We start from the raw sequence: 57671 nt of genomic DNA, 5'->3' as shown, positions 1-57671 counted from the left end.
CAATTAATATTGGGGAATTGTCAAGCATTTAGCTAAGTGAAAGTGAGTGATTGGATTATGGCTAATCAGTTATACCGAGCAATTTTTAATTATCAGGGAGAACATTACTATTTGTTTGCCTCTGATCAGGGTTTAGTTTTTGTTGGTAGTCCAGATGCTTCAATTGATGAGGCCCAACACTATTTGTCAAGTTCTGAAGTAGCGAACGCCAAAGAGAAATCATTGGCCAACTACGAGCGGCAACTAAACGACTATTTTACCGGTAAACGCTCAGTGTTAAGCATTCCGCTTGATGTTCGAACGGGAACAAAATTACAACAGCAGGTTTGGCAAACGCTATTAAAAATTCCATACGGCCAGACATGGACCTACACCGAATTGGCCGCCGCAAGCGGTTATCCTACGGCAGTTCGTGCGGTTGCTAGTGCAGTGGGAGCCAATCCATTATTAGTTGTGATTCCTTGTCATCGAGTAGTACGTAAGGATGGCAAGCTTGGTGGCTATCGTGGTGGTTTGGCAATGAAACAGCGATTATTATCATTAGAGGCATAAGGGTACTAAAACAATAAAACACTTTATACCAAGTTCTTCGGCGTATATTTTAGAGCAATGATCGGAAATAGTAAGAGGCTAGGACTTTTGTCCTAGCCTCTCCTGTTTTAACTTTGTTTATTTTATAATAAATTTTAAACGCATTTAGTTTAAGCCAAGTCGTGTTTGAAAAATATCTCTATAAAGTATCTCTATTATAGTAGTATTTTTCCCGACTAATTTGGCGTAGATGTTTTTCCCAACACTCGCTAGTTATTACTCTAACTTTTGGCGACTGGCGTCACTACTTTACGCGATAACCAAGGTAACAATTTAGCGTAGGCAATCATGAAGACAATACTCACAATAACACCCTTAATTAAGTTAAAAGGTAAAATTCCAGCGAAGACCATTTGCATGACCGGGGCAGTAAATTTAATACCTGAGAATTTAAAGTACATTGGTAGTAAGACGAATAGATTGGCGAAACACATGAAGACAGTTAGCAATAAGATTCCAGAAGTGAAACCAGCTAACATATTTCCGGTGCTTGGTTTAGCCAAGGTATTGCGCTTTTGACCTCGTTTGAAGAAATAATAAACGGGTAAAGTGAAACACAATGTCGCAAAGAAGTAAGCGACATCGCCAATTAAGTAAGGAACGCCACCGTGAGTTAGAAAATCTAAGACACCACTAATGAAGGCCGTTGCAATCCCAGCAGCAGGGCCGTATAGGAACATCGTGATGAAGACTGGTAAGTTACTAAAATCCACTTTTAAATACGGAAAAGCGGGTAAAATTGGAAAAGCAATTAAAAGTAGTACATATGAGATAGCCGACATCATTGCGATTATGATAAGCTTGCGGACGTTTGATCTTTCCATATTGAGAACCTCTCCTTTTTAAACACTAAAAAACACACCACCCATGTCAAACAGAGACAAGAATAGTGTGCGCTTTATTTTATAGTCACAAATAAATAAGCCCAATCTTCTTTTATCTAGACTTTAACTATCGGTAGCGGGATTTCACCGCTTCAGCCATTAACAACTAATGGGTCGTGGACTATAACCACCGGTCGGGAATTACACCCTGCCTCTGAAGACACATAACTAATATTCAATTTACAATGGTAATTGTAACACATATTTTTGTAAACGCAACCAGTTTGTTTTGGAATTATTTAGATATTCGCGTATTAAGCTAATTTTTCTTTGGTTTATGTTTAAGGTAACCTAGGGCCTCTAAGAAAATATCGGCCTTAAGGAGTAGGGCAACGACCACATAAATAATCGCGCCAAGGGCAATTTCGACAAGAAATGAAATTAGATGGCTCGGTAAACGGCTCGCAACTTGCCAAACAATAATACCCATAAATCCACCAGCGACAAAAAATTTCCATAGGTCATGAAACATTTGTTTGAGGTCTAAATTCTTTCGAACAACAATTATTTGGTAGCCGGTCACAAAAACTTCGGTAATCACCGTTGCAATGGCGGCACCATAAACACCAAAAAGTTTGATACAAATGTAGTTGGCAATAACGTTGACGCCGGCACCAATTGAAACTGATAAGGTATAATCACGAACACGCTTAACTGGCAGTAAGTATTGCCGACCAATTGTGTTGTTCCAAGCTATTAGCAAAATTATTGGTGTCTGAATAATCAACAGGATACCGGTCGTCGTAAATTTTGGCGATAAGAACCAAACAATGAATTTAGGTGCAATGGCCGACATGCCAAACATTAATGGAATTGCCAGTGCCGTCACAAATTGAAAGGAACGGTATAGACTACGGTGCACGGCCTCAAGCTTATTATTCGCAAAAAGATTGGCAATATGTGGTAACAAAACAACACTTAGTGAGGTAACGGCAACCATTGCCATATTAATAAACTTGTCAGAATAATCCATGTAACCAGCAGCCTGAACGGAAACCATGGCCTTTAGCATGGTCTTATTAACCATAATATAAAGTTGCATTGAAATTGTCGGAATAAACAGAATAAATGAAGGCCCGACGTGGCGCCAAATATGCAAGGAAGAAAGTGGTACCTTCTTTACTAATTTTGGTAGGTAGGGCCAGAGCATTGCGTTACCGACCAAGGAACTGGCGGATAAAATCATAATATATAGCCACAAATCACTAGGTTTATGGATAAAAGTAAAAATCATAATAATCGTAATTATACGAACGACCGAATTACGCAAGGTCGTTTTTTTAAAGTCTTCTAGACCCATAAAATACCAAGAGATATCAATAGCACCAGCGATTAAGCTTAAAGATTGCATTAAGAAGAAGAGCCGGTAGTGATGATCAAAGTGTAAAAAAACGAGAAATGCTAGGTAGGCAGCAAAAATAGTGATGATTTGTAATAGTTCAACTTCCCAAAAAATACGCGAGCGTTCCTCCAGATTATCCCGGTGGAAGGCAATTTCTCGATTTCCGTATAAAGTGATGCCTAGGGAACCAACTAAATAAAAATAAGCTACTATTGAGTTGGTGTAGGCATTAATCCCAGCACCAACTGGACCAATTACACGTGCTACATACGGTACTGTTATTAATGGGGCAATCAACACTAGTAGCTGATAGGACATATTATAAAAATAATTCCGGATAACCTTCATTTACGGGCGCCTTTCTAGTCGTGAGCTAAAATTGAAATTTGTTCAGGCGTCATTTTTGTTCTTTCAGAAGTACAGGACTTTTGCTTACCATTGGCCGGAACAATGTGAAAAGATTTAACGTGCCTAGGGCATTGCTCCGAAGCCGCAGGAGTTTTGGTGATATCCCCATACATTCGTTGTAAAATAGTTGCAGTTCCAACGGGAATTTTTACCTGCAGACCGCTAAATTCTATGGGCTTTACTGTCCTGACTTCTGCATCTGAAGCCCATTCGCGGCCAAACCCATACCAAGAAGCATAATTAGTAACGGTGGCCGCCCGATTATTTTTTCGTCTAGTCATTACACGATAGCGAATTTTTTTTAATGATTTGAGTGAAAACCAGCGGGTTGCAAAGTGAACTGGTGCGTAGGCAATCTTACCAAACCATGAATGGTAAATGTGGTAGTAACGCTCACGAATTATCTGATCAGTTAAATGAAAAGCGTACTTATCCCAAAGCCGTAATAGTGAATTATTGGCCAATTTATCAAACGGAATAATATCGACAAAAACAGTTTGACTACTAAACATAAAGTCTTCTTCAATCTCAGTTCCTTTATCAATAACTTTACTCCAAGTGACACCATAATCAGGGTCTAAATGGTCATTAATAATACCATATTGTTTGTCCGCGTTAAATCGTTTCGTTGCGGCGGCAATAAAGCGATCGTACTCTGGTCGTTTCATTGCAACATCAACATCGTCATCCCAAGGAATTATTCCATGATATTTAATGGCACCAAGAAGTGATCCGCCACACAACCAATAATCTATATTTTCTTCTTCACAAATAGTTATAATCTGACACAATAAGTTTAACTCACGTTGATGTAATAATTTTAAATCCAACATTAATCCCTCAATCTTCTTGTCTACTCTTACCTACTTTATTTTATATTTTAGCACCAAACAGTACGTTCGGCTACATATTGTGGTCGAACAGGACCGATATATTCTTATTTTATATTTATCCAATAAATAAAGGGCTTACAATGGAGTATCACTTTAAATTATTTAATGAAATTAAGTACATAAGGAGAGAACAGTGAGTATTGATGTAAAATATTTAGCCATAAAAAAGAAGGCCGTGATAAAATTTATTTCTACCTGACCTCTTAGTTATGCTTTTTCCGATAAATTCTAGTTAAATTCGTTAACTAACAACGATTGAGTATGATTAATGTTGTTCAGTAATTGAATCGTTGATGTTTGCCACTCTTGAGCAGTGGGAATGTCCTGCGTAAATAAAAATCGCAGTGGCATAACGAGTTGATTGGCAAAAATGTAGGCCGTAACGTGGTCAGTTAAGTGCTTGGCTAAAATAGTATCAGCGATTGTTTGTTCATAAGTTGACCACATTTTAAGCAAGCGTCCTTGTAAGGTTTCATCGGTTACGACTAATTTAATTAATTGGTTCATGTCCCGCCAAAGATTACCCTGGGATGCCAAGTGGATTAGTGTTGTTTGGTAGGCCGGCCAAATATTACCAATTGAAGTTTGTTGTTGAATCAGGTGTCTAATTAGTGAAAGTAATTCGTCTTCATTATAAAAAACAATATCGTCCTTGGTCTTAAAATAGGTAAAAAGTGTTTTTGGTGCAATATTAGCCGTTGCAGCAATTTGTGCCACTGTGACGTTGGCAAAGCCGTTTTCTTTAAATAATTTTAGGCCATTCTCTGCGATTTCTTGTCGCTTTTCTGCCTTTTTTCGTTCACGTAAACCCATTTGTTTCCCCCGTAATTATTTATATTCGGAACCTAACTGATAAAAGAGTAAGCCGATAACATTTTTAAGTCAAACTAAAATGAGAGTTGTTTCATTTTGGTATTCATACAGACCCTGTTTAGTTGGCCAGGTTGCCAGAGGCACTAACTAACTATTTAAAATCATAGCGGCTATTTGCTGAAAAACAAGCAGTGTGACTAAGCCGATATCATTTTATTTTTTTGTGTTGCAATGAAATTATAACGTTAACACGACACGAAATTTATGACTACTTTCAAAACCGGCTATTTAATGGAAAATTAAAAATAAACTTGCCGAAATCTATTGCTTTTTAGTAAGTAAATGTTATACTTACATATAGTAAGCAAACGAGAACTGGCCTTATATAACTTATAAAGTAGTTTTAGTTTGTTAATCTAAACTGACAAAGGGGCGTTTAAAATGACTGTTCAACTTTATACGTCATCAAGCAATGCATCCAGCCGTAAAGCGCGTGCATGGTTTACTGATCACAAGATTCCTTTTACGGAACGTAATATTATTGCGCAACCGTTAACTCAGGATGAAGTGAAACGTCTGCTGCGTCTGACCGAAAATGGGTCGGAAGATATTGTATCAACACGTGCTAAGATCTTCAAGAAACTTAACGTTGATCTAGATGAGATCTCAACTAGTAAGTTGATTGAGCTCATCTCGCAGCACCCAGATTTACTCAAACGGCCGATTATGTTTGATGAGAAACGATTGCAAGTTGGCTATAATGATGAAGAAATTCGTCGGTTCTTACCACGGGAAACCCGAAAAATGGAAATGTTAAAAGTACGTTCACGTTTGGCAATTTAAAACAAACTAAAAGTGGGCTAAAAGGTAGACTTTATGGATGACACACTGACCAGATCGTTGATTGACTGGTGAGCGAGGTGATTCTGATAAAGCGACTACCTTTTGGCTCACTTTTTTTATTAGAATATTGTGTCAAAACTCGCTGAGTTAGAGAGCAATATTAATTAATTTAGTTACCCAATTTTTTTGCAATTTCCGTATAATATTCCGCAAAATAACTGTTTTTCAAAAAGATCAGATTAATTGGATGATTAATTTTAAATCCGTCTAGGGGCAATTGTACCAATGTATTTTTCTCTAATTCTGATTTAATAAGCGATTTATACATAAAACTGATCCCCACGCCCTTTTTTAACAGCTCAATGATCGTTGTTGGATTGGCAATCTCAATTCGTTGACTAAACTCATCAATCTGATAATTTTGGGTTGCCAGCCAATTAGCAAAAATGGCCCTCGTTCCGGAACCACTTTCTCTAATTAAAAGTACTTCCGATAATAAGTCGGCGATTGTGATTGTCGTTTTGTCTAAGAGCGGATTTCTTTGACTGGTAGCGCCAATAAATTCTTCGTTTTGAATCGTTATCGCATCAAACTCGGTTTTATTAAAATTACCTTCAACAAGACCCAACTCAACTTCACCTTGGCGCAAGGCGGTTAGAATTTCAGTTGTGTTATCAATTAGTGTATGAATTTTTGTCGTTGTGGGCAGTAAATTTTTAATCAGTTGCGGCAACAAGAAAGTGCTGAGAGAATACGTTGCTCCAATTTTGACTACTGGTTCCTCAGAGTTAGTCCTTATTTGCCGCAAGACATGCTCATTTTCCAGTGAAATTTTATCGACATACTGGACTAATTGTTCGCCGGCATTGGTTAAATGAATATGGATGCCATTTTTGGCAACTAGTTTAATTTCTAATTCTTGTTCTAAACTGCTGATTTGTTGTGAGACGGCTGGTTGGGTAATAAATAAGTGTTGTGCAGCTTTAGTATAGGAAAGCGTTTTGGCCAAAACAGCTAACGTTTTATAACGGTGATCAAGCATATGGAAGTTCCTCCTGTCTTTATTATAAGTAAAACTTATTCAATACTAATAAATACTAATTTTTGCTTATCTAATTAGCATGATACGCTAATAGCGCATAAACAACGACAGCAGGAGGAAAAAGATGACGACATTAAAAACGCACAGTTTTTATTTAGCGGTACTATTAACGCTAATCTGCTCTATTTTGGGAACGTTATTAGGCGGATTGCCTTACTTAAATGTGATTGGCGCATTAGTGATCGCGTTAATTTTGGGAATGCTAATGCAACTTTATCGGCCGACCATTATCCGGGCCAGATCTGGAATTAGCTTTATTTCAAATAAATTTTTACGACTTGGTATTATTTTATTAGGGTTCAAATTGAACTTAATTGATTTGGCCCATGCAGGAGTCAAAACTATTTTATTAGCAGCCATTATTGTGACTTGCACCATCACCATTGGTTATAATATTGCCCGTAAGATGGGCGTTGAACCTCAGCTTGCAATTTTGGCCGCTAGTGGGACTGGAATTTGTGGGGCGGCCGCAATAATGGGAATCTCACCACAAATTCAGGTTTCAGCGGGTCAAGAAGAAAAAAAACGCGAAGATGAAGTTTTGGCAGTAGCGATCGTTGCTATTTTGGGAACAGTCTTCACTTTGATTGAAATTGGCATTAGGCCACTGCTCCATATGACGCCAACTCAATTTGGAGTGTTGACTGGTGGTTCACTACATGAAATTGCCCATGCAGTTGCGGCAGGTGGATCTAATGGTCCTATTAGTTTGGACACGGCAATCATTACCAAATTATCACGAGTGTTAATGTTGGCACCAGCAGCATTAATTATCGGTATCTGGTACCAAAAGAAGGTCAATCGCGGACAAAATTCGGGCCATCAGAAATTACCCGTTCCGTGGTTCATGCTTGGTTTTATTATCGCTAGTGTGATTGGAACTTTTGTACCACTTGGCACAACTACATTGGCCTGGTTGGTTAAACTGGCCTATCTGATTTTAGGCATGGCAATGGCCGCCTTGGGAATGAGCGTTAATTTCAATGTCATCTTGCATCGTGGTCGAAACGCACTAATTTCGGCTACGTTTACTTCCGTTATTTTACTAACATGCATGATTATTGTCAGCAAGTCACTATTTTAATAGGCTTGCTTGAGGCTGTGACATTTATAATTTATGTTGCAACCTCTTATTAGTATTTACCTGACTATTTTTTAGCTACGTTACCTATGACTATCTGTTGGGGCCAATAGTTGGTATGATAAGAGTGATTGTGATTTGTCCGTTAATAGTTAGGTTGACTAGTAACAGCGAGAAAGGATCTGAGTAAGATCGAACAGGAATCGTTATTTAATCAAAATGAGAAAAATCAACCATTAGCTAATCGTGTCCGACCGACTAATTTGGATAACTTTGTTGGTCAGCAGCAATTGCTTGGCCCAGGTAAGGTTCTTCGTCAGTTGATTGACCACGATCAAGTGACCTCAATGATTTTTTGGGGCCCGCCTGGTGTTGGGAAAACGACGCTGGCACGAATTATTGCTCGCCGGACCAAGGCTACTTTCATCACTTTTAGTGCGGTGACAACTGGCATTAAAGATATAAAAAAAGTGATGAAACAAGCAGACGAAAACCAGCAGTACGGCGAAAAGACAATCTTATTCCTAGATGAAATTCACCGTTTTAATAAAGCACAGCAGGACGCTTTTTTACCTTACGTTGAAAAGGGAAGTATCACCTTAATTGGTGCCACAACAGAAAATCCGTCATTTGAAATTAATTCGGCCTTGTTGTCGCGTACAAAAGTTTTTGTGCTAAAAGCATTGACGACGGCTGATATTAAGCAGTTATTGCAAAATGCGATTAATGATCCACGCGGTTTTGGCAAACAGCAGATTGAGCTTAGCGATGAAGTACTAACCATGATTGCGGACTTTGCTAACGGAGATGCCCGAACAGCACTGAATACGTTGGAAATGGCCGTTCTAAATGGCGAGCAAACTGACGATAAAACGGTGCTGACTAAGGAGGCCGTTGTGCAGATTACTGCCAAAAAATCGTTACTTTACGATAAACATGGTGAGGAACACTATAATTTAATTTCAGCCTTGCATAAATCGATGCGCAATAGTGATGTTGATGCGGCAATTTACTGGTTGGCTCGAATGTTGGAGGCCGGTGAGGATCCACTGTACGTTGCGAGACGGCTGGTTCGGTTTGCTAGTGAAGATGTAGGGATGGCCGATAGTCGAGCCTTAGAGATCACCGTTGCCGCCTTTCAAGCGTGCCAGTTTATTGGAATGCCTGAATGTACAGTTCATTTAACCCATGCAGTAACCTATTTAGCGTTAGCACCGAAATCCAACGCATTGTATACGGCGTACGAGGCCGCGAAGGATGACGCTTTACATCATTTAAGCGAGCCAGTACCGCTACAAATCCGGAATGCACCAACGAAGCTCATGAAGGACCTTGATTATGGCGCCGGTTACCAGTACGCACATGATACCAAGGATAAATTAACTACTATGCGTACAATGCCTGATTCATTGCGCGCTCGCCATTACTATCAACCAACGACCGAGGGTTCTGAGGCAAAAGTAAAACAGCGCCTAGAACAAATTAAGGCCTGGCACGCTGAACATGATGAATAAGGCGTAATTTAATATTGAATGGCAGTGGTAGGTGAATTAGTAATACTACTAAGAGTGTTTTCCAAATGCGACCTAGTTATGCATGCCGTTCATTGTTGCTAAATAACTAGTTAGAATAGGTCAATTACTGGAGACAAAATTTTTGTTTCCAGTTTTTTGTATTTTAAAGTGGGCTAACCTTAGTTGGCCTGGTTTAATGGCCTACATAATTGTCCATTTAATGATCGGTTAAGAACGCTGTTATAACAGGAAAGGCAACTAATAGTTGCGCAATTTCCAGTTTCTAGTTGCTCTAAAGCACGGAATATTTTCTTGTTATTGGAGAATTCTGTTGGCATACTGAATGTAATTTAAAGAAAGACGGGGAGAATCTTATGGCAACAGTCGTATTTGCACAACAACTTAGAAAGTTACGGAAAGAAAGGGGACTATCACAAGATAATATTGCGGCGAAACTTTATATTTCACGGCAGGCAGTTTCACGATGGGAGAGCAAGGATGCCACACCCGATTTAACCAATTTAGTTTTACTAGCCGATATCTTAGAGGTTGGATTGGATGAATTAATTTTGAGACAAGAACAAAATCAAAAGAACATGAATTCGGAGAAAGTTGAAGCCAATAATAATGATTACGTTGTTAATCCGACTACTGGAATCTATAAACATAGGCGACCAACTAATTTTTGGGAGTTTATGGCCAGTTACTGGTGGGTGATTTTTGCGATTGGCGGGTGGCTAACTTGGTTCCTACCGATAATCGTGCGCGAAATCTTTAAGGCCATTGGGTAAATTAAAAGAGGTCGGGGTATTTGAATGCCCTTCGAATAACCGTGCTGATCAATTCGATAGATATTTTGAAGATAAATAACTTTTTCAAGCACGTCTTCACTAAATTAGTCAGGAAAATATTAATAAGGGCCTTTACCAAAACGTACTAGTCTGATCGGCTTTTCAAAACGATAAAAAATTTCTTGTCACTTTTTATTGGCGGTGAATTTTAACTTTAGGGAACGAGTTAGTAAATGAAAAGTTGAATTAACAATGTTTTGAAAAAGATCACAACAAAAAAGATTGGAAATCAATCCAATCTTGCTAAACGTGTTAAAAATGATTATTTTTTTAAGATAGTTTAATTATCGTTGCGGTTACCACCGAACATTAGGACCAAACGCAACAATTGAAGGAAGGTCGATAGTGCTGCCGCCACATAAGTTAATGCCGCAGCTGTAAGGACCTTACGAACCATTGGAACTTCCTCACCGGATAAAACGCCACCTTCAGAAAGAATGGTCAAAGCGCGATGAGAAGCGTTAAATTCAACTGGTAACGTCACTAATTGAAAGAGTAACGCTAAAGAAAAAGCTGCAATACCTAGATTAATCAGTGTTTGGTTCCAACTTAGTAAAACGCCAATTAGGATAATTGGGAATGCGGCCGTTGAGCCAATATTGGCTAAAGGAACGATTGCAGTTCTAATTCGCATTGGCCAATAATTTTTCTTGTCTTGGACGGCATGACCACATTCATGGGCCGCAACGCCAATCGCGGCGACCGAGGTTGAATCAGCGGTTGCTTCGGAAAGGCTGAGTACCTTAGTTTTACCATTATAATTATCGGTTAAATTACCACTGATCTTTTGAACACCGACGTCATTAATGCCTGATTGCTGCAGAATATAGTTAGCAGCATCGGTACCAGTAACGCCACTTTGGCTGCGATATTGATCATAGCGCTTAAAAGTTCGGTTAACGTAGCTCGAAGCGGCCATTGAAATGATAAGGCCAATAATCACTAAAAAGTAGGTTGGGTCCCAGAAAAAAGGAAACATCTAATCAGCTCCATTCGTTAATCAATTACATTAGGAAGTGTCTAGAAAAAACGTTTAGACGCCGATTCGGACTTTGATTCATCCTAGTCCGATCGACATCGTCAGCGAAGTCAGTAATAATCCTCAATTGCAAAGTAGAATCTAAACACTCTCTAGTTTACGTTCGTGCGCGAAACTGGTTGCGGCACTTGGGACAAGTTATTTGAATTTTACCTTTACCCCGCGGAACGCGAATTCTCTGGTGGCAACTTTTACAGGTAAAAAAGCGGTATTGCTTGCGTTGTTGCCATTCATGGTAGTGCCGGCGAGTTGGTTTAGTCAACCAAGCTGTTCGCTGTTGAAATTTAGTGTTTTCGTGAGCGCGCTTATAAATGTTACGTGAGAAAATCCGCCAATAAGCAATGATCAGTACTAAAAGGCCAAGCAAGTTCAGCCAAACTGTGTGGACAAACATGGTCAATAGAATCAATACCAGTCCACAAGCAATTAAAAATTTATTCAAACTATCCATAATACCGTAACGGCCGCGCATAAACTGAGCGACTTTGTAAAGCCATTTTGGTGGTTGTTTCAATATAATCGGCCTCCCTTTTTGCTTAATAATGACACTATGCCAAATAAAAATTGAAAAGTCATCGGGCGAAAGAAGGAGAGTGACAAGAAACGATTAACTGTGCCTATTTTATGAGATAGTGCTTAGTCTTTGTACCGTTATCGTTGATCGTTAACTCATTTTTAATTGGACACTATTATTCGGTTACCGTCACTTGCGTTCTTGCTTGATAGTTTTGAACAATCATTTTAGCGATTGCGTTGGCAACATTGATGTTTTTTAAAATTGGGCCGTGGGAGTAGCTACCAATCGTATTTTTATACCGCATTCCCTCAACGTGATCTTCTGGATTGTTACCAAAGCCTTCGATCATTTTGCCAAGTGGCTTTAACTTATTTTTATCGTCAAAGTAGGTTCGGCCACTGTGATTTTCAAAGGCCTTAACGATTCCCCATTCAGTCTCGTATTTAGTGTCACCAATCATGCGTGCATCCGCCTTGAAAACAGTATGCAGCGGTAAAATGCCTAAACCTTTGATGGTTGTTCCATCACTTGTTTTATAGTAGTCACCGAGTAGTTGGTAGCCGCCACAAATGGCCAACATTGGTTTACCAGCTTCAATGTAGGCGCGGATTGTTTCGCCATGACGGGGAAGATCCTTAGCAACAACGGTTTGTTCAAAGTCTTGACCGCCACCAAAAAAAAGAAAATCATAATTTTTAGCGTCAAAATCTTGGGTATCAATACTAACGTTATCCACTTGGACACTAAAACCTTGTTGATTGAGTAAGTAACGCAAGACCTTAACATCGCCAGAATCACCATACGTATTCATGAGATCTTCATAAAGATAGGCAATTCTAATTGCTTCTTTATTAATATTTTCAGTCATCTTTTCACCTTATTCCAATTATCTAACTTGCTAAAATCATAGCACATACGGCGGTCCCTAGTCACGTGATTAGTGAAGTGATCTGATCCATCGTTTGTACTCATTTCTGTAGGTGCTATAACTTTAATGTGTTAAAAAAATGAATTTGGGTATCGTTTTAAGTACGTTGGTAAACTACTTTTTTCTGGCAAGATCACGGTGAACCCTGCCGTTATCAATTGAATTATTAGGTTGGATTAGCATTTATGGGGTCGCCAAATAACTTTTTTGTTGCGGCGTGGGTTGACTGATATTACCTAATAATCGGTAATAATTCTTAATTGCAGAGTAGAATCTAAACGTTTTTCAGATGCCATTTAATTTTGCCGGAAAGCTTTTTCCTGTTTAACCGCCAAGTGGGGTAAAATGAATCTAAATAAGTGAGTTAGTCTGGAGAAAGTTAATGTATTATTTTGTCAACACAAGTTTTAACCAAAAAAAGTCAGGAATTGAACACGCACAAATGAAGCGATTGGCCCTATTTAAGAATCACGGTGCTGCCGCACAAATTGTTACGCGCTTTTTTTCGTTGACTCTCCATAAGACACTGCAAGATGCTGGATTGGTAGATGCAGACATGGTTAACTTATTTGATTTTTTTCAGGATAGCTTAACTTTTAAAAAACGTTCGTTTAAACTTGCTGATCTTGCACTTAATGCCAATTTACAGGTTATCCTTAACGATGATGGTCGTAGTTACCTCGTCAAAGATGGTGCCCAGCTTGTGCAACGTATTCGGCTGCGGGCACCAGAGTATACGGACGTTGAAACAATTTGGACCTTTGACCGTTATAACAAATTAGTTAAATCACAGTGGTGGGATTGGCGCGGCTTTATGGCGTTAGAACAATGGTATGACGTTGATGGTCAAGTTACAGTTGAGCAGGTGTTTGCGCCTAGTGGTAAGCGGATTTACCAAACATTTCACACCAAGGACCAGCACGGTAAACTGGTAAATTCGTTATACCGAATTAATGATTGGCACGGTCATGAGTATTCTTTCACTGGGGAACAAGCATTAATGCGTTTTTTCTTAGATGAATTGAATAAGGCTAATGGGCAGAAAAACGTTTTTGTGGCCGACCGTGCCTTTGAGTTATCTTGGTCACTGCTAAATATGAAAACACAGGCCTTTAAACTATTACACTTACACGCCAATCATTTAAATAACCCTAATAATCCGGTGACCGCTAATCTAAATTATAATTACGAGTACGCGATTAAAAATCGCCATAGTTGGCAGGGGATCATTGTGCCTACGCAACAGCAACGGGATGATCTCATCACACGTTGGGGTGACCAAGTACCAATTTACACTTTACCGGTTGGCGTTGTTAGTCCGCAAACTTTAGCAGCGCCACCAGTGTCTTGGCGTACACGTTACGTTGGCCAAATTATTATGGTAGCGCGACTATCACCGGAAAAGCAGCAAGAAAAGGTTATTGCGGCCTTTGAACAAATTCACCAGCGCGCACCGCAAGCGCGCTTAGCATTTTGGGGATACGCTAATGGTCAAGAAGGCACGCGTTTAAGAAAATTAGTGACGGAAAAAAAGCTACGTAATTTAGTAACTTTTCACGATTACACGCGGGATATTGCTGCGGTTTATAATCAAGCACAAATTTTGGTTTTAGCGTCTCGCTCGGAAGGTTTTTCGTTGGCCATATTAGAGGCGCAGTCCCACGGCGTACCTTGTGTTTCTTTTGCGGCAAAGTACGGGCCGCAGGACTTAATTAGTAATGATGTTGACGGCTATTTAGTGCCGGTTAATGATGTCAGCGCGCTGGCTAATGCCGTGGCCGGCCTACTTAATGACGATAACAAAATGCAACAATTTAGTCATAACGCCTATTTGGCAGCAAAACGTTTCTCTGAAGATACTGTTTGGATAAAATGGCAGGTTGTTTTTCAAGCGGCGCGGCAATTCTATAAGGGGGCGTAAGTGTGTTTTATTTTGTTAATGATTACTTTGTTGCCTTGAATTCAGGAATTGAGCACGCAGAAATCAAGCGCGCTCAATTGTTTAAGCACCAAGGGGTCCCGGCTAAAATTGTTACCCAAAGTTATAATTCAATGCAGTACGCCAATAAAATGCGTTTTGGACTAAGTCAAGATCAAGTCATTAATATGTATGATTATTTTCAAGGAATAGTTGATCTAATCCCTAAGGCCAACAATCAGCCAACGATTGCGACGCTGAATTTGGCTGCCGATTACAATGTTCTACCAGGTCATAATGTGAGTCATGTTTACGATGGTGATCGCTTGGTGATGGATGTTCATTTTATGGACGGAACGGTAGGTCAATTGGGGTGTGTGGATCATTTTGATCAATTTGGGAAAAAAGTATTGCGGACGTTGTGGGATTATCGCGGGTTTAAGTCACGAGAAGAATTTTATAGTGATAATGGTGATTTAGTTGGCCGGATTACATATAATCCAGCTGGAAAACGAGTGGTTGAAGAGTATTTTGCGCTTAATAAAGATGATCAACTTTATCTAAGTTCACTTCAATTAGTGAACTATCGGCAACAGACGCTTTATTTTACTAACCATACTTCATTATTTAGTTTCTTTTTGGACGAACTTAATCGTCTAGGTGGTGACCAGGCGGCGTTTATTGCGGATCGGCCTGGTATTGCTTACGATGCTGTTTTGGCGATGCAAACTAAGGCACCCAAGTACGTTAGCATTCCAACCACCCACACGGTCAATCCAAAGGACCAAGTCAGTGCTGATTTAGCCGGGATTTATGCCAACGCACTAGTTAAACAGGTTAACCAGTTAACTGGAATAATTGTGGCCACAGAGGATCAAAAACAAGATCTACTCAGTTGGTTCGGGGGCACACACTCACCGGTGCCAGTGTTTGCTATTTCGCAAATTGTGGTGCCGGATCAGATTGTGCAGGCGGCTCCGGTACCACTGGCTAAACGGCACTACCACGAAATTATTGTTGTTGGTCATTTAACTAAAGAACGGCAAACTGATCAGGTTATAGTAGCGTTTCAACAAATTTATGAGCTAGTACCTGACGCACGATTATTGATTTATGGCTACGGTGACCAGCAAAATGCACTAACTGAACAGATTAAACAGGCTGGTCTCGAGGATGTTGTCTTTCTAAAGGGCTATCAACCAGATTTACGGCGAGTTTACGACCAGGCCTGGCTTTATATTAATACTTCTAGTGGTGACTCGCAGCCCTTAGCGTTAGGCGAAGCTTTGAGTCATGGCGTACCAGCAATTGCCTATCGATTTAATTATGGGCCGGCAGCGTTAATTCAAAATAATGTTAATGGTTATTTAATCGAAAATGATGATATTTCTAGTTTGGCCCAGCAAATGCTGCGTGTATTAACGGATGATTTACAGTGGCAAACACTGAGTCATAATGCCTATACCAGCATGGCTGACTATTCTGAAACTAACGTCATGGCCAAGTGGCAATTTATTTTTAAATAATAAGTTAAAATTGTTGCAATTATCGTGTTTTGAAAGCATGATAATTGTGAAATTAGGATTAACCAATCAACTGGAGGTGCTTGTTATGCAGATTAAGTTTGATGAAGCTTCATTGACTAAACTTCAACCACATTTGGGAACGGGGAAGAAGTTATTATTAACTTTTGAAGATGGTGTCGGGCCCTATTCACAGCACGCGATGATTCATATGCAGGTTCAGTTCACGTTAAACGTTATTAGTGATGATATGGCGACAGAAGGTTATGACCAAACGATTAGTAGCAATTTAGGCGACATTTTAGTTAAAGGCTATTCAATGGACAGTTTGGATGAAAATATGGCGGTGCATTTGAACCAAACTTTGGATACCATGTTATTGTCTGGTGATATTGGTTCAATTGATGATAATATGGGCTTTATTGATTTTACAACTGCTGATGGGGTGAAAAAGAATCCAGCACGTTAATTACTATAATTTAAACAGTGAAAGCCAGTTTGTCGCTGAAAGCTTTAATCATGAAGCCAACGGGAAACGGGCTTTTTTTTATTAACTAAGATCAGTTGCTTGATTAACTACTGGTGTAATTACCCTTTAAAATACTATAATGGAGTCACTAAAAAATTTGAAAAGGTGACAAAATGAAGCGAATGCCAGCAAAAGTAACCGTTAATGAAACGGATGCACAATTGAACCAGATAGAATCAGAAGAGTCTTTTAGTCAAAATCAATGCTTTGACACGCAGCAAGTAGATCAAGAAGAATTCGTGGGTAGTTATTTCAAAGAAGTTATTTTCAAAAATTGTGTTTTTAACGAAGTTAATTTTGTTCGTCTCAGTTTGCACAATGTTATCTTTGATCATTGTGAACTGCTGAATAGTGAATTGATTGGTGCGGGAATGCAGCGGGTTGAGTTTCAAAATTGTAAATTAACGGGTAGTAATTTTGCCGACAGTGTCTTGCAAGACTGTCTTTTCGATAATTGTAAGGCCGACTACACAAGTTTTTCTGGTGCAAAATTTAAACGGATAAACTTCCAAAACAGTAATTTAATGAGCGCCGATTTTAGTTTCTTAAATTGGCAGCAGTTAGAATTTAATGCCTGTCAGTTAACGGCAGTTAATTTTCTATCAACAGGGCTTGCTAGGCTAAAGCTAAAATCAAATCAAATTGATGGCGTGAAAGTAACGGCGCAATCGTTGGTGGGCCTAATTGTGGCGCCAGAACAAGCGGTGGATTTGCTAATGGCGATTGGGGTTAAAGTAGATTGAAATTTGCAATTCAATAATTTTTGACGATGGATATAATTCTGCGTTTATGTTGATCAAAATAGCAAAGTGTGAATTTTTGAAAATATAGGAAAAAGCGATCGATTAAAAGCTTGGTTAATATAATGATCCAGATAATCCGAACTTAAATTAACTAACATTCACTTTTGTTTATGAAAATTCGCTAAAAAGCAATTGACGGATCAACTTTTATCTGTTAAGTTAGTCGGTAATAAAATTATAAGGAGTGGATAACCGTTATGTCTAATTGGGACACAAAGTTTGCTAAACAGGGCTACACATTTGATGATGTATTATTAATTCCAGCTGAAAGTCACGTGTTACCACATGATGTTGATGTGAGCGTTCAATTAGCAAAAAATTTGAAGCTTAATGTACCAATTATGAGTGCCAGTATGGATACTGTTACAGAATCTAAAATGGCAATTGCCATGGCACGTCAAGGTGGACTTGGGGTTATTCATAAAAATATGTCGATTGAGCGTCAGGCTGACGAAGTTCGTAAGGTTAAGCGCTCAGAAAGTGGCGTTATTGTTGATCCATTTTTCTTAACGCCGGATCGACCCATTCAAGAGGCTGAGAACCTAATGAAGCGTTACCATATTAGTGGTGTACCGATTGTGGATTCGATGGAAGCTCGGCATTTAGTTGGTATTATCACCTTCCGCGATATTCGTTTTGTGACGGATTATACTGGCAGGATCGACAGTGTTATGACTAAGCAACAGTTAGTGACCGCACCAGAAGGAACGCCATTAGATGCGGCGGAACAAATTTTACAAGAACATAAAGTTGAAAAATTACCATTAGTTGATGAAGATGGTCGTCTAAGTGGTTTGATTACGATTAAAGATATTGAAAAAGTAGTGGAGTTTCCTAACGCAGCAAAGGATAAACAAGGTCGTTTGCTAGTCGCTGCAGCAGTTGGTGTAACTAGTGATACCTTTGACCGTGCTCAGGCCTTATTAGATGCAGGGGTTGATGCGATTATCATTGATACAGCCCACGGTCATTCTGCTGGTGTTATTCGTAAGATTAAAGAGATTCGTGAACAATTTTCTGATGTAACTTTGATTGCTGGAAATGTTGCCACTGCAGAAGCAACACGAGCACTTTATGACGTTGGTGTCGATGTCGTTAAAGTTGGAATTGGCCCAGGATCGATTTGTACAACACGAATCGTTGCTGGTGTCGGTGTTCCACAATTAACTGCCATTTATGATGCCGCAAGTGTTGCTCGTGAGTATGGAAAGACGATCATCGCGGATGGTGGAATTAAATATTCCGGTGACATCGTTAAGGCCTTGGCGGCAGGCGGTAATGCGGTTATGTTAGGTTCAATGTTAGCCGGCACCGATGAAGCGCCCGGCGAATTTGAAATTTATCAAGGTCGCCGCTTTAAAACATATCGTGGCATGGGTAGTATGGCCGCGATGGACAGTACTCATGGGTCATCTGATCGCTATTTCCAAGGGGATGTTAATGAAGCCAATAAGTTAGTCCCTGAGGGTATTGAGGGTCGGGTTGCCTATAAAGGTAGTTTGGCCGATATCGTTTACCAAATGGTTGGTGGCTTACGTGCTGGGATGGGCTACGTTGGTGCGGCCAATTTACAGCATTTGGCTGATGACGCCCAATTTGTTCGAATCTCTGGTGCTGGTTTACGGGAATCACACCCCCATGATGTTCAAATTACTAAAGAGGCGCCGAATTATTCAGTTCAATAATTGACATAATAGTTAAGGGAGTGTGACACGCACACTCTAGAATAATATTCGAAAATAGTAAGAGGCTAGGACTTTTGTCCCGGCCTTTTTTGAATTAAATGGTATAGAAATTCAGCGATTGAAAAAACTATAATTGATCAGGAATGTACATTTTTGTAGCAAAAATGTACACTTTAGATGACAATTCTTATTATAGAGAAAAAATGAATGGCACTAGGGTGTTTTTCAAGTATGTAAAAAAATAAATAAATAGAAGAAGGTGAGCCTATTGGCAAAACGACCCAATCGACAAAAATTATTAAAAAATAAATTAAAACATTTGCAGCAGGTTAGTGAACACAAGCAACAGGCCAAAGCTAAAGCACAGGTTGAAGAACAACAACAGGCGATGGCAAAGAATCTTGCGTTGCTGTCAGATGAGGATGAGTCTAGCCAGCCAGTAGACTCACACAACACAACAAACACTAGTTTAGCTACCGATAGAGTAAATTCAAAGGTACCTATAGCGGATACAAAAACCCCCACCCAAGTAACTCAAGAATCTGGGAAAGAAGTTTCGGAATCAGTTAAAACAGCCCCAAAAGTAATAAAAGAAGAACAAAAAGTGACTACGTCAATTGCCGATGCGAAGCCAACTGCTACAGCAACGTTATTAAAAACGGCGGGGCAAGCGGCGGATTTAGTTACCAGTCCTAAAGTGGCTTCCAGCGCAAATCCCAAAACATCTAATCTAGTGGCTGAAAGGGCAGTAAATAAACCGGCCAATCAGGTACCAAACACTAAATCTGAGTCAGCAGCTGTAACGGTCCCTAATAAAACTAGTGCCAAAATTATGGATAAAAGGAAAAATAAAAAAGGTATTTCCTGGGAAATAATTGCCCAACAGATACAACAGAGGCTTACTCAAGGAAAAATCACACAACTACCTCAGTCGCCAGTTACTGCTGCTTTATTAATGGATCTAAACCAAAATTTACCGCATAGCTTACCGCAAAGCTACCAGCAATTTTTGACTAAATTCGGCGCAATTGATGCGTTCGGCTATTTCTTTGCCGGAAAAAGTGCAAATCCAGCGGCCGATCTCGCTTATTTAAACAAGGCAGTGGCAAATAGTTTATTACCCGAGGTAACTGCCCCACGCTTATTAGTCTTTGCGGCCAGTGAACAAGGGTTCCTGGCATATGATTATCGTGAAGAGATTGCCGGTGAACCAATTATTGTTGCCGGTTCTGGTCCGGAACTGCGGCAAGTGGCGATTGATTTCAATGATCTATTAACGCAAATGTTGGGTAAATAATTTTAATATAAGAGCAGCAACAGTAAAAGTGTGCTTAATTTTTATTGAGGCTGCTTTTTTATGTGTTTATCTACAGCGACTGTGGTTAGCCCAAGGTTATAGCTACCGCTGTTAACTGCCACTTGGTATACTGAAGTGGACGGGAGGCGAGTGCTATTAACAAGAAAAAAATTAAACGTTGGCAAACTAAGTTGCAACCAGTAATTGAGCAATATCAGGCGGCTAACATCAGTCGTAATGCTGTTGTTGTTGCTTACTATGCTTTACTATCTATTTTTCCACTAATGATTTTTTTAGGTAATTTATTACCTTTACTTAATCTTAAAGTTGATGATGTGTTGAAGTACATCAAGGTGTTGGTGCCCACTAGCATCTATCACAATCTATTACCCCTAATTAAATCCTTTTTGACAAATGGTAACGGTGGTCTGCTGTCGATTGGTGCATTGGTTACACTTTGGTCTGCCAGTAAAGGAATCGTTAATTTACGAAAAAGCGTTAACGATGTTTACGGAATTAAAACTCCGCAAAATGCTTTAATCAGTCGAATAATTTCCGTTTTGTTGACGTTGGTTTTTATTTTGGTCATGATGGCACTTGTTTTGGCCTTTGGGTTTGGTCAAGATATTTTAAATTATATAGTCCCGCGCCTACAGTTACCACCAGTGATTCTGCAGCTCTTTGCCCAGTTAAGGTTGCCAGTAGCAGGAATAATGTTATTAATTCTATTGATGCTACTTTTATACATGATACCCAATGCTAAATTACATTTTCGCTGTATTTTGCCAGGTGCAATTTTGACTGCGGCCGGCTGGCTAATTTTGGCGCAATTTTTTGCTATTTACGTGCGTTACTTTGCCAGTTCAGTCACTAGTTATGGTGCAATTGGGGCCTTTATTATTCTGATGTTTTGGTTAGATTTTATTGCACAGATTTTACTACTTAGTTCGTTTGTTAACCGTCTAACTGAAGAATATTTTTATGGTGAAATCAAACCCAGTAAGGGAAAGGTACGTGATTTCATTGAAAATAGGCAACAAAAAAAAGATTCTAAGCCATCAGCTTAATGGCTTGAATCTTTTTTTGATCAAAAAACTAGAGTGTACCGCAGAAACTATCTTTTTAAATACGTTCAAGTCAATTTAGTGACAGAACACTTGAAAAAATAGTTTTATTAATAATCGATAATTAAGCTATTCTAGTAGCGCTTTTGCGTTTCTTGTAAAACTTCTAAGCGCTGAAAATATTCTTGCTGCGAAATATGGCCAGCAGCAAATTCCTGCTCAAGGATTTCACGGGCCGTTGTTGGTCGTTCTTGATGAATTTCTTGCCGAACAGTTTCACGTCTACGATTGAAGGCGATGACAGTGATGATGACGCCTAGCACTACCAAAAGTGTGAGCCAGCCAAAAGCGCCCGTACCATTATCCATCATATGTCCAAAGCCGCCAGTCACCAAACTTGTACATTGCGTCATCATTATCAAGACCTCGCTTTCTTTAATACCATTGTAACCCTTATCAATCACTTTAGACGAGCATTTTACTTAAAATTTAAGAATTAATTTAAGAGTCAAGCTTTATTAACAAGATTAGATTAAAAACAAATTTTTCAATCTAGTCTTGTTAGGCGGTAATTTTGTTCCGGCATTAAATTATGTTAAGGTAACGATATTATTAATGAAGTAAAAAAGGAGATTACTATGTTTGAACCAACAAAAAAGCACCGGACAGCAAAAGAAGTAGAAGAATTATTACCTAAAGAAGTTATCAATTTAATTTGGAATACGTTAAGTGACTTTCGTAAACAAAAGAAGTTAGTGCAATCTCCTCTGGCCGTTGCCTTCAGTGATGATTTTGATGCGACAACTATCTACATTCTTATCTTACAAAATAACGCTGGATTAGCCGAAGAAGTCAAGCTAGATTATTCGGGTAACAAAGATTTTCTGGGCAAGGGAACGATCTTAATCGTTAGCGATAAAGCTAAAACAATTTCGATGACGATTAGTGAAGCAAATAAGCAGGATAAAAAGACCAAATAGTTACCCACTTGCTCAGAAATCGTGAGTGGTTAGCTGTATTAATTTTTAAATTGTGGACTAAGTTGTACTTGGAAAACTAATTTTTGTGTTTGATTATGACCACAAGATCCTCTGCTATGCAAATAGTTGGTCGATGCTAGAGACTTGAGAACCTTTTCAGAATTATTGTTCAAAATTCGAATACTTCTTTAAAACGGTCTTTAAGGTGGCTTAAAATCAACTGACTAATTGGCATTTTTTAACTATCCAATCTTTCAGTTCAACCGGGTTCACAGGAACGTTTAAGAAGAGATTGACTTGTTCTACAAAAGCGCTATATTAATGACAAATAGTTCATTTTGATTAGATTGTATTTCAAACTATTTTGAACCGCTTTTTTCTAGCAGTTTAGTAAAAATGTGTTTCAGTAGTTGGTGTTTTGGAGAATACTTTCTGTTTCGATATGGCTTTTTTGGTGTTTAATTAAGAGCGTGTGTGAATAAAATTTTTAAAGGCGTTCGTAATAGAGGGATCTGGGAAATATGGCAAAAGAGATTAAAACGACAGCGCCAGATACAATGAATCAATTGGCAGCTGTTGAGCCTAGTGCTGTTTATAAAAAACTTGGTGTTGATCAGGCCGGTTTAACTACTGCAGCAGCGGCTAAGCGACAACAAAAATACGGTAAAAATCTAATTGAAAAATCCGCGAAAGAACCACTGATAAAAACTTTTTTAAGTAATTTTACTAGTGTAATGGCCATCTTGTTATGGGTAGGCGGCCTAATTGCGATTATTGCCCATATGCTTGAGCTTGGGATTGCTATTTGGTTAGTTAATGTAATTAATGGCGTTTTTAGCTTTTGGCAAGAATTTCAGGCTGGAAAAGCAACAGAAGCATTAAGCCAAATGCTACCAGCGCACGCTCGTGTTTTGCGTGATGGCAAACAAAGCGAAATTTTGGCGGAAGATTTGGTTCCTGGCGATACGATCTACGTTGAAGAGGGGGATAATATCTCCGCCGACGCGCGCTTAATTCAAACAACTAATATGAAAGTTGACCAATCAACTTTGACAGGTGAATCGGCGGCCGTTTCGAAGCGCGCTGCTTCCGTTAGTAAATTAAATGTTGGTCACGCAGAATTAAGTAATATGATTTTTGCCGGGACTTCAGTCTCTAGCGGAAGTGCCACGGCCGTGGTTCTTTCCACTGGGATGAAATCTGATTTTGGTAAAATTGCCCGCTTAACTCAGTCGGTGGGTAATGTTGAAAGCCCGTTGGAAAAAGAACTAGACCGTTTAACGCGCCAAATTTCACTTATTGCAATTTCATTAGGGGTCTTTTTCTTCATCGCGGCCGTCTTTTTTGTTCATTATCCGTGGGCACAAGCATTTATATTTGCACTGGGAATGATCGTTGCGTTTATTCCTGAAGGATTGCTGCCTACTGTGACGCTGTCGCTAGCAATGGCGGTTAATCGAATGGCCAAAAAGCACGCGTTGGTTAAGCAATTGTCTAGTGTTGAAACATTGGGTGAGACATCGGTAATTTGTTCAGATAAAACTGGTACGCTAACGCAAAATCAGATGACGGTTAGTCATTTGTGGCTGCCTAAAGAAGAACTGGAAGTTACCGGACTTGGGTACGCACCAAAAGGTAAGATTATTTCTAAGTCGGATGCACAATTTGATGTGACAAAAGATCCAGATGCACAGCAACTTTTACGTGGTGCGGCTCTAGCAAGTAATGCGCGTGTAGTGCCACCGTCACCAAAAAACGATAATTATATTGTTTTAGGGGACCCTACAGAGGCTTGTTTGACGGTCGTTGCTGAAAAAGCGGGACTGGACCTGACGATGGAGGCCAAAAAAACACCACGAATAAAAGAATTACCGTTTGATTCGGTTCGAAAACGAATGACGACCATTCATAGTAATGGTGCTCAGAATTTGACTTACACAAAGGGGGCACCTAACGAGGTTGTTGCTTTATGTAAGAAAATGCAAGTTAACGGAAAGGTTGTTCCATTAACAGCAGAAGATCGTGAAAGAATTATGCAGGCAAATGACAATTATGCTAAAGAAGGTTTACGTGTTCTAGCAATTGCTTATAGTGATTTACCTGCCGATCAAGATTTAGATGCTGCCACGATTGAAACTGTTGAAAAAGATTTAACTTTTGTTGGCTTGACCGTGATGCTTGATCCACCACGACCAGAGGTTAAGGCGGCCGTTGAAGAGTGTCACCGGGCAAATATTCAAATTATCATGGTTACAGGTGATTATGGATTAACTGCCAAGAGCATTGCTCAAAAGATTGGCATTGTCCAAGGGGATGATGTCCGCGTTGTGACTGGCCAAGAGTTAAAGACGATGACCGATCAAGAATTAAAAGCAGCTTTAAGTGGTCAGATTATTTTTGCCCGAATGGCACCTGAACAAAAGTTCCGGGTAGTTTCAATGTTGCAAACAATGCAGAAAATTGTTGCCGTAACTGGTGATGGTGTTAACGATGCACCAGCCCTAAAGAAGGCCGATATCGGGATTGCAATGGGTGTGACTGGCACTGACGTTGCTAAAGAAGCAGCAGATATGATTCTAACTGATGATAATTTTGCATCGATTGTCCGTGCGATTGAAGAAGGACGGACAGTCTTCAATAATATTAAGAAATTTTTATTGTATATTTTAAATAGCAATATGCCAGAAGCAACACCCTCCGCCGTTTTTCTATTTTCGCGAGGTGCAATTCCACTACCATTAACGGTTATGCAGATTTTGTCCGTCGATTTAGGTACTGACATGTTACCGGCGCTAGGTCTTGGTACTGAACAGGCCGAAGCTGGTATAATGGATCAGCCGCCCCGTTCGCAAAATGAGAAGCTGCTTAACAAAGGAATTATCTTTAAGGCGTTCTTCTGGTATGGTTTAGTTGCCGCAATTATTTCTTTCGGTGCTTACCTATACGTTAATTTTGCCTATGGCTATGGTCTGACCAATTTAGCAACTCACGGTGTTGTTTATCAAGAAGCGACTACCATGACGTTAGCGGCAATTGTTTTCTGCCAAATCGCGGCGGCAATTAATTGTCGAACGATTAATGAATCAGTCTTTAAGGTTGGAATCTTTAGTAATCACCGGGTACTTTTTGGGATTGTTTTTGAGATTGTTCTATTAGCTTGCTTAATTTACGTACCATTTTTACAAGGTGTTTTTAATACAGCACCGTTGCAATTACATGAATGGGTTTTCTTGGTCATCATTCCAATACCGTTAATCTTGATTGAGGAAATTCGTAAATGGGTGGTACGCCGCCGAAAGGCCAGAGCATGATTTAAAACGTCAAACCGGCTTAGCTACCCCTAGTTTTTACGTTTGGTCAATTTTAAAATTATGAATTGCTATTGCTTTAATTAATTGTTAAACGGATACGATTTTGTTCTAACTTACAGAAAATAATTGACGGTTACCTTAATCTATGCTATTCTCATCATAATTTAATAATATCTGATGTGAACGTGATTAGGTTAGTAGCAATTTATCTCGGTGTTTAGAGAATTGACGAATGGTGCAAGTCAAGCAGGATAACTTTGCGAATTATACGTTCAGAATCAATTGGCTTTTAGTCATTAATATTTTGAGTGCAGCAAGTTATTTTGTTGAAATTGGGTGGTACCACGCAAAGGCGTCCCTGTTATCGTAATTGATAATGGGGACGTTTTTTAGTTTAAATAGTGGTTTGGTAATTAATTAGGATCTTTTTAAACTATTCAAGTGGGCAATTTGGCTATTGAAAGGGGTGACAATTGTGGTAACGATCGTTATTAGTGGTTTAGGACTTATCGGCGGTTCGCTTGCGTTAAACATTAAAGAAGGGGTGGCGGGGGCCTATCTGATCGGTTTGGATAAAAATCAGGCAAGCCTAACCTACGCAAAAAATACCGGCGTGATTGATGAAATTGGAACGGATTTAGCCTTAGTAGCGCCACGTGCCGATATTATTATTTTGGCCACTCCAGTAACCGCAATTGAAGCCGCATTTAAAACTTTGGCCAAGTGTCAATTAAAGCCAGGGGTCATTATTACAGATACAGGTAGTACTAAGCGGCAAGTTATCCTGGCGGCGCAGGTCCTTTGTGAGCAAGGAGTGACTGTGATCGGCGGGCACCCAATGGCTGGTTCACATAAATCTGGTGTTAGGGCGGCCGACCGGGATCTATTCCGTAGCGCGTATTATTTCTTAGTTCCAGCGCGTGCAAATCTTGAAGCACCACTGCAGCAGTTAAAGGAAATATTGGCACCGACACACGCTAAATTTCTTCAAATCACACCGGTTGAACACGATCATGTTGTTGGAGTGCTGAGCCATTTACCGCATATGTTGGCGGCAACTTTGGTTAACGAAACAACTAGTCAGTTTAAGGATTCACCGACGGCCTTACGCTTAGCAGCTGGTGGTTTTAAGGATATGACGCGAATTGCTTCGTCGGATCCTGAGATGTGGGCTGATATCTTACTGACAAACGATCAAACCGTGCGTGGTTTATTGGCCGATTACATAAAGCGGCTAAAGCAATTAGAGCAAGCAATCGCAGTTCAAGACAAGGCAGCCCTATTGGCCTATTTTCAAACGGCAAAAGTGACACGTGATTCAATAACACCACAAAGGGCAGGAGCAATTCCAGGTTTTTACGACTTATTTGTTAATATTCCTGATCGTGCAGGTGCCATTGCGCAAGTAACTGGGCAGTTAGCGGCAGGTGGACTACAATTAGTTAATTTACAAATTTTGGAAACACGTGAAGAGATTAATGGTATCTTACAATTAACCTTTGCTAGTGAAGCGGCAAAAGAAAAAGCGACAACAATCTTGGCGGCAATTTCGATTGCGGAAGTCCGAGCGTAAAGGGGAGCGACAACAATGTTAACAGCAATTTTAATTGGTTTCATGGGTACGGGGAAAACAACGGTGGGCAATGTTTTAGCAAATAATACACAACAGCGGCAGATTGATTTAGATGATGAGATTGTTTCGACCGCTGGCAAATCAATTAAGCAAGTCTTTGCCGAAGATGGTGAAGCTGCTTTTCGTCAGTTGGAAACGACGGTCTTAAAAACGGCATTTAAACGTAACGGCGTTTTATCAACTGGAGGCGGTGTGATTGAATCTGAGACCAATCGGGCTGTTCTGGAAGCAACTGAGATTCCGATTATTTTTCTTAAGACTTTGCCAACTGTAATTCTTGAGCGACTAACCGGTGAAGATGCAGCCGTTCGCCCGCTTGTGGGGCAACTGGGGCCAGCTGGATTGACCGCGTTATGGAAAAAACGTGAACCATTGTATGAAAGCGTTTCTGATTTAACAATACTAACTGATGAGCTTACACCTGAAGAAGTTAGTGAAAAGATTGAAACCTTCCTTGCGCAGAAATCGGCAGTGGAATAAGTGATTTTATCGGTAACATAAAAAGGAGGGGAAGTGGGACAAAAGTCGCTTTTGGGTTTACTGCGTAACGTAAGCCAATTCAATAACCGTACTATGGTTATTGAATTGGCTGTAGTCGTGTTTGAAAAAACAGATTCCTGCGGTTAGCTACAACAGCCAAATCACCTTTTTCAAAGGTAATTCGTCTGTTTAGGCTAATCCTCAGAATCTAATCGTTTTTTCAAACACTTCCGTTAGGCACGTGAACCCAGACTTTTGGCGCACGTTCTAGAGTAACGTTCAGAAACAATGAGAGGCTAGGACAAAAGCCGAATTTGGCGCGTGTTCTAGAATAACGCCCAGAGAAAAGCAAGCGGCTAGGATTTTTGTCCTAGTCGCTTGTTTTTTGAATTTTTTAAATATAGTAGTACTAGTCGGTAATTTCAAACCGCGATAGACGTTCATGGTCAATTGGTAGAACGTTGGCCTTAATTTTTGTACCCGTTTCAGTGTAGGTTTGTTCAACGATACTAGTATTTTCATTAAGGTAGTCAACCCATTTACCAGCAGCAAATGGAATTAAGAACGTGACTTGCTGCATATCAGCAAAGAGGGTGGCGGTAATCATCTTAGTCAGTAATTTTAAGGAAGCCGGATCATTTGCTGCGTAAACTAGGTTATGCTCACCATTTTGCAGTGGATAGCGCGTATCTTTTCGTAGATCGGCCTTATTGTAGGCGTAGATCATTGGAATATCCGTGACCCCCATTTCATTCAAGGTCTTTTCAGTCACTTTGATCATTTCTTCATAGTGCGGATCAGAAAAATCGATAACTTGAATGAGCAAGTCAGCCTGGGCAGCCTCAGCCAACGTTGAGCGAAAAGCTTTAATTAATTGAGTTGGTAATTTGTTAATGAAACCAACTGTATCGCTCAAAAGAAACTTCTTTTTGTCTGGCAGATTGATTTCACGAACACTGGTGTCCAAGGTAGCAAAAAGCATATCTTTTTCAAAAACTTGTTTGGTTTCTTGTTCGTCAAATAAGCGAAGTAATCCATTTAAGGTAGTTGACTTACCAGCGTTAGTGTAGCCAACAAGTGCCACCGTTGGAATCGTTGTTTTATCCCGCTGTTTGCGCATTGTTTGTTGCGCGGTTTCCATTGTTTTTAATTCGTGATTGAGGTGCGTAATTTGATTCTTAATTGTTCGTTGATTTAATTCCAGCTTAGTTTCACCACTACCACGATTAGCAAAGCCTGGGCCACCGCCTTGCTGCATGAGATTGGCTTGTTCACCAGCTCGTAAGCGAGGTAACTCGTAGCGTAGACGAGCGATTTGAACCTGCATTTTGGCCTCTTTAGATTTTGCTCGATTGGCGAAAATAGCCAAAATTAGCCGCGTTCGATCCATGAGAATTAGCTTGCCTAATCCCTTTTCTAAATTACGGATCTGTGAAGGGGTTAGCTCATCATTTAGTACGAGAACAGTCGCCTCATTTTCTTCAGCAAGCTGGCGGATTTCATCAATTTTACCAATACCAAAATACGTTGCGGCAATTGGTTTATCAAGATTTTGGTTAACCGTGGCAACAACGGTCATGTTGTTAGCCTTGGCCAATTCCGTGAGTTCCGTCATGTCGTAATCAAAACTATCTTGTTGTTGGCTAACACCGCCAACAATGACTTTGGTCAAATTCATTTCTTGCATAAAATTCCTTCCTGAAATTTCTTATTATTCGAAATCTCATTACCCACAAATTAAAGCGTGACTTAATTTAAAATGGCCGAACTTAATAATAAGTTCAATTAAAAAGTCATAAGTAATTTGCTGCTTAATTGTCTAAGCAAAATTTACGTTTAGGGAGTGTTTGAAAAAGCAGAGAATCCCATCTTTAAGAGCATGTTTGGCCAAAATGGGCAGAACAACTTTAATGAAGGTGGTTTTCAAACACATACTAGAGAGGTTACTTAATATAAAATGCACTATATTTCATGGTTGGGATACTCCTTTAAAAAATAACTGGCACGATTACTGTCGTTATTTTTAGCCGATTTACTAACAACTGAATTGTACCATGTTGCCGATTGTTTGCCAATTAAGCGTCTGGCAATGATTAAGCGCAACATTAAGCGCGCTTAAATCATACTTTTGAAGTCGCTTCATTAGTGATAATTAAAATTGTCGGAATGAAAACGCCATTATGGACATATTTTATCCTTGACATTCTAAAAAATGCGAGTAGGATATACTTTTGTAAATAACGGAATGAACGTTCATTCCTAAACGGATTCCGATTGCTAAAATTGTTACTTACATAAGTGATTTTCTAATCAATTTACGTTGTTTTTAGTTGGAAAGACAGTTAGGTGAAAAACAAAAACTCTGAAGAAGGTGAAGTTGTGACGGCAAAACCGCTTGAAAAACGCCGTTTGATTTTAAAAAGGGCATTAGCATTATTTGCCAAAAAGGGATATGAAGTCACAACTGTCCCTGAAATTGCGACGGCGGCGGATGTTGGTGTTGGGACGATTTATCGTTACTTCAAAAGTAAAAATGCAATTTTTAATGAATTGTACCAAAGCATTATTACAACTTTAACGTTGGCTTTGCGGAAATATTATCCGGTTACTGGTACGACCAAAATGCGCTTTGACGCCATTTATAAAACTGGCATTCGCCTCATTCGCCACCATGTCCAAGAAGTTTACTTCATTAACAACCACGTTTTTAATGACGCGCTGGATCAAACGAGTGTTACTGCTAGGGAGGACTTGGCTCAGTTTGTTCGTCAATTTATTTTAGATGGGCAGGCCGATGGTACATTTAAAAAAAGTGATCCTGATGTTTTAATTTCAATTTTGTATGGTTCACTAATCTTCACAATTGAGTTTTTGTTGAGTACCCGCCAACTCAAAAATGTAGATCTAGAAAAAATCTTTGCTGAACTGCAGGAAAGCTGCTGGGATGCATTTGCAAAGAAATAAATTTGGGTAGAAAGAGATGACTTGTAAGATGAAACGATTTGTTGATCGGCATATTGGTGCACTGATTGCTTGGATAGTTATTGTCATTATTGCAATTGTAGCCTTGCCGAACACTTCACAGCTAGTGCGGGATAAGGGTCAAACTAAAATTCCGGCTTCTGCACAGAGTCAAGTTGCCAATGTGATTCAGAATCATTGGGGGCGGGGACAAGGAAATACCCGGCAGGTAGTTGTTGTTTTTAATAATGGTAATAAGAAATTAACGGCCAATCAGAAAGATAACATTGACCAAACCATTAAGAATTTCCGTGATAATAAAAAACACTATGGCATTAAGGCAGTAACTGCCGCAAGTGATAATGCCGAAGCAAAAAAACAGTTGATTTCAAAAGATAAATCTACTGAATTAGTTCAGTTTATGGTCTCAAAGAAAGCAACCGTTCGTAATATGAACGCAAAGATCACTAAAGGTGCCAAAACGCCAGGGGTTAAAAGCTACGTTACGGGCAGTGATATTTTAAATGATGACTTTACGCAGGCTACTGAAGAAGGTCTTAAAAAGACCGAAGTGATTGCGGCAATCTTTATTTTCATTGTTTTAGTCATTGTTTTCCGCTCACCAGTTGTTCCGTTGATTTCATTATTAACGGTTTGTGTGTCATTTATTACGTCTTTAAGTATTGTGATGAACTTAGTTTCTCGTTTCAACTTTCCGCTATCTAACTTCACTGAAGTTTTCATGGTGGTTGTACTTTTCGGAATTGGAACGGATTATAACATTCTACTGTTCGATCAGTTTAAGGAAGAACTCAGTCGTGGCGTTTCCAATGAAAAAGCGACGATGGCCGCCCGAAAAGTGGCTGGACGGACAATCTTATTTAGTGGAACTTCCGTTTTAATTGGATTTACAGCGTTAGGCTTAGCTAAATTTTCAATTTATCAGTCAGCAGTGGGTGTTGCGATTGGGGTTGCAGTCTTACTCGCAGTTTTATTGACGTTAAACCCATTCTTTATGTCAGTTCTTGGCAAGCGGATGTTTTGGCCAACTAAAAACTTTGATGGTCATAGTACCAGTAAGCTTTGGCACGGTTTATCCAGCCGTTCCGTTTTACACCCATTTATTGCTTTGGGAATTGTTTTAGTGATTACGTTACCGTTTTTGTTTACTTACAATAATCATTTAGATTACGATAACTTAGATGAATTAAGCGATAGTTTACCAGCAAAAGAAGGTTTCCACGTTGTTCAGGATCATTTTTCAAAGGGAACCGCGGAGCCTTCAACACTGTACATTAAATCAGACAAAAAATTAAATAATGAACAGTCACTTAAATTAATCGATCAAGTAACCAAAAAGTTGCAGAAGGCTAAAGGCGTTAAAACCGTAGCTTCCGTCACGCAACCAGGTGGTTCAGCGATTAATGAATTATACGTTGATAATCAGGTTGGAACAGTTACTAAGGGTATGAAATCCGCCGGTAAGGGTCTAACTAAGATCAACAAAGGCCTTACTTCGGCCAGTGATCAACTCGGCTCTAGCAACATGTCTAGCGGATTATCTAGCGTTCAGCAATTAATTGATGGCACGGGTAAGCTAACCGATGGCAGTCAACAATTAGCTAGCGGCGCGGGTCAACTTGCTACAGGGGCCAATACCTTGAGTGGCGGTATCGGCCAGTATACAACTGGTGTTGCGGCACTAGGCAGTGGCATTTCGCAGCTAAATAGCAGTACAGGTACCCTGGCAGGTGGTGTTAGTCAATTAACTAGTGGTGCTTATACGCTAGACGGTGGCCTAGGCCAGTATACGACTGGCGTTGGAACACTAAGTAATGGCTTGAACCAGTTATCCTCTTCATCGGGTACGGTTAATTCCGGCGTTACGCAATTAGTTAATCAAACACAGCAATTACCACAAGCTGTCGCTGGATTAACTGCGTACAATAATGGTGTTTATTCGGGTATAAAGGATATCAATGACACACTTGGGCAACAACAGGGTCAATTACAGCAATTATCAACGGCTGCCAACAGTCTTGGCACGATTAAGAGTCAAGCGGCCACTGTTCAAACTGAATTAAATCAGTTAAAGCAGTTGGAAGGAACCCTAAATCAGTTACAGCCAATGATTAAATCAATGCAAAGCGCCCAACAACAAATTACGGCGTTGCAACAAAGTGCTAATCAATTAGGTAGTCTACAAACGCAAGTTAGTGGCCAGTTAAATGCAGTTGGTCAAAACGACGGCACGATTGCTAGCTTAGCCGGTTCAATTGATAAAACAAAATTGTCCAGTGATGACCAGGCTAAATTAGGCCAAATTGAATCATCAGCCGGTAAAAACGTGACAACAGTTCAATCTGTTGGTAAAGAAATGTCGACATTAAGTCAACTTAATTCCAGTCTGGATTCGTTATCTAATTTGACCAAATCAATGCCTGACGCGGATACTTTAAATCAATTAAATAACTCACTTTCAGGGTTAACTAAGATGACCACTGATGCGCAAAACTTATTAAATGAAACTAATAAAATTCCTTCGGCAGCAAGCCTACAAGGTTTATCAGGTCAAATGACAGAATTGACTAATGGACTTGGCCAATTAGAAACAGCGGCCCAGAGTTCGCAACAAATTGCTAATCAGCTTAACAATGGTGTTAATGGTTCTGGTGTCAATGTAACTAATGCCAATACCATCGCGGCAACGATTGGTAATTCTACGATGTTAAGTCAAGTTAGTCAGTTATCTTCTGGTTTGCAGCAATACACTGGCGCTGTCAACCAGGCAGCAACAGGTGCTAATCAGTTAACTGCTAATTCGGCTGCTTTGACTAGCGGCGCTAATCAGTTGGCTGGTGGTTTAGGACAATTAAATGGTCAAGTACCACAGTTGACTAATGGTATCAGTCAATTAAATAGCGGTGCCCAGCAGTTAACGGGTAATTCAAGCACACTGCAGTCTGGCGCTAGTCAGTTAGCTAGTGGGGCAAATCAATTAGGTCAAAATGCACCGCAATTAACGGCAGGCTTAATCCAAGTAAATAATGGACAAAAGACGATGTATACGACGTTGCAGGGCTTAGTTGGACAAATGCAAACCTTACATGATGGCTTAGTGACTGCCGGTAATGGTATCCACACCATTAATAAGGGTGTCGGTTCGGCGGATAGTTATTTGACTGGTTTGCAAAAGTCAGAAGCTGCTAAAACGTTCTACATTCCAAAGAGTGCTTTGAAGGGGAAGACGTTTAAGCAATCAATTAACACTTATATGTCTGAGGATAATAAGGCAACTAAGTTTACAATTGTTTTGAACACTAATCCAAGCTCAGCAACTTCAATGGCACGGATCGATCGTTTGCAAACAGAAGTTCAAAATGAATTGAAAGGAACACCGTTAGCAAATGCCAAAGTTGCAATTGGCGGGCAAACTGCCGTAACTTCAGATACGCATAAGATTGCTAGTCAGGACTTTGTTCGGACGGCGGCGATTATGTTAGGCGGTATTCTGATAGCCTTGATGTTCATTACGCGCTCTGTTTTACAACCGTTCTACATCTTGGGCACGTTACTGTTAGCCTATGTTACTTCCTTAGGCATCACACGTTGGGTTAGCAGGGTATTCTTAGGTCAGAGTATGTTGACTTGGAACACACCATTCTTCTCCTTTGTTATGTTAATCGCTTTAGGTGTTGACTACAGTATCTTCTTAATGATGAAGTACCGTGAATTTGGACTTGAGGGTGGTACACCAAGTACGCGAATTGTTTCGGCCTCCGGGATTATTGGAGCAGTTGTCTTATCGGCTGCAATTATCTTGAGTGGTACGTTTGCGGCCTTAATGCCATCTGGTGTCCTAACCTTAATTCAGGTTGCGCTGGCCGTTATCATTGGACTCGTCATCTTGGTGTTCATGATTCCAGTCGTTATTTCAAGTTTAATTCGTTTGACTTACCCAATTTCGGATAAATTGAATGAAAATGAAAAGAAGCGTAAATAGTATAGAAAAGGTACTAGATCATTTTTACATGGTCTAGTACCTTTTTGTATTTTTCAGTAGAATTTAGGTTGATTAATTGAGTGCTAAAAGTTTGTTTTCGTGCTACGCTTAGTTGGAAAATTACCTGAAAGTTTAAACAGTAGTAAGAGACAGGTTAGGTGAATAAAAATGGCTAACGAAATGCAAGAATACCTTAGGACACATTTGTTTGGAACACCGCAGTTAAAGCCAGATGAAAAGCGAGTCTTTCTGGGTAACTTTCGTGAACGAGTAGCGATGGCGGTGACAGTTGGTCAATTGCGCACGCCCAAGGCCGAGTCCGTTATTAAAACAGTACTCACGCGTTATCCGCAGTACCGAATATATCTCAACGGACGAATGGGGAAAACGTTGATTAACCGCTATATGCGGCTAGCAGTCGAATTGGATTATCCGTTCACGATCTTAGCACAAATGGGTGTTCGCGTTCAGCGTGAGGTAACGGATCATGATTTTGGTCTAGTGATTGCTTCTCCTGATGGCAAGATTAAGCGGCCAGTGGTGCTGTAGTCAGCGGAGTGAGTTCTAGAGTAATGCTTAAATAAAAACAGGAGGCTGGGACAAAAGTCCTAACCTCCTGTTTGTTTCCGAGCATTGATCTAGAACGTGCGTCAAAAGTCTGGGCTTACGTTACGCAGTGAACCCAAAACCGACTTTTGTCACACTCCTGTTTTTATTTGAAATTATTGTTGAATCTCTGATTATTTAGTAGTTGGGTGGTCCGTTTTTCCGATAGTTAGCTGATAAGTCATGAGGGCTGCAACTTCACACATTAAAATTAAGGCCGCCATTGGTAAATAAGTATCTCTTCCCATGATACCGACAAAGGGGGATAGTAGGCCGCCAATTAAATTCTGACTAAGCCCTAATACGGCCGAGGCGCTACCGGAATTCTTTTTCTCATGTTGCATTGCTAGTGATGAGGCAACTGTGCTGACAATACCAACCATTGAGACGATCAAGAATAATGGTGCAACGACATAACTTAAGTGGTGGGGCAAAAATAGCGTTATAAATAATAAAATGGCGCCTAATAATGCGACCAAAACGCCACCTTTTAGTACGTGACGTTCATCATAACGAGTTGCTAAACTACCAGCAAGCTGGGACATTACGACGATACCGAGGCCATTTAGCGCGTAAAGTAGGCTAAAGCCTTGTGATGAAAGTCCAAAAATATTTTGGAGCATAAAACTAGAACCGGATATATAAGCAAATAGGCCGCCAGAAACGAGTCCATTAACTAACGTGTAACCCATGAATATTTTATCGTGCAGAAGTTGTTTTAAGACGAGACCAGTTTTAGTTTGTTCGTTAGCAGTTGGTGCGGGTAATGTTTCTTGCAGGCCAAATAATACGAGAAAAAAAAGTCCAATCCCAATGGCCGTTAAGATGTAAAAAATACCCCGCCAATTGGTGAACGTTAAAACAAAACCGCCAATAATCGGGGCAATCACCGGGAAAATACCGTTAACTGCCATAAGCAGTGCGTAAAATTTAGTCAGTTTCTTTCCGGAAAAAAGATCGCTGGCAATTGCCCGGGAGGTGACTAAACCCGCAGAGCCGGCCAAACCTTGAATAAAACGCAGAATGATTAGCCACCAAATATTAGTTGCAAGACTGGCCAAGAGTGAGGCCAACGTGAAAAAAATGAGGCCCATTAAAGTTGGTTTTTTACGGCCAACCTTGTCACTGTAAGGGCCGATAAAAATCTGCCCAATGGCTAAACCGATTAAACAAGTAGTGATTGATAACTGGGTTAATGACGTGGTAGTGTGTAATTGTTGCTGTAATTCGGGTAACGATGGTAAGTACATATCCATGGACAAGGGTCCAAAAGCGCTCAAAGTTCCCAATAAAACGATTAACCAAATTTCCCGACGTTTCGACATTTTATTGCCTCCAAGTTGAAGCAGACTGACCAGCGCTTAAATTTTGAGGCTAAGCACACACTCTAGCTTGGCCAATATTTACTGGCGCAAACGATTATAACCCAGAGCCGCAAAATAAAACAAGCATTCAATCGAAGCAATGAAGAAACTTACTGGCCAGTTAGTAATGTAACCGAGGCAAAGGCCGCCCCAAACGCCGACTAGAGCCATTAGGATAGCGACAACCATCATTCCGCTAACCGTGTGCACAAAGTATTTTGCACTGGCGGCTGGTAAGGTTAATAAAACAAAGATTAGAAGTGAGCCGACGATTTGGGCAGCAACACTGACAGAAAGTGCTAGTAGGACTAGAAAAATAATTGATAAAGCGTTGGTCCAAAGTCCCTTAACCTGAGCGCCAATTGCGTCAAAAGAATCAAACTTTAAATCGCGGTAAACAAAGGCAATAATAATTAAGACTAGGGCTGATAACTCGATTACTTGAATCACGTTTGTGTGATTAATACCAATGATACTGCCGAATAAAATATTGGTGGCATAGCTAGCATTTTTATTGGATAAGGAAAGAAATAAAATACCAAGGCCTAAGAAAAGGCTTGAAATCGCGCTAATTGATGCTTCACGGCGGGCCTGTTTAACACTTAGTTGGCCTACAATGACCGAACTAACCATGGTAAATAAAAGCATACCATTTAGCGGTGGCCAGCTCATGAAGACACCAAATGCTGCACCGGAAAAACCAATTTCGGATAAAGTATGGGTTAAAAAAGACATATTTCGTGCGCTGACGAAGACGCCAATAATGCCACTAATGATCGCGATAAAAGTACTGGCAACAAAGGCATTACGCATAAATTCTAAACTAAACATCACTGACCTCCTTGACATCAGCCTCACTTAATTCGCTAATCGGACCGTACTTAAAACTAGTTGGCCGTAAAAGTAAAAAATTATCCGCGTATTTTTGTGCTAATGGTAAATCATGGGTAACAAAGATAACACTTAGTTGCGTTACTTGGTTGAAATGTTTAACCAGGTCCAACAATTCATATTTCATAACGTTATCTAAACTAGCCGTTGATTCATCCAAGATTAACAGATTAGGTTGTTCAACTAAGGCCTGAGCAAGATAGGCCTTTTGCTTTTCACCGCCAGAAGCCATTCCTAATGGCCGATTCTGGATTTTTTGGAGATTAGTTTGTGCAATAATCTGGTCAACTTGCTGCCGTTCCTTACGGGATAACCACGGCAACTTAATACCACTTAAGTTAAGGCTGATGAAATCGCGAATTGATAAGGGGTATTCCTCATCAATGTTGCGAAACTGCGGAACGTAACCAAACGTGACTGCTTTGCGATTAGGAAAGAACTGCACGTTACCGGCAGCAGGTTTTAGCTGTTGCAAGATTGTTCGAATTAAAGTCGTTTTACCAACACCATTTTCACCAACAACACTTAAAAATTCACCTTTATGAAGACTAAAGTTTAAATTTTCAAAGACACGGTGATTGGGAAAAGTTACTTTTAAGTTATTTACGCGTAGAATTGGATCGGTCATTGTTTAGCCCCTTTTGAATAGTTTCAAGTTGGTTGTACTGCTTTAGCATCCATTCTTTATAAGTCAGTCCCTTAGGCAAAGTTTCAGTGACTTTTAAAACAGGGACGTTATTGTCCTTAGCTAACTTAACAAGGTTATTAATAATTTTGTCATTTGCTTGTGTATTTTCAACAAAAAAAGCGATTTTATGGCCCTTAATATCTGCTTGCATGGCCTTTATATCCGCCGGCGAAGGATCAGTGCCATCCTCTACTGATTTGGCGAAATGAGTATTATTAATTTTGTAGCCCGTTTCGGCTAATGCGTAGTCAAACACTGGCTCGCTAACATCTACTTTTTCACCGTTACTGTGTTGGCGAATTGTCGTAATTTTACGATCAAGGGTTGCCAATGATTTTATGTACTGTTTAGCGTTTTTATGGTAAGCCGCTTTATGCTTTGGATCTCGTTTTGCGTATAAATCGGCTAAACGATTGGCCAATTTGGGTACCGTTTTTTTATTATACCAGAGATGTTCATTATCGCCGTCCTGTTTTTTCATGATATCCTCGCCAACACGGAGATCGGTTACTCCTTTTTGGTTGTTGGCCTCAACAAGTTTTTGCATCCAACTGTCATAGCCAAGTCCATTTGATAGAATGATTTGGCCCTTAGCAACGTCTTTAGCTGTTTGTGTTGTCGGTTCAAAGTCATGAGGATCAATCGCTGGATTTGTAATAATTGATTGTACGTGACCATGATTACCGAGGACTGCCTTTGCAATTTCGCCATAAAAATCAAGTGAACTAATCACAGTGATCCCCTTTTGTTTAACTGGCTGAGTTGCCTGACAGCCGGTTAAGAAAAGTGCGATTATTAAAAATAATAAGCCTAAATTTCGTTTCTTCATTTGAATAAGAGCCTCCGAAAAATCAAGTGTTAGTATTAGGAAGTGTTAAAAAACTTGAAGTCTAAACATTACTGACCACACTGAGGTAAACCTAGTAACTTACTTTTTTAAATATTCGCTGGATTAGTCAGAAAATACTTATAAAACTAATTTTCAAACACAATTTAGTAACGTTGTAGCTTCACTCAAAATTATTTCAAGTGTACACTAAGATTGTTATACTAAAGTTAGCTGTCGTCAGTGTATTCTAAAAAGTAACTATTACTATTTAGACCACTTCACCAGTTTACCGGTGTATTTTATTTTGTCAAGAAAATTTCTGAAAATTGGTTACTTGATACGATATTTTTGAATTAAAGGGTGCTAATACAGGTGTGCCTCAAGGATGCTCAGCTACCAAACTGTCCGTGACTCTATAGTAAGAAATTCTCTTAAAGTTATTTTTAAGGTAAGGATATTACGAAGTTATCAAGTTTTGGATTCTAGTCCAATTAACAATTTCTGCCATGTTAAAGTTAAGTTAATTATAAAAATTTTAAAACGTTTAGTGGGATGTGAACTAAATTGACTGTCAGTAAACAAATTCAAACGCAGATTCAAAAATACGCGAAGGTGTGCACCAAATTGCCATTAACCGCTGATGAACCCACCTATTTTGAACGAATGGGTGAGCGGGCTAATGTTGAAATTAACCGACACCATCACCAAATAGGCGGTTTACGGATTGCTCCCCAGGCACATTTGGAAGAGGCGGAGGAGCTGGCCGGGTACATGACCGATTACGTTCAAGATTGTGTGGAAAAGAAACAGATGACCGAACAGGCCGCCCTAGAGCAAGCAAAAAAAGTTTTCACTCGTCACAGTCCGGATAATCCATTAGTTGTTGACGAACGATATAATCAGTGGCAGGCTTATTACCGCGAAATTGATAATCAGACCAAGCAAGCAATCTGGTTGCTTTATTTAAGCCGAATGTTGTTTGGTCTTGTGATTGGTGGAATCTTAGGAATCTTTGGTGAAATTTGGTATGAGGATCAAGTAGTGGGGATGATTTTTTGGATTATGCTACTGCTTGGATTGATACTGGGCTTTGCAATGGGATTGGCAACGAATGCTTGGGTGGCATTGCGTAGTAATTCGACTAATAAAAAACGTTGAGGTAGTTGTGCTTAAAGGAGATCTGGTGGGTGAAAATGCGTAAGATTAGTAAGGCTATTGTCAGCGTTTTGGCGGTTATTTTTGTTGGTGTGTTAAGCTGGAACGTTTATTTCAACCAACGTGCACAGGTCTTAAAAGATGTCTCGGTTAAACAAGAACAAACTGCCACTATTTTTGTACCAGGTTTACACGGGCGTTATTCTTTTACGGGGATGATTCACCGCTTAAATCATTACGATATTGCACAGCATGCACTAACGGTAAATGTTAGCAAAAAGGGGCAGATCAAGGTTCATAAGTTGGCACCACTAAAGAATAATCCAACGATTAAAATTCTCTTTAGCGCTGACGCCGAGCCCAAAAAGGAGTCCAAACAGTTAGTGGCTGTTATGCGAACGCTAAAACGTGATTACCATATTCAGAACATTAACTTAGTTGGTCATTCTAGTGGTGGTAATATTATTTTTGATTATCTAACCGCTACCAATGGGCGGCCAGACTTACCAACACCGGAAAAATTTGTTAGTATCGCGACAACCTATCCTAATCGAAAACAACAGGCTAAACAGTTACCTGCTAATTTAAAGATTTTGAATATTGCTGGTGAAATTGATCATTACCACTCAGATGGTGCCATTTCGGTGGCCGATGATTTAGCAATGGGCAAATTAGTTGAGCCGTATGTGGCGAGCTATCAAGCACGAACTATTCACGGTAATATTTTACATACTTTTCATAGTATGTTGCACGAAAATCCCGATGTTGATAAGTTAATTGCAAACTATTTGTACCAATAAAAAGCGCAATTTAAAAGGCTAGGATAAAAGTCCTAGCCTTTTAGATTGCGCTTTTTTAGTTGTTTTAAGCGATACTATTTTCCGTGGTGGCTGCCTGTTTAGCTGGTGCCTGTTTATACTTGCGCATCATTTCGGCCAAATGTACTTCGTGGGTGATAAATTCGTGTGTTCGGCAGATATAATCATGCTCACGGCCTATTTTGGCAATATAGCCATTGATGTAATCAACTTCTGTTGGCCGTCCTTTAGAAAAGTCCTGGTACATAGACGGGTAATGCAGTGGGTTACTAACCCGACTAACGTAATCTACGGATTCAATTTCTTGTTGGCGGGTTTCAATCATTTGAATTCCAGCGCGCTCACAAGCATCATAAGATTCGTTCATCAACTGGGTGGACATTTCTTTAGCACCGGGATATTCGATGAATTGTCCCATTGTAAGTTCAAACATCGTGCAAAGTGTGTTGACGACAGCGTTGAAAACCACTTTCGACATTAATGTTCCCATAAAGTTTGTTGTAATGATTGGATTTAGATTGGCCGCTTTAAAATCCTTTTCGACGGCCTTAATGTTATTGTTGATTTCTTCAGTGTAGTTAGCCATATGCATTTCACCGGCGCCGGACTCACCCATGAAATCAACATCAGCCGGCCCGTTAAGGACAGTCGCAATCATGGCGGTACCACCAATGATTTGGTCATCATTAAAGTAGTTACGCAATTTATCGATATGGCCCATGCCGTTCATCGCGGAAAAGACCATTTGCTGGTCATTAAATAACGGCGCGCAACGTTTTAACATGTCAGCAAGCTGCATTTGTTTCATGAAAACAATCCAAACATCAGGCTTGCCTTGATATTCTTCAGGGTAATAAATGTTAATTGGGACAATGTGTCGATTTTGATGATTCCGGGAAACTGTTACGCCGCCTTGCTGGCGAACTTTTTCAACATTCGGTTGCCAAGTATCGATAAAATCAACATCAACCCCAGCGTTTTCTTGTAATAAAACACCATAACGATACCCCATAGCGCCTGCACCAATAATTGTATATTTCATAAAAAATCATCCTTTCAGTTTTAATTAAAAATAAATGTGATATTAATGATAAAAATAAAAAACGCCCTGCAGAGCAAATACTCTGTAGGACGTTTTCACGTGTTACCACCTAAATTTCGCTACTGTTTCACAACAATAGCCTCAGTTCGTTTATTGATTCCGGACGCAGCAGATGCTACACCAATAAACGTAGCCGTTAAGGCGGACCACACCTACTTCTTAAAGCCAAGAAGTAACACCAATCTATCCTTTTTGCAAGTGGCCTAATACCTTCTCAGCGGTGGTATTTTCTGTTGATAAACACGCTTGCTAATTCCGATTAAATTGTTATGTGCTTTTATCATTTATATTTAATGTTTCTCACTTTACACGTAAATTTAGACAACGTCAATACCTTTTCTGAAATAATTTAATCAAGTTCTAGCTGGTGAAGTGTAGCGTTAGTAGTTAAATTATAGCACCATAAAAAATAATGCTTATGCTGCTGGGCCACTGAATGACACGTGAACAGACTTAGTTAGGTTCCATTCCGGCGCTGGCGGAACGTGCACAAAATGAAATCTAATCTGTAGTGTATGGCGTTTTAGTTGCTCAATTGATAACGAAAGACAAGTTAGTATTTGTTTAAAATAGACGATTAAATGTGACGTAAAATTAAATTAAGCGCGTTATTTGGCGCGCTTGAAATGAAACTGTCGCATTTTACAGCAACATTTTCGGAAAACACCAAAAGTTTAACCACTTTATCTTCACATTTCCCGTTTAGGCTTAAAAGTAGAAGTCAAACGGTGAAGGAGATGGATTATGCGGCGAAGGATTGATTGGATTGATATCGCAAAGGCATTAGGAATCATCGCAGTAGTCATCGGTCACGCTGCGCCAGTTCACGGTACTTTCTTTAAGGTTTTGTACTGGTGGCACATGCCGTTATTTTTCGTTATGGCTGGCTTCTTTTTAAAACCAGTTGCTAAAAAAGATTATTTAAACTTCTTGAAAGAGAAGTTATTGCCCTTATACCTGCAATACCTATTCGTGGGTTTTGTATTAACACTTATTAATGCTGTAATGGAACAAATGTCAGTCAATAATTTCTTACAAGCAATTGGTGATCTATTTTATGGTGGTACGTTACTGAATGGGACGCTGAGTGCTTTTTGGTACATGACAGTTTACTTACTAGCAGTTGCAGCCGCGGTGGCGATTATTTCGTTTATTAAAACTGGTTGGCAGCAATGGTTGCTTGTAATAATCATTTTTGTAATTGGTGTAACCTATAAAAATGCGCAGGCAGTTTTTGGCTTTCCTTTACCAGGTGATGCCGACGTTGCGTTATGCGCCTTGCTTTACACTTACGTTGGTTATCGTGGTTTTCGACTGCTTAAGCGAAGGATTAGCAATCGGCCCTTGTTAATTGGGGTTGCAACTCTTGCCAGCGGGCTTATCATTGCCCAGCAACAAGGAATTTTTGATTTTAAATTCTATTTAAAGTCACACACAATTACTGAAAAATGGTTAACGATTGCTGTGCCGTTAGTCTTTTGTTTATTGATCTTCATGTTTGCTTACTGGCTGCAATATACACCAGCATTGCATCTGTTTCTTTTAATTGGCCGCCATACGCTAACTATTATGTACGCCCACAAATTGGTTTTCGCAATTTTAGAACAAATTCATATTAATGGGTGGTTGATCCTAAGTTTTGCTGGTATCATAATACCAATTGCTTTGATGTTTGTTGGTCGAAGAGTTAAGGCACTTGGACGACGGTTATTTTTGGTGCCACATTCTATTTAAGGAATTGATGGAGGATAATGAAACAAAAATGGCTTTGGGGTATTTCGTTAATTGGGAGTTTATTGGTTATTTTAGGGGTTTTCGGCTACGTACAGCAGCGCCAACAAACACGTTCTATTTATAATTACACAACGACACCAACCGTTTTTGTTCACGGTTGGCGTGGTAGTGCCTATTCCAGTAACCAAATGATTGCCGCGATTGAAAGCGCCCACGTCGGTCGTAAGCGTCTGACCGTTACGGTAAGTCCTAGTGGGCAGTTTAGCTACAGTGGCTATTGGTCAAATCGGCGGAAAAATCCTCTGATTCAGGTTATTTTTACGGGGAATCGTGCTGGGGAAGTACAATACGAAAAATGGTTGACCATTTTAATGCAGCAACTAAAAAAACGTTACGGGATTAAGACGGTTAATATTGTTGGGCATTCGATGGGCGCTTACGCCGCAACTTATTACGCCATGAATCATGGTAATCAGGCGGATGTGCCGCGGTTAAAAAAGTTGGTGACGATTGCTGGACCCTTCGATGGGATTGTTGGGCATACTGAAAAATTTCACCCACGTGATGGCACGACTTGGACTGATCGCCCAAACGTTAATCATTTTCTAGAAGGTGGCCAGCCATTAATTATCCACCCGGAGTACCTACGTTTAGAGCGCTTGGCTAATCATTTTCCTAAACAAACCAAAGTACTTAATATCTATGGCGATCTAAAAGATGGTAGTCACTCGGACAAAGTAGTGACCGTGGTCTCTGCAACGTCGCTAGCACACCTCATTAAAGCACGTGCGGCCAGCTACCAAACAAAACGAGTTACGGGGCCACAGGCGGAACACAGTCGATTACACGAAGATAATCCGGTAGTTGATCAAGCACTATTAAAATTTTTGTGGGGTAAATCCAATTGATAAAATAATTAACTAGTTCAACGGTGATTAGGTCGCATTAATTAATGTGCGGCAAAAAGGCGTCTGGAATCTGAGTATTACTTTCAGATTTCAGCCGCCTTTATTTATTACTTTTCGAGTGCAGTGACATTATCTAGCTTCGTTTTAACGACTAAAACGTCAGTCAGTGCATTGCGATTAACGTATTCAGTTACTGAGCCCACCAGCATTCGTTCGACTGCATTGAGGCCTGTAGCACCAATCATAATGAGATCATTATGGTGTTCTTCCGGAAAATCCTTTGAAATAACATTTTTAGGATTACCAAAACGAACGTGAATATCAATGTCATCAAAGTGCTGGTCGGTGCTAATCTTGTCAGTTAATTTCTTTAAATAATTTTGTGCGTCCTCTGACATTCTGTAAATAACATCACCGTCAACAAGCCCAGCGTAGTTATAGCTGTACTGTTTAGTATCAAGCACATTTAAAAGATCCAAGTGTGCGTTATTTCGTTGAGCAACGGCGACTGCCTTGTCGAGGGCCAACTCGGCCTCAGTTGAACCATCGACTGGAACCAAGATATTTTGATATTCTTGTAGCATCATGAAAACCTCACTTTCTGGATCGAATTCATCTAACTTACGATCTAATTATAACTTATTTCTTTAAAATAATTCAATTTAATGATTAGTAGTCCGCGATTATCTATGAAGATGTGTAATTTGTAGCACGTTTAAAACTAATTTTGTTACAGAATGCGTACAATGAATAGTTTTTAGGTCGCCATTTTAGTGACTAGTAAATTCGTTTGCCAAGAATATCCAAATCGCGCTCAATCTTATCCATCTCAGCAACGCGCGGTAAGTGCCCCCAAGTAACGAAACCGTTTTTCTTAAAAAGGCTCAAACTTGGTTTGTTGTGCCCAAAAATGAAAGTAACAATCGTGTTAATCTTTAATGCGGGACATTGGCCTTCCACAAATTCTAGGGATTTTTGGCCTAAGTGCTGGCCGCGAAACCCATCGGCAATGTAAAGGCTTAGTTCAACTGTGTGTCGGTAAGCCGGACGACCATAAAAATCCTCAAGTGCAATCCAGCCAGCAGGTTGAGAATTACTTTCTATTAGCCAAATTGGTCGCCGCTCATTGTAGCTATCAAACCAAGTTTGCCGTTCTTCCACGGTAACGGGTTCAACATCTGCGGTGGCCTGGCGTCCAGGAATTGTTTGATTGTAAGTTTGTACAATAAAAGGGAGATCTTTTTGTTGGGCAATTCGAAAATTAATTTGCATTATATTGTGTCATTCCTTTTTGTTTTGTATCACTATTATGATCATTAAGTTTAGTGGTGACAAGCTTGAGTATTGGGATTATTTTGTGGTATACCAGACATTGGGTAAATTTATTGACCAAACGATGAGTGAGCCAAATTTATGTTGGGAGGTGGCTTAATGCTTTTAGCATACGGTTATTTGGCCGTTGCCATTTTGGCTGAGATTGTGAGTAGCTCACTTTTGAAAATGACGGATGGTTTTAAACGGTTAGGGCCAACTCTAATAGTTATTGTTGGTTACGGGATAACCTTTTTCTTGTTATCAGTTGCGCTAGAGCAATTGCAATTGGGTGTGGCTTACGCGTTATGGGCCGGCATTGGCACACTGTTTACTTCAGTATTAGGCGTTGTTCTTTACAAAGAAGCAGTAACACGCAATAAAATTATCGGTGTTCTTTTAATTATTGCTGGTGCCATACTTCTTAATTTATAAAAAGGGGTGATTTAAGTGCGCTCTTATTTGGCTTTAGTTGTTTCTATTTTTGGCGAAATCTTTGGAACGGCCATGATGAAATATGCACAGGGATTTACAGTATTGGTGCCTTCTGTCCTTGGCATCGTAGCTTATTTTATTTCACTTTATAGTTTATCGCTAGCCTTGGAAAAAATTGCCTTAAGCACTGGTTATGCAATTTGGTCCGGCGGCGGGACGGCCTTAACTGCCATTATTGGCGTTGTGTTTCTTCATGAATCAGTGACCTTAATTAAGTTGGCTGGCTTTTTGTTAGTGATTGCAGGTGTTGTCGTTTTAAACTTACGACCGCTAGTTAAAAAGCCAGTTAAAAGTAGTTAATGTACGTTTGAAAAAAGTGGTTAAATGCTACTTTACAATTAAAAATTCTTACTGATCACACGTTATTCTGATTAGTTTTAGATTAGAGGTAGTAGTCAGAATAAGCGCTTTATGTTACTATTAGTTAATTTCGCGTTATACTGAATTTGTTAATGCAGATAGGGGGTCAACTTAAAATGGATACGATTGCACTTGTACTATTGATTCTTATAGCAGCCGGAGTAGTTTACGTTTCGGCGGGTATTTTATTTGAATGGTTTATTTCTGCTATTATTTTTTTAGGTGGGATCATAATCACATTTATTGGTAATTTTCTGACTCTTCTACTGCAGATAGCGATTCGAATTAAACGCTTATTTTTGAAAACCAAACATTTATTAGAGCGTGTAGGCGTTTCTTAATTTAATACCAAAAAAGTGACCGGGTACGGTTCGAAAAAGTGTTCTAATTCTATTTTATAAGGGTGCTTATAGGTTACCAAAGGTTTACCAGAAAAATAAGTTTATGCCGTTCTTCAATAAAGTAAGCTTAAGTAAGGCTAGAGAATGGTTGAAAGATTGCTTTTTCAAGCACATTTAGGCCAAAGTAATCAGAAAATATTAGTAAAAGTTAATTTACGGATAACTTTCTAGTTGATTAATATTTTGCAGTTGTATGAAGGTATTTGCAACAATAATTTTTGGCCCGTGCTTTTAAAACTAAAGGTGAAAATTATGTTTTGAAAGCGTATGATAAGGGTGATTTCATTCTAAATAAATGAAGATAGCTTTTAAATCAATTAACGAGGAGCCTAGCATCATGAAAATCTTACTGGCAAATGACCAGTTAGACACGCAAGCAGAACCTTTATTAAAAGAGAAAAAGCAGGTGATTACTCACTTACACTTGGCAGGGCAAACAGTTATCCCAATGCAAAAATCGGCTATGACTGTGACGGTTGTTCCTGTTCACGGGCGGGTGGTCTTTGCGACGGCCAACGATAAAACTGAAATTTACCCTGGAAAAGTTGTTGTCATGTTACCTAATGAGGCCCACCGCTTAGAGGCTTTAGAAGATAGTGATGTAATCATGATTCATTATAAATTGGCAGAATAGAGGCCGGGATAAAAATCCTGGTCTCTTATTATTTTTGATCATTACTCTAGAACATGGGCCAAAAGTCTGGGTTCACGTGCCTAACTACAGCTAATTTATAGTACAGTTATTAAATTAGCTTACGTTACGCAGTAAACTTAAAACCGACTTTGGCCCTACTCCCATTAGAGCAGTTTGGTTCAAGTCGGCTTAGATTTTTTAGTATCCGTAAAATTAAAATGAGGGGCCACGGACAATCAACTTGTCGGTAACCCCTCATTTTTTATTTTCACTAGAAATGAACACTTATTTAGTAGCCGCCCATTTTTCAATGGCGTGAGCAGCAAGACCAAAACTTAAAACAGCATCTTTAGCCAAAGTTTTTTGAACTAACTTATGATCTAACTGATCAGTTGCACCAACAACTTCAAAGCCGTAAGTTAAAATGTGCAAGTCGGTTTGAACATCGTAGTCAGTTGCAACCACATTTTCGTGTGCGTACGTATAGTTCAATTCACCGTCTGTTACTGCGCCATCTGTATGGGTTACGATAACGCGATCACTTAAGTCACCTAATGGTTGTTGCCCATTTTGTAAGGTTAATAAGTGGTCGGATTCACTGTCGTAATAACTATCTTCGCTCATTGCAAAATAATCTTGAATGGGTTTTTGTAAAATAGCAAGACTATCAATTGCTTGATAAATTTGTGCGGCGTTAAATGACTCATCACCGGCCTTGATTGCGTCACTGTTTTCTTCTAAATAATCTGCTAGTTGGCTGATCGTTAATTCTGCCACCTTTGCCACCTCATTTTTATGTTTATTTTTAGCCTTTTAAGTTCGGCTTTTCTAATAGTTTACCTGATTTTGGATTAATTGTTAAATTAATGCGAAAAATAACGGCCTACTTTACGAATTGGCGGCCGAATATTACAGCAGTAGACTAGCGCGTACCAAAATAAAGTGCCCAGATTTTACAGCTGCAGGCACACTTAATGTAGTTATTTAGATTTTACAAGTTAATTAATTTTTACGACGTTGATCAATGCTGCCACAAGTCGTGAGCAATAAGATTGGTCACGGTACCTTTTGAGTGCAACTGACTGTGGGTTAGATCGGCTAACTTTTGTTCTTGATAGTGTTCAACCTGGCCTTGCACGAGATAGCGCATTGCTTGAGCTTGAGTATTGGCACCGGCACCATCTGTTAATTTACCGTCTAAAGTACTGTAAACGTTGAAAATCCGAATTGCTCGATTACGTTTCAACACGGATTTGCGAGCCACTAAACGGCGGTAGTTTTTGGATTGGCGCGTTGGCCGATTATTGGTTGCGAAAGGAGTCCCTTCGTGCATGGCGCCATCAATTGGTGCACCAAGTAAAACTAAGGTGTGCAATTTTGGTGTACTTGCGTTGGAATCCAATAAAAGCTGGTTGACAAGTGCGTTGCCACCCCAAGAATGGCCAACAGCATTATAGCTAGTGACACCATAGCGTTTGTGTAACGTCACAAGGATTTGCTGCAGCCAATGTGCTTCTTGACGGTAGAAGCTGGAATTGCGCTTAAAAACGATCTGAATAATTGGGTTAGCCATTTTTTTATTTAAATGACCGTAATAATTAATTGGGCCGGTTGTACTAACAGTTACAGTCATGACTTTACCACCAGCATGCTTGGCGGCCAATTGGTTGATCATTGGATTAAAGGTGAAGCCACCACCTAACCAGCCGTGAACGAAAAGCGTGGGGGTTGCGGATGCTTGGAAGTCCTTATTAATCGTGGTTGGTGTTTGCGGTTGGTTGGTCGCTGTATGATCAACGTAAAGTGAGTAGCCCGTCAAGGTTAATAAGCAAACAATAAACAGCCCGGCAAAAATTTTTTTGAACATAATCGGCCTTCTTTGGTGAAACGAATATAAGCATCTTAAAATGTAACACGGCAAGTAATTCAAATACGGGACAGCAATGGCTTGTTCCATTGGCTATCCCGTATTTGATTAAATTTAATGCTGTAAAGTTGTCGCCTTATTAGTGAAGTTAGTCAAGTGCTCGGTAATTTGGTTAGCAGCAGTCATGAGTTGTTTATATTCATCGTAACTAAAGCCTAATTTTTCTTGGCAGCTATTAACACGGTCAAAAATAACATTACGTTGTTGTTGCGCCTTAGCAGTTAACGTGATAATAACCCGCCGTTCATCAACTTTATCACGTTTGCGGTTGACCCAACCATCCTTTTCTAAACGTTTTAGAAGTGGCGTTAGTGTACCACTATCAAGATGAAGGTAGTGGCCAAGATCGTTAACCGTTAACGTTTTATGCTCCCAAAGTGTTAGTAGCACAATGTACTGGGGGTAAGTTAACTGAAATGGAGCCAACGCGAACGTGTAATATTTATTGAATTGTTTTTGGGCTCGGTAAACAGCAAAGCACAGTTGTTCATCAAGCAAGATTGGTTCAGTCATTAGCCGAAGCTCCTTTTTAAATAAATTATACTTAAAGTCAATTTTACACAATTTAATTGTGAGTTCAAGTAAATTAACCTAAAGATGTTACTTAAGATTAAAAGCACGCCAGGCGTTTTCACCGGCCAAAGTCACAAGCGACTTTGTTTGCGCAATCGTTTTTTCTAAGCTTTGTGGTTCAATAACAGTGCTAATGATCAAATCAATGGTTGTTGGTTGTTTGAGGTCGAACGCACGACTACCGACAATTGCGATGACTGGCTTTTGGAACTCTTTAGCGATTTGACTAACAATTAGTGGTAACTTACCATTTTGTGATTGGCCATCCATCCGGCCTTCACCGGTGATTACCAGATCGGCGGTACTGGCTGCCGTTTTAAAATCAAGTAAGCGGAGAATTTCCTGTGCCCCTGATCTTAAGGTAGCGTGAGTGAACGTAAGTAGAGCAAAACCAAGGCCACCAGCGGCCCCAGCTCCAGGGATGGCCTGTTTTTGTGTGTTTGTCGCGCGGCTTGCAAGTTTAGCAAAGTTGGCCACTAGTTGATCACATTGTGGTAGTTGTTCCCGCGTCAGGCCTTTTTGGCGGCCATAAACAAAAGTAGCACCATTTTTACCGGTGAGGGGATTTGTCACATCACTGAGGCCGGTAATTGTGATTTGTTGAAGGCGCGGATCAAGTTGGCTTAAATCAATTTGGGCTAATTGTTGTAGGCCAGTCAGTCCCGGGCCAACTTCTTGTCCGTATTTGTCAGTGAAATGACCACCAAGTGCTTGCAACATTCCAAGACCAGCATCATTGATTGCGCTACCCCCTAGTGCAATGTAAATGCGTTGAACATCCTGTTTCAAAACGAGTTTGATTAATTCACCGAGACCAAAGCTGGTTGCCTGAAATGGTTTTTTAATTGGACCAACTAGTGGAAGGCCTAGGACTTGCGCGACTTCAATAATGGCCGTCTTATTATCTAAGCGGCCGTAGTTTGCAGTTACGGATTTTCCCAACGGACCAGTAACCGTCGCTGTTTCTAAAGTACCACCTTGCTTTAAAAGGCTTGCCAAGGTGCCTTCACCGCCATCAGCAACTGGTAAAATGGTGGTAGAAACATTGGGGGCCAAACGTTGGATGCCAGTTTGGATGTAATTACCAATTTCTTGAGAAGTCGCACTGCCTTTAAACGAGTCAGCCGCAATTAAAATATTTGTCATCTAGAAATACTCCTTACTGTAAAAACTTAAATTTATGTTGAAGTGCTGCTACTAAACATTGTGCAGCCATTTGTGAGCCATTTTGATCAAGGTGAACTTGATCCGTATAGGTCAAATTCCAAGCTGAAGTTTCAATGATTTGCACCTGGTAGTGACGCCCAACTTGCCGGATAGTTGGTGCACAGCGTTGGCTAAAGGAAATTAAAATGACTAAGCGCGACCGGGAAAATTGGTGGCATAGGTTATCTAAAAGTTTAGCAAAGGCCCGTTTAACTTGTACTTGCTCAAGTCGCCAATCGTTAGTGCCAAGGTTAATGATGATTAGATCGCTTGCGGGAACTGGGCACATCGTTGTCGAATTAATTTTGTTATAAAAGTCAAGCGCGCTTGGAACGTGGCCTTGACCAGGCCGACAAATTCCAGCGGCACTATAAGCAATTCGCTGATCAAGCGCGCCGAAATATTCGGCGGTTAAAGCGGCGTAGCTAGTTTCAGCACGATAGTCAATTGCAGGTGTTTTGCCGGCAACCCAGCAACCAGCAGTAATAGAATCACCGATAAATGTGAACCGTGGGCCACCGGGCTTTACTGCCAGCAACGGTTCTGAACTATTAATTGCGATTAGCGAAAAACCTGCTGTGTTCGTCCAAACATTTGCCTGGTCAGTATTTCCGGACATCACAACTTGTAAATTAGTAGCGGCTGCTAAATAGAGTGTGATTGGTTTGTCACTGATAACCTCACGGTGGAAAGGCCGATTATTAACGCGCCAAGCAACAACTTGTGGTGTGGTCTGGCGAATAAAATACAGGTCAATTTTTGTTGGCTTTACAGCATGACAAAAAAATCCGGCGCCAAGATTGGTCGTGTAATTTTCCTGCCCAGTAGAGAGCCAGCGGCCGTAAAAATAGCATCCAGGAAAAGCAGTATTTGCGTTAGTTTTGATTAAATTTAGCATACAGCACGCTCCCTAGCACTATTATAAAGTTTTAAGGCAAATAAAAAAGTGTGCCGACTGAATTCAGTTGAGCACACTTTAATTGGTGGGCATAAAAGTTTTACTAGTGATTTTTGATTTCTTTAAGCAACGTTTGAGACTTATTTTTGTTAGTGCTTTTCTGACTAGCTTATTCTTTTCAAAACTTGTCAGCCACAATTAATTTGGGCGGCGTTTGGCGTCCACCATCATTTTCTTTGCTGCACATTTATAATCGCAAGCAGCGCATTTTCCTTGTTTAGATTTACGTAAGACCTTAACAATTTGCCAACCTGCAGTTGCGACAATTGCGGCCGTGATAACTAAATTAACGAATAAAGCCATAATTAATTTTCCTCCATTTTAGTTTGATCAGCGAAGTCCGATAAGTAAGCCACCTTGATAAATGAAGAAGGCGAGACCATAAGCAACTAGTAAACTGACAACAACTGAGTAAGCGGCCCATTTCCATGTGCCAGTCTCTGCCTTGATAATAGCAATTGTTGCAAAGCAGGGAATGTAAAGCAAGATAAAAACTAGAAAAGCGTAGGCCGATAATGGGGTAAACAAGTGAGCCAGCGCCGCAACCAACATTGAACGGCCAGCAGTATGGTAAAGCACCATTAGTGTTGAACCAACGACCTCTTTGGCCAGAACGCCAGTTAAAATAGCGCTGATGGCTTCCCATGAGGTGATGCCAATAGGATGGAAGAGGGGCAACAAACTACGGCCGATCAAAGCCGAAAAACTTTGCCCAACGTTTGTAGCAACACCAGATGGTCCAAGGTAGCTAAGCAACCAAATCATGACAGTCCCACCAAAAATAACGGTACCTGCTTTATGAATAAAGCCCTTACCCTTATCCCACGTTCCCTGTAAAATAATGTTGGCCTGTGGCATATGGTATTCCGGCAATTCAATCATAAAAACGGAAGTCTCTTCAGAATGGAAAACACTCTGGTAAATTTTAGCCAAAACTAAGGCAACCGCAATTCCTAAAAAGTAGAGCGACAAAACAATGGCTGCTTGGTGTTTACTAAAAAAGGCGGCAACGAAAAGACTGTAAATTGGCAAGCGCGCTGAACAACTCATATAGGGTGAAATTAATGTTGTGATCAGCCGTTCCTTAGGTTGTTCGATTGTCCGAGCCGCCATAATTCCTGGAACATTGCAACCAAAGCCGATAATTAAAGGGATAAAGGCCTTGCCATTTAAACCAACCAGTGACATTAATTTATCCATTACTAAGGCCGCACGGGCCATGTAGCCGGAATCCTCTAGTATCGAAATACAGGCAAATAACATAAAAATTTGGGGCATAAAAACCAGGACACCACCAACGCCGGCGATGATACCATCAACGATCAAAGAACGAAGAAAAGGGAGTGCCCCCAGCGTTGTTAATAATTGATTGGCGCTACTAGAAAGTGGGCCAGAAATAAATTGATCTAAAATATTTGATAATGGCGTTCCCACCCAATCAAAGGTTAATTTGAACATTAGAAAGAAGATACCGGCAAAGATTGGTAAACCAAGTACGGGATTGGTTACAACCCGATCAATTTTAGCCGTAATATCAGTAATTCGTGGATTTTGGGCCTGCTGGCGAGCTTCTTTTAAAGTTGCCTCAATAAATTCCAAGCGCGCTTGATAAATTTTGTCGGCAAAATGTTGCGCCTCATAGTACGGCTGTTGGTTAAGTAGTGGCGTCAGATTATTTTCTTTTGCATAGGTAATTACGGCCTTGTTAGCGTTCATAAACTGAATGGCCAGCCAACTGGCAAATTGTTCACCTAAATTATAGTTACGTTGCAAGCCACGAACAGCCTGCTTAATTGCCGTTTGAATGGCCGAGCTATATTCTAGCTTAAATGTATTGGGGGTTAAATCAGGCTCAGCTTGTAAGAACTGTTGCTTAAGATCCTGAACACCTTTATTACCCCGAGCATTTGTCGCGACTAGATTACAACCAAAGGCATGACGTAAAACATCAAGGTTATAGCTGATGCCTAATTTGCGCAAACTATCAATCATATTTAAGGCAATGATTGTTGGTTTACCAAATTCGAGCAGCTCAATGGAAAGCAGTAAGTTACGTTTAAGCTGAGCCGCATTAGCTACGTTGAGGATGATGTCTTGTGGTTCGTTAAGTAAAAAATTAGTTGCAACGGCCTCATCCTTCGTCAGCGGATTCAGTGAATAAACTCCGGGAAGGTCGACAACGGCTAGCTGGCTATTTTTAATGGCACCAACTTTTTTTTCAACCGTTACGCCGCTCCAATTTCCCATGTAAGCGTAGGAATCGGTTAAGCGATTAAATAGGGTTGTTTTCCCAGTATTAGGGTTACCAAATAGCGCAATTGTCGTCATAAGGTTCCCCCCTTTAGCTGGGCCACTAGTTGTCTGCGTAAACCGACACGTTGTTGATCGAAGGTGATGATAATCGGGCCGTTAAATGGATAACGACGAATAATCTTAACCTTCTTCCCAAGGGTTAACCCGAGATCACGTAAGCGATGCTGTGTTTTCTCGTCAAGTGCAGTTAAATCATGTATGTAAAACGTCTCTGAGGGCGTTTGCTTAAATAAAAACATAGGCTCAACTCCTAAAAAGCTGAATTAAATGACCAACAAAATGTGAACTGAATCGTTTATAGATCCATAAACAAAATTCATATTGTCATTATAAAGCAAAGCGCCTTTAATTAGTTGAAATTACGAAAACTAATTGACATTGAAAATCATTTGTAATCATTTTGTCATATTTAGACAAAAAATTATTTAATTTGAATCAGATTAAAAAAAAATTAATAAATTCTTAGATAACACGTCGTGACAGCTTCATAAAACTAATTAGTAACTTAAAAACTGACAGTTGGCCATTTTAAGCCATTTTACCAATAGTACTAAATGTTGGTTGAAAACGATTTTCTAGTCTAAATGTCTCAAACTGATGTTAGTTTTTAATATTGGTATACTATCTATTATATCAATTATGGCTTGCTTTCATTACTTTCTTTCATTAAAATGTCTACGTATAAGAGAGAGGGAATGAAAATGAAGACGTACTTTCAGCGAATTGGACGTTCATTAATGTTACCCGTTGCTGTTTTGCCTGCAGCAGCGATTTTAGAAGGTATCGGTCATATGCTGCCAAAGAATTGGGCAATCGCACAATTCTTGCAAGTTGGTGGAACGGCCATTTTAAGTTATTTGTCGTTACTGTTTGCTGTTGGTTTGGCGTTTGGCATGGCGGAAGATAAAGATGGGGCGGCCGCATTAGCGGGTGTGGTTGCCTATATTGTGCCGCGTTACATATTGATGCCAAAGAACGTTGCTTTATTGGAAGGGATTAAGGTAAGTCAGGTAGCACCAGCATTTACCGCAATCACTGATTCAAACGTTTTTATTGGTATTGTGGCTGGCCTGGTTGCAGCGGCGATGTATAATCGTTTTCATAAAGTTAAGTTGCCAATGGCGATTTCATTCTTTAGTGGTAAGCGATTAGTTCCCATTATGTCGGCCTTGAGTATGTTGGTCGTTACGGCGATCCTATTATTCGTTTGGCCGGTTGTCTACACTGCTTTAATTGCCTTTAGTAAATGGATGGTTGGACTTGGGCCGATCGGTGCCGGACTTTATGGATTCTTCAATCGGCTATTGATTCCAACTGGCCTACACCAGGCGTTAAATTCAGTTTTCTGGTTTAACGTTGCTGGTATTAATGATATTGGTAATTTTTGGGCAGGTACTGGGGTCAAAGGTGTTACCGGTATGTACCAGGCTGGATTCTTCCCGGTGATGATGTTTGGTTTGCCGGCCGGTGCCTATGCGATTTATAAAAATGCCTTACCTGAGCGTAAAGCAGAAACAAAGTCATTGATGATGGCTGCTGGTTTTGCCTCTTTTTTTACCGGGGTCACTGAACCACTAGAATTTTCTTTCATGTTTGTGGCTTGGCCACTTTACTTGTTACACGCCGTTTTCACTGGGTTGTCACTAGCGTTTGCAGCATTTATGCATTGGACTGCTGGGTTTGCGTTTAGTGCTGGGCTCGTGGATTATCTACTCAGTTTTAGAATGCCCCTAGCAAACATGCCTTACATGTTATTGGTTCAGGGTGTTGTGATGGCCGTTATTTATTACTTTGGCTTTAATTTTGCAATTCAACGATTTAATTTGATGACGCCAGGTCGTGAGCCGTTAACGGATGCGGATGAATTAGTGGATGATGACCCTGACGATGATAAATTTACCCGCCAGGCTAAACGAATTTACGCCGCAATCGGTGGCAAGGATAATATTAAGGTGATTGACAACTGTACAACGCGGTTACGATTACAATTACAAGATACAAAGAAAGTTAATCAACCAGTTGTTAAAGCTGCCGGTGCCGCCGGAATCAACGTTTTGGATCAACATAATATTCAAATCGTCATCGGTACAGAAGTTCAATTTGTTGCCGACGCCTTAAGCCAGTTATTTAATACCGGAGCACCAATGAGGGCCTTAGCAACCTCGGCCGAACCTGTGGCAAGTGCCAGTGTGACAGCAACGCCAGCAGCTAAAGTAAAAAGCGTAACGGAAGACTTCTACGCGGTGGCTAGTGGTGAGGCAATGTCGATTACCAAAGTTGCTGATTCTACCTTTGCGCAGAAGATGTTAGGCGATGGCTACGCAATTGAACCAACCTCTGGGCAGATTGTGGCGCCAGTGGACGCTGAAGTCACGAGCATTTTTCCAACTAAACATGCGATTGGC

53 protein-coding genes and 1 riboswitch (1 of these 54 running past the window's edge) are annotated in these 57671 nt (G+C 40.1%); of the genes, 28 read left to right on the top strand and 25 right to left on the bottom strand.

Translation table 11 applies throughout. The features are described 5' to 3' along the window. Positions 1-57 precede the first annotated feature (57 nt). The gene (locus EKM98_RS00540; protein ID WP_125979704.1) at positions 58-552 is read left to right on the top strand and encodes a methylated-DNA--[protein]-cysteine S-methyltransferase; all 495 of its coding nucleotides are present in this window, start codon (positions 58-60) and stop codon (positions 550-552) included. 260 nt (positions 553-812) lie between these two features. On the opposite strand, the gene EKM98_RS00535 is transcribed toward EKM98_RS00540, so the two are convergent. The 4 genes from EKM98_RS00535 to EKM98_RS00520 all read right to left on the bottom strand — a co-directional run bounded on the left by EKM98_RS00535 (position 813) and on the right by EKM98_RS00520 (position 4931). After that, positions 813-1415 carry an ECF transporter S component gene (locus EKM98_RS00535; protein ID WP_125979702.1) on the bottom strand — a complete coding sequence of 201 codons (603 nt, stop codon included), beginning with the start codon at positions 1413-1415 and terminating at the stop codon, positions 813-815. Positions 1416-1515: 100 nt separating this feature from the next. After that, a riboswitch (FMN riboswitch) is annotated at positions 1516-1641 on the bottom strand. Between the two features lie 93 nt (positions 1642-1734). Next, positions 1735-3165, bottom strand: coding sequence for an oligosaccharide flippase family protein (locus EKM98_RS00530; protein ID WP_125979700.1), 1431 nt, complete (start codon positions 3163-3165; stop codon positions 1735-1737). A 14-nt stretch (positions 3166-3179) separates the two neighbouring features. Further along, entirely contained in the window at positions 3180-4058 is an 879-nt protein-coding gene (locus EKM98_RS00525) for a LicD family protein (RefSeq protein WP_125979698.1), read from the bottom strand. A gap of 288 nt (positions 4059-4346) precedes the next feature. Next, a complete protein-coding gene (locus EKM98_RS00520) occupies positions 4347-4931 on the bottom strand; it encodes a TetR/AcrR family transcriptional regulator (RefSeq protein WP_125979696.1) in 585 nt (194 codons plus the stop codon). 441 nt (positions 4932-5372) lie between these two features. On the opposite strand from EKM98_RS00520, the gene spx reads away from it, so the two are divergent. Beyond that, a complete protein-coding gene (spx, locus tag EKM98_RS00515; protein ID WP_068226023.1) occupies positions 5373-5774 on the top strand; it encodes a transcriptional regulator Spx in 402 nt (133 codons plus the stop codon). 169 nt (positions 5775-5943) lie between these two features. Here the strand turns inward: spx and EKM98_RS00510 are convergent, their stop codons facing one another. Further along, positions 5944-6816 carry a LysR family transcriptional regulator gene (locus EKM98_RS00510; RefSeq protein WP_125979694.1) on the bottom strand — a complete coding sequence of 291 codons (873 nt, stop codon included), beginning with the start codon at positions 6814-6816 and terminating at the stop codon, positions 5944-5946. Positions 6817-6940: 124 nt separating this feature from the next. Here EKM98_RS00510 and EKM98_RS00505 point away from each other — a divergent pair, with 124 nt between their 5' ends. The 3 genes from EKM98_RS00505 (at position 6941) to EKM98_RS00495 (ending at position 10262) form a co-directional block, all read left to right on the top strand. Continuing rightward, a complete protein-coding gene (locus tag EKM98_RS00505; protein ID WP_125979693.1) occupies positions 6941-7960 on the top strand; it encodes a YeiH family protein in 1020 nt (339 codons plus the stop codon). A gap of 188 nt (positions 7961-8148) precedes the next feature. Further along, complete coding sequence (locus EKM98_RS00500; RefSeq protein ID WP_125979691.1) at positions 8149-9471, top strand: replication-associated recombination protein A; 1323 nt, start codon at positions 8149-8151, stop codon at positions 9469-9471. 374 nt (positions 9472-9845) lie between these two features. After that, positions 9846-10262, top strand: coding sequence for a helix-turn-helix domain-containing protein (locus EKM98_RS00495; RefSeq protein WP_125979689.1), 417 nt, complete (start codon positions 9846-9848; stop codon positions 10260-10262). A 340-nt stretch (positions 10263-10602) separates the two neighbouring features. On the opposite strand, the gene EKM98_RS00490 is transcribed toward EKM98_RS00495, so the two are convergent. From EKM98_RS00490 to EKM98_RS00480, 3 genes are all read right to left on the bottom strand, one after another. Beyond that, a complete protein-coding gene (locus EKM98_RS00490; RefSeq protein ID WP_125979687.1) occupies positions 10603-11301 on the bottom strand; it encodes a zinc metallopeptidase in 699 nt (232 codons plus the stop codon). A gap of 157 nt (positions 11302-11458) precedes the next feature. After that, the gene (locus EKM98_RS00485) at positions 11459-11875 is read right to left on the bottom strand and encodes a hypothetical protein (protein WP_125979685.1); all 417 of its coding nucleotides are present in this window, start codon (positions 11873-11875) and stop codon (positions 11459-11461) included. A 175-nt stretch (positions 11876-12050) separates the two neighbouring features. Further along, complete coding sequence (locus tag EKM98_RS00480; protein WP_125979683.1) at positions 12051-12746, bottom strand: type 1 glutamine amidotransferase; 696 nt, start codon at positions 12744-12746, stop codon at positions 12051-12053. A 442-nt stretch (positions 12747-13188) separates the two neighbouring features. Here EKM98_RS00480 and EKM98_RS00475 point away from each other — a divergent pair, with 442 nt between their 5' ends. The 7 genes from EKM98_RS00475 (at position 13189) to EKM98_RS00445 (ending at position 21628) form a co-directional block, all read left to right on the top strand. Beyond that, positions 13189-14727, top strand: a complete 1539-nt coding sequence (locus EKM98_RS00475) for a glycosyltransferase (protein ID WP_125979682.1) — start codon at positions 13189-13191, stop codon at positions 14725-14727. A 2-nt stretch (positions 14728-14729) separates the two neighbouring features. Further along, a complete protein-coding gene (locus EKM98_RS00470; protein ID WP_125979680.1) occupies positions 14730-16250 on the top strand; it encodes a glycosyltransferase in 1521 nt (506 codons plus the stop codon). A gap of 85 nt (positions 16251-16335) precedes the next feature. Further along, positions 16336-16716 carry an iron-sulfur cluster biosynthesis family protein gene (locus EKM98_RS00465; protein ID WP_125979678.1) on the top strand — a complete coding sequence of 127 codons (381 nt, stop codon included), beginning with the start codon at positions 16336-16338 and terminating at the stop codon, positions 16714-16716. A gap of 173 nt (positions 16717-16889) precedes the next feature. Then, positions 16890-17519 carry a pentapeptide repeat-containing protein gene (locus tag EKM98_RS00460; protein WP_125979677.1) on the top strand — a complete coding sequence of 210 codons (630 nt, stop codon included), beginning with the start codon at positions 16890-16892 and terminating at the stop codon, positions 17517-17519. Positions 17520-17776: 257 nt separating this feature from the next. Further along, complete coding sequence (guaB, locus tag EKM98_RS00455) at positions 17777-19264, top strand: IMP dehydrogenase (RefSeq protein ID WP_125979675.1); 1488 nt, start codon at positions 17777-17779, stop codon at positions 19262-19264. Positions 19265-19532: 268 nt separating this feature from the next. Continuing rightward, positions 19533-20561, top strand: a complete 1029-nt coding sequence (locus EKM98_RS00450; protein WP_125979673.1) for an SMI1/KNR4 family protein — start codon at positions 19533-19535, stop codon at positions 20559-20561. A 191-nt stretch (positions 20562-20752) separates the two neighbouring features. Next, positions 20753-21628: a YihY/virulence factor BrkB family protein gene (locus tag EKM98_RS00445; RefSeq protein WP_225418495.1), complete on the top strand. Its 876-nt coding sequence runs from the start codon at positions 20753-20755 to the stop codon at positions 21626-21628. Between the two features lie 131 nt (positions 21629-21759). On the opposite strand, the gene EKM98_RS00440 is transcribed toward EKM98_RS00445, so the two are convergent. Beyond that, a complete protein-coding gene (locus tag EKM98_RS00440) occupies positions 21760-22041 on the bottom strand; it encodes a hypothetical protein (RefSeq protein WP_125979672.1) in 282 nt (93 codons plus the stop codon). A 222-nt stretch (positions 22042-22263) separates the two neighbouring features. Here EKM98_RS00440 and EKM98_RS00435 point away from each other — a divergent pair, with 222 nt between their 5' ends. The 4 genes from EKM98_RS00435 (at position 22264) to EKM98_RS00420 (ending at position 28029) form a co-directional block, all read left to right on the top strand. Next, a complete protein-coding gene (locus EKM98_RS00435) occupies positions 22264-22605 on the top strand; it encodes a hypothetical protein (protein WP_125979670.1) in 342 nt (113 codons plus the stop codon). Between the two features lie 533 nt (positions 22606-23138). Further along, positions 23139-25916, top strand: a complete 2778-nt coding sequence (locus EKM98_RS00430; protein ID WP_404802931.1) for a cation-translocating P-type ATPase — start codon at positions 23139-23141, stop codon at positions 25914-25916. 475 nt (positions 25917-26391) lie between these two features. Continuing rightward, positions 26392-27489: a prephenate dehydrogenase gene (locus tag EKM98_RS00425; protein WP_125979668.1), complete on the top strand. Its 1098-nt coding sequence runs from the start codon at positions 26392-26394 to the stop codon at positions 27487-27489. Between the two features lie 15 nt (positions 27490-27504). After that, positions 27505-28029: a shikimate kinase gene (locus EKM98_RS00420; RefSeq protein ID WP_125979667.1), complete on the top strand. Its 525-nt coding sequence runs from the start codon at positions 27505-27507 to the stop codon at positions 28027-28029. Between the two features lie 409 nt (positions 28030-28438). On the opposite strand, the gene hflX is transcribed toward EKM98_RS00420, so the two are convergent. Further along, positions 28439-29716 carry a GTPase HflX gene (gene hflX / locus EKM98_RS00415; protein ID WP_125979665.1) on the bottom strand — a complete coding sequence of 426 codons (1278 nt, stop codon included), beginning with the start codon at positions 29714-29716 and terminating at the stop codon, positions 28439-28441. 659 nt (positions 29717-30375) lie between these two features. Between hflX and EKM98_RS00410 the strand changes: the two genes are divergently transcribed. The 3 genes from EKM98_RS00410 (at position 30376) to EKM98_RS00400 (ending at position 35542) form a co-directional block, all read left to right on the top strand. Beyond that, complete coding sequence (locus tag EKM98_RS00410; RefSeq protein ID WP_125979663.1) at positions 30376-30993, top strand: TetR/AcrR family transcriptional regulator; 618 nt, start codon at positions 30376-30378, stop codon at positions 30991-30993. A 28-nt stretch (positions 30994-31021) separates the two neighbouring features. Next, positions 31022-34993 carry an MMPL family transporter gene (locus tag EKM98_RS00405; RefSeq protein ID WP_125979662.1) on the top strand — a complete coding sequence of 1324 codons (3972 nt, stop codon included), beginning with the start codon at positions 31022-31024 and terminating at the stop codon, positions 34991-34993. 168 nt (positions 34994-35161) lie between these two features. Beyond that, positions 35162-35542 (top strand): YueI family protein, encoded by a 381-nt coding sequence (locus EKM98_RS00400; RefSeq protein ID WP_125979660.1) that lies wholly within the window; start codon positions 35162-35164, stop codon positions 35540-35542. 191 nt (positions 35543-35733) lie between these two features. Here the strand turns inward: EKM98_RS00400 and EKM98_RS00395 are convergent, their stop codons facing one another. The 4 genes from EKM98_RS00395 to EKM98_RS00380 all read right to left on the bottom strand — a co-directional run bounded on the left by EKM98_RS00395 (position 35734) and on the right by EKM98_RS00380 (position 39371). Further along, complete coding sequence (locus EKM98_RS00395; protein WP_125979658.1) at positions 35734-36924, bottom strand: multidrug effflux MFS transporter; 1191 nt, start codon at positions 36922-36924, stop codon at positions 35734-35736. A 78-nt stretch (positions 36925-37002) separates the two neighbouring features. Beyond that, a complete protein-coding gene (locus tag EKM98_RS00390) occupies positions 37003-37794 on the bottom strand; it encodes a metal ABC transporter permease (protein ID WP_100070559.1) in 792 nt (263 codons plus the stop codon). Then, positions 37787-38482, bottom strand: a complete 696-nt coding sequence (locus tag EKM98_RS00385; protein WP_125979656.1) for a metal ABC transporter ATP-binding protein — start codon at positions 38480-38482, stop codon at positions 37787-37789. Before EKM98_RS00385 ends, EKM98_RS00390 begins: the two co-directional genes overlap by 8 nt. Continuing rightward, positions 38454-39371, bottom strand: a complete 918-nt coding sequence (locus EKM98_RS00380; RefSeq protein WP_125979654.1) for a metal ABC transporter solute-binding protein — start codon at positions 39369-39371, stop codon at positions 38454-38456. The genes EKM98_RS00385 and EKM98_RS00380 overlap by 29 nt, the downstream gene beginning before the upstream one ends. Positions 39372-39935: 564 nt before the next feature. On the opposite strand from EKM98_RS00380, the gene EKM98_RS00375 reads away from it, so the two are divergent. Both EKM98_RS00375 and EKM98_RS00370 read left to right on the top strand, forming a co-directional pair. Then, on the top strand, positions 39936-40529 hold the full coding sequence (locus EKM98_RS00375) for a hypothetical protein (RefSeq protein WP_125979652.1): 594 nt from the start codon (positions 39936-39938) through the stop codon (positions 40527-40529). Positions 40530-40564: 35 nt separating this feature from the next. Continuing rightward, positions 40565-41326 (top strand): alpha/beta hydrolase, encoded by a 762-nt coding sequence (locus EKM98_RS00370; RefSeq protein ID WP_225418497.1) that lies wholly within the window; start codon positions 40565-40567, stop codon positions 41324-41326. A 64-nt stretch (positions 41327-41390) separates the two neighbouring features. Here the strand turns inward: EKM98_RS00370 and EKM98_RS00365 are convergent, their stop codons facing one another. Further along, entirely contained in the window at positions 41391-42386 is a 996-nt protein-coding gene (locus EKM98_RS00365; RefSeq protein WP_125979648.1) for a ketopantoate reductase family protein, read from the bottom strand. A gap of 804 nt (positions 42387-43190) precedes the next feature. Between EKM98_RS00365 and EKM98_RS00360 the strand changes: the two genes are divergently transcribed. Together EKM98_RS00360 and EKM98_RS00355 are read left to right on the top strand one after the other, a co-directional pair. Next, on the top strand, positions 43191-44180 hold the full coding sequence (locus tag EKM98_RS00360; RefSeq protein ID WP_068226052.1) for an acyltransferase family protein: 990 nt from the start codon (positions 43191-43193) through the stop codon (positions 44178-44180). A 17-nt stretch (positions 44181-44197) separates the two neighbouring features. Then, positions 44198-45088: an alpha/beta fold hydrolase gene (locus EKM98_RS00355; RefSeq protein ID WP_068226053.1), complete on the top strand. Its 891-nt coding sequence runs from the start codon at positions 44198-44200 to the stop codon at positions 45086-45088. Positions 45089-45195: 107 nt separating this feature from the next. Here EKM98_RS00355 and EKM98_RS00350 read toward each other — a convergent pair whose 3' ends face one another. Beyond that, positions 45196-45672, bottom strand: a complete 477-nt coding sequence (locus EKM98_RS00350) for a universal stress protein (protein WP_068279605.1) — start codon at positions 45670-45672, stop codon at positions 45196-45198. A gap of 193 nt (positions 45673-45865) precedes the next feature. Continuing rightward, complete coding sequence (locus tag EKM98_RS00345) at positions 45866-46360, bottom strand: GNAT family N-acetyltransferase (protein ID WP_068279608.1); 495 nt, start codon at positions 46358-46360, stop codon at positions 45866-45868. A 159-nt stretch (positions 46361-46519) separates the two neighbouring features. Between EKM98_RS00345 and EKM98_RS00340 the strand changes: the two genes are divergently transcribed. From EKM98_RS00340 to EKM98_RS00325, 4 genes are all read left to right on the top strand, one after another. Further along, positions 46520-46834: a DMT family transporter gene (locus EKM98_RS00340; RefSeq protein WP_068226057.1), complete on the top strand. Its 315-nt coding sequence runs from the start codon at positions 46520-46522 to the stop codon at positions 46832-46834. Between the two features lie 15 nt (positions 46835-46849). After that, positions 46850-47194 (top strand): DMT family transporter, encoded by a 345-nt coding sequence (locus EKM98_RS00335; protein WP_068226058.1) that lies wholly within the window; start codon positions 46850-46852, stop codon positions 47192-47194. A gap of 176 nt (positions 47195-47370) precedes the next feature. Then, complete coding sequence (locus EKM98_RS00330) at positions 47371-47595, top strand: hypothetical protein (RefSeq protein ID WP_068226059.1); 225 nt, start codon at positions 47371-47373, stop codon at positions 47593-47595. 397 nt (positions 47596-47992) lie between these two features. After that, positions 47993-48289, top strand: a complete 297-nt coding sequence (locus EKM98_RS00325) for a cupin domain-containing protein (protein WP_068226060.1) — start codon at positions 47993-47995, stop codon at positions 48287-48289. 285 nt (positions 48290-48574) lie between these two features. Here EKM98_RS00325 and EKM98_RS00320 read toward each other — a convergent pair whose 3' ends face one another. From EKM98_RS00320 to EKM98_RS00285, 8 genes are all read right to left on the bottom strand, one after another. After that, positions 48575-49066 (bottom strand): hypothetical protein, encoded by a 492-nt coding sequence (locus EKM98_RS00320; RefSeq protein ID WP_068226061.1) that lies wholly within the window; start codon positions 49064-49066, stop codon positions 48575-48577. Between the two features lie 244 nt (positions 49067-49310). Beyond that, the gene (locus tag EKM98_RS00315; RefSeq protein WP_068226062.1) at positions 49311-50156 is read right to left on the bottom strand and encodes an alpha/beta hydrolase; all 846 of its coding nucleotides are present in this window, start codon (positions 50154-50156) and stop codon (positions 49311-49313) included. A 114-nt stretch (positions 50157-50270) separates the two neighbouring features. Further along, the gene (locus EKM98_RS00310) at positions 50271-50729 is read right to left on the bottom strand and encodes a MarR family winged helix-turn-helix transcriptional regulator (RefSeq protein WP_068226063.1); all 459 of its coding nucleotides are present in this window, start codon (positions 50727-50729) and stop codon (positions 50271-50273) included. Positions 50730-50816: 87 nt separating this feature from the next. Next, positions 50817-51935, bottom strand: a complete 1119-nt coding sequence (locus EKM98_RS00305) for a glycerate kinase family protein (protein WP_068226064.1) — start codon at positions 51933-51935, stop codon at positions 50817-50819. 13 nt (positions 51936-51948) lie between these two features. Then, positions 51949-52893, bottom strand: coding sequence for an SGNH/GDSL hydrolase family protein (locus EKM98_RS00300; protein ID WP_068226065.1), 945 nt, complete (start codon positions 52891-52893; stop codon positions 51949-51951). A gap of 198 nt (positions 52894-53091) precedes the next feature. Continuing rightward, on the bottom strand, positions 53092-53256 hold the full coding sequence (locus EKM98_RS00295) for a FeoB-associated Cys-rich membrane protein (protein ID WP_075168941.1): 165 nt from the start codon (positions 53254-53256) through the stop codon (positions 53092-53094). A 27-nt stretch (positions 53257-53283) separates the two neighbouring features. Next, entirely contained in the window at positions 53284-55281 is a 1998-nt protein-coding gene (gene feoB, locus EKM98_RS00290) for a ferrous iron transport protein B (protein WP_125979646.1), read from the bottom strand. Next, positions 55278-55505 (bottom strand): FeoA family protein, encoded by a 228-nt coding sequence (locus EKM98_RS00285; RefSeq protein WP_068226066.1) that lies wholly within the window; start codon positions 55503-55505, stop codon positions 55278-55280. The genes feoB and EKM98_RS00285 overlap by 4 nt, the downstream gene beginning before the upstream one ends. Positions 55506-55967: 462 nt before the next feature. Here EKM98_RS00285 and nagE point away from each other — a divergent pair, with 462 nt between their 5' ends. Further along, positions 55968-57671 carry the 5' portion of an N-acetylglucosamine-specific PTS transporter subunit IIBC gene (nagE, locus tag EKM98_RS00280; RefSeq protein ID WP_068279612.1) on the top strand. It continues 279 nt past the right edge of the window, so 1704 of the gene's 1983 nt are visible here — the first part of the coding sequence; its start codon is at positions 55968-55970; the stop codon falls past the right edge of the window.

The sequence above is a fragment of the Loigolactobacillus iwatensis genome (assembly GCF_003950295.1).
GTDB classification, from domain to species: domain Bacteria; phylum Bacillota; class Bacilli; order Lactobacillales; family Lactobacillaceae; genus Loigolactobacillus; species Loigolactobacillus iwatensis.
This window is presented reverse-complemented; position numbering and strand designations above follow the sequence as displayed.

What these genes read in the sequence shown, in the direction of transcription:
- EKM98_RS00300 (WP_068226065.1), bottom strand. Translation starts at nt 52,893, where the DNA reads ATGCTAAATTTAATCAAAACTAACGCAAATACTGCTTTTCCTGGATGC.
- EKM98_RS00440 (WP_125979672.1), bottom strand. Translation starts at nt 22,041, where the DNA reads ATGATGACGCAATGTACAAGTTTGGTGACTGGCGGCTTTGGACATATG.
- EKM98_RS00345 (WP_068279608.1), bottom strand. Translation starts at nt 46,360, where the DNA reads ATGCAAATTAATTTTCGAATTGCCCAACAAAAAGATCTCCCTTTTATT.
- EKM98_RS00380 (WP_125979654.1), bottom strand. Translation starts at nt 39,371, where the DNA reads ATGAAGAAACGAAATTTAGGCTTATTATTTTTAATAATCGCACTTTTC.
- EKM98_RS00505 (WP_125979693.1), top strand. Translation starts at nt 6,941, where the DNA reads ATGACGACATTAAAAACGCACAGTTTTTATTTAGCGGTACTATTAACG.
- EKM98_RS00390 (WP_100070559.1), bottom strand. Translation starts at nt 37,794, where the DNA reads ATGTTTAGTTTAGAATTTATGCGTAATGCCTTTGTTGCCAGTACTTTT.
- EKM98_RS00305 (WP_068226064.1), bottom strand. Translation starts at nt 51,935, where the DNA reads ATGACAAATATTTTAATTGCGGCTGACTCGTTTAAAGGCAGTGCGACT.
- EKM98_RS00420 (WP_125979667.1), top strand. Translation starts at nt 27,505, where the DNA reads ATGTTAACAGCAATTTTAATTGGTTTCATGGGTACGGGGAAAACAACG.
- EKM98_RS00480 (WP_125979683.1), bottom strand. Translation starts at nt 12,746, where the DNA reads ATGACTGAAAATATTAATAAAGAAGCAATTAGAATTGCCTATCTTTAT.
- EKM98_RS00530 (WP_125979700.1), bottom strand. Translation starts at nt 3,165, where the DNA reads ATGAAGGTTATCCGGAATTATTTTTATAATATGTCCTATCAGCTACTA.
- EKM98_RS00435 (WP_125979670.1), top strand. Translation starts at nt 22,264, where the DNA reads ATGTTTGAACCAACAAAAAAGCACCGGACAGCAAAAGAAGTAGAAGAA.
- EKM98_RS00405 (WP_125979662.1), top strand. Translation starts at nt 31,022, where the DNA reads ATGAAACGATTTGTTGATCGGCATATTGGTGCACTGATTGCTTGGATA.
- EKM98_RS00295 (WP_075168941.1), bottom strand. Translation starts at nt 53,256, where the DNA reads ATGGCTTTATTCGTTAATTTAGTTATCACGGCCGCAATTGTCGCAACT.
- guaB (WP_125979675.1), top strand. Translation starts at nt 17,777, where the DNA reads ATGTCTAATTGGGACACAAAGTTTGCTAAACAGGGCTACACATTTGAT.
- EKM98_RS00535 (WP_125979702.1), bottom strand. Translation starts at nt 1,415, where the DNA reads ATGGAAAGATCAAACGTCCGCAAGCTTATCATAATCGCAATGATGTCG.
- EKM98_RS00525 (WP_125979698.1), bottom strand. Translation starts at nt 4,058, where the DNA reads ATGTTGGATTTAAAATTATTACATCAACGTGAGTTAAACTTATTGTGT.
- EKM98_RS00285 (WP_068226066.1), bottom strand. Translation starts at nt 55,505, where the DNA reads ATGTTTTTATTTAAGCAAACGCCCTCAGAGACGTTTTACATACATGAT.
- EKM98_RS00395 (WP_125979658.1), bottom strand. Translation starts at nt 36,924, where the DNA reads ATGTCGAAACGTCGGGAAATTTGGTTAATCGTTTTATTGGGAACTTTG.
- EKM98_RS00460 (WP_125979677.1), top strand. Translation starts at nt 16,890, where the DNA reads ATGAAGCGAATGCCAGCAAAAGTAACCGTTAATGAAACGGATGCACAA.
- EKM98_RS00475 (WP_125979682.1), top strand. Translation starts at nt 13,189, where the DNA reads ATGTATTATTTTGTCAACACAAGTTTTAACCAAAAAAAGTCAGGAATT.
- EKM98_RS00495 (WP_125979689.1), top strand. Translation starts at nt 9,846, where the DNA reads ATGGCAACAGTCGTATTTGCACAACAACTTAGAAAGTTACGGAAAGAA.
- feoB (WP_125979646.1), bottom strand. Translation starts at nt 55,281, where the DNA reads ATGACGACAATTGCGCTATTTGGTAACCCTAATACTGGGAAAACAACC.
- EKM98_RS00510 (WP_125979694.1), bottom strand. Translation starts at nt 6,816, where the DNA reads ATGCTTGATCACCGTTATAAAACGTTAGCTGTTTTGGCCAAAACGCTT.
- hflX (WP_125979665.1), bottom strand. Translation starts at nt 29,716, where the DNA reads ATGCAAGAAATGAATTTGACCAAAGTCATTGTTGGCGGTGTTAGCCAA.
- EKM98_RS00360 (WP_068226052.1), top strand. Translation starts at nt 43,191, where the DNA reads ATGCGGCGAAGGATTGATTGGATTGATATCGCAAAGGCATTAGGAATC.
- EKM98_RS00315 (WP_068226062.1), bottom strand. Translation starts at nt 50,156, where the DNA reads ATGTTCAAAAAAATTTTTGCCGGGCTGTTTATTGTTTGCTTATTAACC.
- EKM98_RS00540 (WP_125979704.1), top strand. Translation starts at nt 58, where the DNA reads ATGGCTAATCAGTTATACCGAGCAATTTTTAATTATCAGGGAGAACAT.
- EKM98_RS00340 (WP_068226057.1), top strand. Translation starts at nt 46,520, where the DNA reads ATGCTTTTAGCATACGGTTATTTGGCCGTTGCCATTTTGGCTGAGATT.
- EKM98_RS00370 (WP_225418497.1), top strand. Translation starts at nt 40,565, where the DNA reads ATGCGTAAGATTAGTAAGGCTATTGTCAGCGTTTTGGCGGTTATTTTT.
- EKM98_RS00400 (WP_125979660.1), top strand. Translation starts at nt 35,162, where the DNA reads ATGGCTAACGAAATGCAAGAATACCTTAGGACACATTTGTTTGGAACA.
- EKM98_RS00355 (WP_068226053.1), top strand. Translation starts at nt 44,198, where the DNA reads ATGAAACAAAAATGGCTTTGGGGTATTTCGTTAATTGGGAGTTTATTG.
- EKM98_RS00520 (WP_125979696.1), bottom strand. Translation starts at nt 4,931, where the DNA reads ATGGGTTTACGTGAACGAAAAAAGGCAGAAAAGCGACAAGAAATCGCA.
- spx (WP_068226023.1), top strand. Translation starts at nt 5,373, where the DNA reads ATGACTGTTCAACTTTATACGTCATCAAGCAATGCATCCAGCCGTAAA.
- EKM98_RS00490 (WP_125979687.1), bottom strand. Translation starts at nt 11,301, where the DNA reads ATGTTTCCTTTTTTCTGGGACCCAACCTACTTTTTAGTGATTATTGGC.
- EKM98_RS00325 (WP_068226060.1), top strand. Translation starts at nt 47,993, where the DNA reads ATGAAAATCTTACTGGCAAATGACCAGTTAGACACGCAAGCAGAACCT.
- EKM98_RS00365 (WP_125979648.1), bottom strand. Translation starts at nt 42,386, where the DNA reads ATGAAATATACAATTATTGGTGCAGGCGCTATGGGGTATCGTTATGGT.
- EKM98_RS00465 (WP_125979678.1), top strand. Translation starts at nt 16,336, where the DNA reads ATGCAGATTAAGTTTGATGAAGCTTCATTGACTAAACTTCAACCACAT.
- EKM98_RS00350 (WP_068279605.1), bottom strand. Translation starts at nt 45,672, where the DNA reads ATGCTACAAGAATATCAAAATATCTTGGTTCCAGTCGATGGTTCAACT.
- EKM98_RS00385 (WP_125979656.1), bottom strand. Translation starts at nt 38,482, where the DNA reads ATGACCGATCCAATTCTACGCGTAAATAACTTAAAAGTAACTTTTCCC.
- EKM98_RS00310 (WP_068226063.1), bottom strand. Translation starts at nt 50,729, where the DNA reads ATGACTGAACCAATCTTGCTTGATGAACAACTGTGCTTTGCTGTTTAC.
- EKM98_RS00330 (WP_068226059.1), top strand. Translation starts at nt 47,371, where the DNA reads ATGGATACGATTGCACTTGTACTATTGATTCTTATAGCAGCCGGAGTA.